The sequence below is a fragment of the Hyphomicrobium sp. genome (assembly GCF_035687085.1).
Classification (GTDB): Bacteria; Pseudomonadota; Alphaproteobacteria; order Rhizobiales; family Hyphomicrobiaceae; genus Hyphomicrobium_B.
In genome coordinates, this window is the sequence record NZ_DASRYS010000002.1 from 111442 (window position 1) to 169112 (window position 57671).

At 59.4% G+C, this 57671-nt stretch carries 45 protein-coding genes, 1 tRNA gene and 1 pseudogene (2 of these 47 only partly in view); 20 read left to right on the forward strand and 27 right to left on the reverse strand.

Translation table 11 applies throughout. The annotated features are described in order from the left end of the window. From pqqC to pqqA, 3 genes are all read right to left on the reverse strand, one after another. A protein-coding gene (gene pqqC, locus VFG26_RS00985) for a pyrroloquinoline-quinone synthase PqqC (protein WP_325021300.1) crosses the window boundary here: on the reverse strand, positions 1-665 show its 5' portion. It extends 112 nt beyond the left edge of the window; the window shows 665 of its 777 coding nt (coding positions 1-665); it begins with the start codon at positions 663-665; its stop codon lies off the left edge, out of view. Then, a complete protein-coding gene (pqqB, locus tag VFG26_RS00990) occupies positions 662-1594 on the reverse strand; it encodes a pyrroloquinoline quinone biosynthesis protein PqqB (protein ID WP_325021302.1) in 933 nt (310 codons plus the stop codon). Before pqqB ends, pqqC begins: the two co-directional genes overlap by 4 nt. A gap of 142 nt (positions 1595-1736) precedes the next feature. After that, complete coding sequence (gene pqqA / locus VFG26_RS00995; RefSeq protein WP_041921595.1) at positions 1737-1826, reverse strand: pyrroloquinoline quinone precursor peptide PqqA; 90 nt, start codon at positions 1824-1826, stop codon at positions 1737-1739. Between the two features lie 563 nt (positions 1827-2389). On the opposite strand from pqqA, the gene VFG26_RS01000 reads away from it, so the two are divergent. Together VFG26_RS01000 and VFG26_RS01005 are read left to right on the forward strand one after the other, a co-directional pair. Next, the gene (locus VFG26_RS01000; RefSeq protein WP_325021307.1) at positions 2390-4174 is read left to right on the forward strand and encodes a diflavin oxidoreductase; all 1785 of its coding nucleotides are present in this window, start codon (positions 2390-2392) and stop codon (positions 4172-4174) included. Positions 4175-4232: 58 nt separating this feature from the next. Next, positions 4233-5963: an NADPH-dependent assimilatory sulfite reductase hemoprotein subunit gene (locus VFG26_RS01005; RefSeq protein WP_325021309.1), complete on the forward strand. Its 1731-nt coding sequence runs from the start codon at positions 4233-4235 to the stop codon at positions 5961-5963. A 164-nt stretch (positions 5964-6127) separates the two neighbouring features. On the opposite strand, the gene VFG26_RS01010 is transcribed toward VFG26_RS01005, so the two are convergent. The 6 genes from VFG26_RS01010 to VFG26_RS01035 all read right to left on the reverse strand — a co-directional run bounded on the left by VFG26_RS01010 (position 6128) and on the right by VFG26_RS01035 (position 12328). Next, positions 6128-6928, reverse strand: a complete 801-nt coding sequence (locus VFG26_RS01010) for a sulfite exporter TauE/SafE family protein (protein WP_325021311.1) — start codon at positions 6926-6928, stop codon at positions 6128-6130. Positions 6929-7128: 200 nt separating this feature from the next. After that, on the reverse strand, positions 7129-8664 hold the full coding sequence (locus tag VFG26_RS01015; protein ID WP_325021313.1) for a GTP-binding protein: 1536 nt from the start codon (positions 8662-8664) through the stop codon (positions 7129-7131). After that, positions 8664-9569, reverse strand: coding sequence for a sulfate adenylyltransferase subunit CysD (cysD, locus tag VFG26_RS01020; RefSeq protein WP_325021314.1), 906 nt, complete (start codon positions 9567-9569; stop codon positions 8664-8666). Before cysD ends, VFG26_RS01015 begins: the two co-directional genes overlap by 1 nt. Then, positions 9566-10375 carry a phosphoadenylyl-sulfate reductase gene (locus VFG26_RS01025; protein WP_325021316.1) on the reverse strand — a complete coding sequence of 270 codons (810 nt, stop codon included), beginning with the start codon at positions 10373-10375 and terminating at the stop codon, positions 9566-9568. The genes cysD and VFG26_RS01025 overlap by 4 nt, the downstream gene beginning before the upstream one ends. Before the next feature lie 232 nt (positions 10376-10607). Beyond that, positions 10608-11876: a TIGR03862 family flavoprotein gene (locus VFG26_RS01030; protein ID WP_325021318.1), complete on the reverse strand. Its 1269-nt coding sequence runs from the start codon at positions 11874-11876 to the stop codon at positions 10608-10610. An 11-nt stretch (positions 11877-11887) separates the two neighbouring features. Beyond that, positions 11888-12328 (reverse strand): VOC family protein, encoded by a 441-nt coding sequence (locus VFG26_RS01035; RefSeq protein ID WP_325021320.1) that lies wholly within the window; start codon positions 12326-12328, stop codon positions 11888-11890. 588 nt (positions 12329-12916) lie between these two features. On the opposite strand from VFG26_RS01035, the gene VFG26_RS01040 reads away from it, so the two are divergent. From VFG26_RS01040 to VFG26_RS01050, 3 genes are all read left to right on the forward strand, one after another. Continuing rightward, positions 12917-13516 (forward strand): cold-shock protein, encoded by a 600-nt coding sequence (locus VFG26_RS01040; RefSeq protein ID WP_290989590.1) that lies wholly within the window; start codon positions 12917-12919, stop codon positions 13514-13516. Positions 13517-13598: 82 nt separating this feature from the next. Next, positions 13599-14060 (forward strand): DUF192 domain-containing protein, encoded by a 462-nt coding sequence (locus VFG26_RS01045; RefSeq protein ID WP_325021324.1) that lies wholly within the window; start codon positions 13599-13601, stop codon positions 14058-14060. Positions 14061-14134: 74 nt separating this feature from the next. After that, positions 14135-14211 (forward strand) — tRNA-Pro (locus tag VFG26_RS01050). 91 nt (positions 14212-14302) lie between these two features. Here the strand turns inward: VFG26_RS01050 and VFG26_RS01055 are convergent. The 6 genes and pseudogenes from VFG26_RS01055 to copM form a co-directional block, all read right to left on the reverse strand. Continuing rightward, positions 14303-15412 carry a hypothetical protein gene (locus VFG26_RS01055; RefSeq protein ID WP_325021326.1) on the reverse strand — a complete coding sequence of 370 codons (1110 nt, stop codon included), beginning with the start codon at positions 15410-15412 and terminating at the stop codon, positions 14303-14305. Positions 15413-15666: 254 nt separating this feature from the next. Then, positions 15667-16428 (reverse strand): NAD(P)/FAD-dependent oxidoreductase, encoded by a 762-nt coding sequence (locus VFG26_RS01060; RefSeq protein ID WP_325021328.1) that lies wholly within the window; start codon positions 16426-16428, stop codon positions 15667-15669. Positions 16429-16866: 438 nt separating this feature from the next. Then, positions 16867-17250, reverse strand: a complete 384-nt coding sequence (locus VFG26_RS01065) for a hypothetical protein (protein WP_325021330.1) — start codon at positions 17248-17250, stop codon at positions 16867-16869. 14 nt (positions 17251-17264) lie between these two features. Continuing rightward, positions 17265-20387, reverse strand: coding sequence for an efflux RND transporter permease subunit (locus VFG26_RS01070; protein ID WP_325021994.1), 3123 nt, complete (start codon positions 20385-20387; stop codon positions 17265-17267). A gap of 4 nt (positions 20388-20391) precedes the next feature. Beyond that, a complete protein-coding gene (locus VFG26_RS01075) occupies positions 20392-21966 on the reverse strand; it encodes an efflux RND transporter periplasmic adaptor subunit (protein ID WP_325021332.1) in 1575 nt (524 codons plus the stop codon). Positions 21967-21969: 3 nt separating this feature from the next. Continuing rightward, positions 21970-22348: pseudogene (copM, locus tag VFG26_RS01080) on the reverse strand (CopM family metallochaperone). A gap of 959 nt (positions 22349-23307) precedes the next feature. On the opposite strand from copM, the gene mgtA reads away from it, so the two are divergent. Beyond that, a complete protein-coding gene (gene mgtA, locus VFG26_RS01085; RefSeq protein ID WP_325021334.1) occupies positions 23308-25821 on the forward strand; it encodes a magnesium-translocating P-type ATPase in 2514 nt (837 codons plus the stop codon). A gap of 119 nt (positions 25822-25940) precedes the next feature. Next, a complete protein-coding gene (locus VFG26_RS01090) occupies positions 25941-26426 on the forward strand; it encodes a hypothetical protein (RefSeq protein ID WP_325021336.1) in 486 nt (161 codons plus the stop codon). 19 nt (positions 26427-26445) lie between these two features. Here the strand turns inward: VFG26_RS01090 and VFG26_RS01095 are convergent, their stop codons facing one another. Continuing rightward, positions 26446-29151, reverse strand: a complete 2706-nt coding sequence (locus VFG26_RS01095; protein ID WP_325021338.1) for a bifunctional acetate--CoA ligase family protein/GNAT family N-acetyltransferase — start codon at positions 29149-29151, stop codon at positions 26446-26448. A 181-nt stretch (positions 29152-29332) separates the two neighbouring features. Between VFG26_RS01095 and VFG26_RS01100 the strand changes: the two genes are divergently transcribed. From VFG26_RS01100 to VFG26_RS01125, 6 genes are all read left to right on the forward strand, one after another. Then, the gene (locus VFG26_RS01100; RefSeq protein WP_325021340.1) at positions 29333-31177 is read left to right on the forward strand and encodes a PHA/PHB synthase family protein; all 1845 of its coding nucleotides are present in this window, start codon (positions 29333-29335) and stop codon (positions 31175-31177) included. Between the two features lie 102 nt (positions 31178-31279). Beyond that, positions 31280-31654 (forward strand): phasin family protein, encoded by a 375-nt coding sequence (locus VFG26_RS01105; RefSeq protein WP_325021342.1) that lies wholly within the window; start codon positions 31280-31282, stop codon positions 31652-31654. A 76-nt stretch (positions 31655-31730) separates the two neighbouring features. Continuing rightward, positions 31731-32456, forward strand: a complete 726-nt coding sequence (locus tag VFG26_RS01110) for a CBS domain-containing protein (RefSeq protein ID WP_325021343.1) — start codon at positions 31731-31733, stop codon at positions 32454-32456. 53 nt (positions 32457-32509) lie between these two features. Beyond that, positions 32510-33595, forward strand: coding sequence for an MlaE family lipid ABC transporter permease subunit (locus VFG26_RS01115; RefSeq protein WP_325021996.1), 1086 nt, complete (start codon positions 32510-32512; stop codon positions 33593-33595). A gap of 3 nt (positions 33596-33598) precedes the next feature. Continuing rightward, positions 33599-34390: an ABC transporter ATP-binding protein gene (locus VFG26_RS01120; RefSeq protein ID WP_414653243.1), complete on the forward strand. Its 792-nt coding sequence runs from the start codon at positions 33599-33601 to the stop codon at positions 34388-34390. Positions 34391-34400: 10 nt separating this feature from the next. Further along, on the forward strand, positions 34401-35525 hold the full coding sequence (locus VFG26_RS01125) for an ABC-type transport auxiliary lipoprotein family protein (RefSeq protein WP_325021347.1): 1125 nt from the start codon (positions 34401-34403) through the stop codon (positions 35523-35525). Between the two features lie 27 nt (positions 35526-35552). Here the strand turns inward: VFG26_RS01125 and VFG26_RS01130 are convergent, their stop codons facing one another. Continuing rightward, complete coding sequence (locus tag VFG26_RS01130; RefSeq protein ID WP_325021349.1) at positions 35553-36374, reverse strand: NYN domain-containing protein; 822 nt, start codon at positions 36372-36374, stop codon at positions 35553-35555. Positions 36375-36880: 506 nt separating this feature from the next. On the opposite strand from VFG26_RS01130, the gene VFG26_RS01135 reads away from it, so the two are divergent. Together VFG26_RS01135 and VFG26_RS01140 are read left to right on the forward strand one after the other, a co-directional pair. Beyond that, the gene (locus VFG26_RS01135) at positions 36881-39013 is read left to right on the forward strand and encodes a heavy metal translocating P-type ATPase (RefSeq protein ID WP_414653247.1); all 2133 of its coding nucleotides are present in this window, start codon (positions 36881-36883) and stop codon (positions 39011-39013) included. Positions 39014-39192: 179 nt separating this feature from the next. After that, on the forward strand, positions 39193-39630 hold the full coding sequence (locus tag VFG26_RS01140; protein WP_325021351.1) for a universal stress protein: 438 nt from the start codon (positions 39193-39195) through the stop codon (positions 39628-39630). Between the two features lie 281 nt (positions 39631-39911). Here the strand turns inward: VFG26_RS01140 and VFG26_RS01145 are convergent, their stop codons facing one another. Together VFG26_RS01145 and VFG26_RS01150 are read right to left on the reverse strand one after the other, a co-directional pair. Next, positions 39912-40757, reverse strand: coding sequence for a universal stress protein (locus tag VFG26_RS01145; RefSeq protein WP_325021353.1), 846 nt, complete (start codon positions 40755-40757; stop codon positions 39912-39914). A gap of 25 nt (positions 40758-40782) precedes the next feature. Beyond that, the gene (locus VFG26_RS01150; protein ID WP_325021355.1) at positions 40783-41502 is read right to left on the reverse strand and encodes a Crp/Fnr family transcriptional regulator; all 720 of its coding nucleotides are present in this window, start codon (positions 41500-41502) and stop codon (positions 40783-40785) included. Positions 41503-41526: 24 nt separating this feature from the next. Between VFG26_RS01150 and VFG26_RS01155 the strand changes: the two genes are divergently transcribed. Then, positions 41527-42282: a response regulator gene (locus tag VFG26_RS01155; protein WP_325021357.1), complete on the forward strand. Its 756-nt coding sequence runs from the start codon at positions 41527-41529 to the stop codon at positions 42280-42282. A 22-nt stretch (positions 42283-42304) separates the two neighbouring features. Here VFG26_RS01155 and VFG26_RS01160 read toward each other — a convergent pair whose 3' ends face one another. Then, entirely contained in the window at positions 42305-44197 is a 1893-nt protein-coding gene (locus VFG26_RS01160) for a PAS domain S-box protein (protein WP_325021359.1), read from the reverse strand. 302 nt (positions 44198-44499) lie between these two features. On the opposite strand from VFG26_RS01160, the gene VFG26_RS01165 reads away from it, so the two are divergent. Further along, entirely contained in the window at positions 44500-44916 is a 417-nt protein-coding gene (locus tag VFG26_RS01165) for a hypothetical protein (RefSeq protein WP_325021361.1), read from the forward strand. Positions 44917-46437: 1521 nt separating this feature from the next. Here the strand turns inward: VFG26_RS01165 and VFG26_RS01170 are convergent. Continuing rightward, the gene (locus VFG26_RS01170; RefSeq protein WP_325021363.1) at positions 46438-47343 is read right to left on the reverse strand and encodes an NAD(P)/FAD-dependent oxidoreductase; all 906 of its coding nucleotides are present in this window, start codon (positions 47341-47343) and stop codon (positions 46438-46440) included. A 362-nt stretch (positions 47344-47705) separates the two neighbouring features. Between VFG26_RS01170 and VFG26_RS01175 the strand changes: the two genes are divergently transcribed. Continuing rightward, positions 47706-48767 carry an SDR family oxidoreductase gene (locus VFG26_RS01175; RefSeq protein WP_325021365.1) on the forward strand — a complete coding sequence of 354 codons (1062 nt, stop codon included), beginning with the start codon at positions 47706-47708 and terminating at the stop codon, positions 48765-48767. 13 nt (positions 48768-48780) lie between these two features. On the opposite strand, the gene VFG26_RS01180 is transcribed toward VFG26_RS01175, so the two are convergent. The 3 genes from VFG26_RS01180 to VFG26_RS01190 form a co-directional block, all read right to left on the reverse strand. After that, a complete protein-coding gene (locus VFG26_RS01180; protein ID WP_325021367.1) occupies positions 48781-51009 on the reverse strand; it encodes a family 2A encapsulin nanocompartment cargo protein cysteine desulfurase in 2229 nt (742 codons plus the stop codon). Next, a complete protein-coding gene (locus VFG26_RS01185) occupies positions 50996-51907 on the reverse strand; it encodes a family 2A encapsulin nanocompartment shell protein (RefSeq protein WP_325021369.1) in 912 nt (303 codons plus the stop codon). Before VFG26_RS01185 ends, VFG26_RS01180 begins: the two co-directional genes overlap by 14 nt. A 174-nt stretch (positions 51908-52081) precedes the next feature. Further along, positions 52082-53710 carry a B12-binding domain-containing radical SAM protein gene (locus VFG26_RS01190; RefSeq protein WP_325021371.1) on the reverse strand — a complete coding sequence of 543 codons (1629 nt, stop codon included), beginning with the start codon at positions 53708-53710 and terminating at the stop codon, positions 52082-52084. A 304-nt stretch (positions 53711-54014) separates the two neighbouring features. Here VFG26_RS01190 and VFG26_RS01195 point away from each other — a divergent pair, with 304 nt between their 5' ends. Further along, entirely contained in the window at positions 54015-54911 is an 897-nt protein-coding gene (locus VFG26_RS01195; RefSeq protein WP_325021373.1) for a hypothetical protein, read from the forward strand. A 73-nt stretch (positions 54912-54984) separates the two neighbouring features. On the opposite strand, the gene VFG26_RS01200 is transcribed toward VFG26_RS01195, so the two are convergent. Together VFG26_RS01200 and VFG26_RS01205 are read right to left on the reverse strand one after the other, a co-directional pair. Continuing rightward, positions 54985-55551: an HdeD family acid-resistance protein gene (locus VFG26_RS01200; RefSeq protein ID WP_325021375.1), complete on the reverse strand. Its 567-nt coding sequence runs from the start codon at positions 55549-55551 to the stop codon at positions 54985-54987. A gap of 136 nt (positions 55552-55687) precedes the next feature. Further along, on the reverse strand, positions 55688-55987 hold the full coding sequence (locus tag VFG26_RS01205; RefSeq protein ID WP_325021377.1) for a hypothetical protein: 300 nt from the start codon (positions 55985-55987) through the stop codon (positions 55688-55690). Positions 55988-56265: 278 nt separating this feature from the next. Here VFG26_RS01205 and VFG26_RS01210 point away from each other — a divergent pair, with 278 nt between their 5' ends. After that, complete coding sequence (locus VFG26_RS01210; RefSeq protein ID WP_325021379.1) at positions 56266-56571, forward strand: ETC complex I subunit; 306 nt, start codon at positions 56266-56268, stop codon at positions 56569-56571. A gap of 169 nt (positions 56572-56740) precedes the next feature. On the opposite strand, the gene VFG26_RS01215 is transcribed toward VFG26_RS01210, so the two are convergent. Then, on the reverse strand, positions 56741-57671 hold the 3' portion of the coding sequence (locus VFG26_RS01215) for an L-lactate MFS transporter (protein WP_325021381.1). The gene runs 761 nt beyond the window's last position; 931 of the gene's 1692 nt are visible here — the last part of the coding sequence; the start codon falls outside the window, past its right edge; its stop codon occupies positions 56741-56743.

Sequence of the window (57671 nt, forward strand, 5' to 3'; positions counted from 1 at the left end):
CAGGCTTCCTGTTCTTCGCGCGTCTTGGCGTTCTTCAAAACATACTGCAAAGCGAAGTCGGCGTCGCGCGGTGCCTGCGTCAGGCGGCGCTTGAAGTACGCCATCACCTTGTCATCGATGAAATCGTAGTTTTCGAGCATACCGGCGATGCGCTCTTTGTGGATCTTGGGCGCAAAGAGCTCGGTGAGCGAAGAGGCGACCGCGATCGTCAACGGCTGCTCGCGGACGAACGTGACGTAGGATTCGACGGCGAAAACGGTGGCGGGCAGGGCGCCGCGGCGTGAGATGACGTAGTCGCGATCAAGCCCGAGGCCGTCCGTCAAAATCAGCCAGCGTTCGATGCCGCCCGGCTCGTCCGGCGGCAGACCGTCGTGATCGAGAATCCGGTGTGTCCATTCCCGGCGCAGCTCGCGGTCGTAAGCGCGGCTGATGAGAGCCGCATCCTTGCGCGGAACGGCCGACTGATAGCAGTAGCGGTTGAGCGCCCAGGCCTGCACCTGGCCCTTGTTCAGCTCACCGCCGTGCAGCATGTGATGGAAGGGGTGCAGATCGTGATAGCGCTCGGGTCCGACCGCGCGGAGTGCAGCCTCGAACTCGGCGGGCGACATCGGCGGTTCGTTATCGCGGCGTTCGGCGGTTTTCTTTTCGAGACTGACTGGGTTCATATGCGGACCTCCATGCCGTCGAAGGAGACTTCCCATCCCGATACATCGACGACTTTACGGGCTTCTGAGTTCTCGTCCAGGATTGGGTTCGAATTGTTGATGTGAATGTAGATCCGGCGCTTCACATTGAGCGGGCGCACGGCCGAAATAGAGCCATCGGGGCCCGAAACCGAGATGTGGCCCATACGCTTGCCGGTCTTGTTCAAGAGGCCCTGGGTCAGCATTTCGTCGTCTTCGAACAGCGTGCCGTCGAGGAAAAGCAGCTCGGAATTGCGGATTTTGTCCGCGAGCGGTTCGTCGATCTCGGCGACGCCAGGGATGTAGAAGAAAGATTTGCCCGTCTCGTTGGCCGTGACCTTGAGGCCGATGGTGTCGCCGTCGCGACTGCCGAAGTTGGAGCTGGCGTCACCCTTTTCGAGAAACAGTGCGACTTTGCCGGGCACCGCGAAGGCTTCCACCGTGAGGCCGAGGTCGACGCCAGCGCCTTGCAGCGCTGTCGGCTTGTCCAGTTCGAACGGGATGCGGCTGACTTTGTCCTGGGCGAGGACGTTGAAGATGCTGTTTGATTTAAGCGTCGCCAGCACGCGGTCGGCGGCGTAGATCGAGAAGGGCTGGCCTTCGCGCAGGCTCAAGAGGCCGGTGATGTGGTCGACGTCGGCGTTGGTCAGGACGACGGCCTTGATTGGCGAATTGCGCAGGGGGCCACCCTTGGCGGGCTGCAACTGCGGGGTTTCGTTGATCTGCTGGCGAATGTCGGGGGAGGCGTTGAGCAACACCCAATTCACGCCGTCAGCGCTGACGGCAAGGGAGGATTGCAGACGTGCCTTATACCCCGCTACGCCGGCTCTCACGCTGGACGAGTGAAAGCCATTGCAATTCCATTGCGGAAATCCGCCCCCAGCGGCGGATCCGAGTACCTTGATGATCATGTGAGCTTATGCGGTTGCGCCGGCGGTCGCCGAAGCCGATGGCGCTCTCAGTTCTTAGGCGCGAAACGGCTGCGGCGGCCGATGATCCATCGACCGCCGCGCCGGTGTCTCACAAACCGTGCGAGACCGAAGACGTCATCCGTTAGATGAGGTCGATCTCGGCCGGCAGGTAGCTCGTGACCTCAAGGCCAACTTCCTGCTCGCGCACTGCGGGTTTGGTCCAAATCTTCATTTTTGTTTCCTCCAAGTCGGTAAACTGCTTACGTTCCTTGTGGCCCCGCCGAGGGCCGCCAGACCGGTGCAGGCACGTTTCATGTGCCATGCCAATCTGCGGATCAACCTCCCAAAGTCAAGGTTGGTTTCCGATCTCACCCTATACAGATCATGATCGGGGTCTGCTTTTCAAATCAATGCGCTTCACGTCTGCGTGTGATTGGATTGACCGGTTGGAGGGGAGTTGAGCGGGTCCGCAAATTTTGGTGTGGAGGCTCGATGCGGGTGAGGACGACCTGCAACCAAGGGCTGAGAGGTGTGCAGATCTGGTATATTAGAAAATTATTCTTACGTTTGGGGTGCATTGCCCCATCCCTATAGAATATTGTTCTAATATAGCGTATGGAATCGTCCCTGGCTGCGCGAGGGCTCGCATCCTCGGGCAAGTGTTAAGACATCACCGATTAGAATGCCGTCTCAGTCGCATGGTTGATCGGCATGTTTGGGCTTTTCCCGGGCCCGGAGGCGCGCTACGCCCGCGCCTTGACCGCCGGGCCAACGCCCTGACGAGGAGAGCTTTGAGTGACCGCGACCCCGCTACTTCCGCGCAACGCGCCTTTCCTGCCGGAAGACATTGAACTGTTGAATAAAGTGGTTGCGCGGACAACTCCGCAGCAGCGTTCGTGGCTCGCCGGGTTTTTCGCCGGTTTCGAGGCCGCGCAGGGCGGTGGGTTGGCTCAGGCCGTTCCGGCCGCAAAACCGCGCGCGCCGCTTACTATTCTCTACGCGAGTGAAAGCGGGAATTCGGAAGCACTGGCGACGAAGGCCAAGAAGGCTGCCCAGAAGCACGGGCTCGACGCCAAGGTCTATGACATGGCCGACGCCGACATGGCGCTGCTCGCCAAGGCGAAGAACATTCTGGTGTTCGCCGCGACCTGGGGCGAGGGCGACCCGCCGGCTCGCGCTGCCGATTTCTATGAAACGCTGATGAGCGATGCGGCGCCTCGGATCGACGGCGTCCGCTTTGCTGTTCTAGCGCTGGGCGACACGGCCTATGCGCAGTTCTGCGCGACGGGCAAAGCCATCGATCAGCGGTTCGAAGAATTGGGCGGTGTACGGACGTTCGATCGCGTCGATCTCGATCTCGACTTCGCGAAGAAAGCAGCCGAGTGGACTGAGGGTGCGCTCGCCAAGCTCGCGCCGGAAGACACGGCCGCGGCCGGCGGCACGGTGGTGCACGTCGACTTCGGCGGTGCGTTTCCGCAGGCGGACGACGACGAGCCGAAGTATTCCGCCGAGCAGCCGCTCGAAGCTGAGATTTCCGCGCTCGTCAATTTGAACGGCAGCGGTTCGACGCGCGAGACGTGGCATGCGGAGTTCGCGTTCGAGGATCCCGCATTCACGTATAAGCCGGGCGACGCCATCGGCTTGATGCCGGAGAACGATCCTGCGCTCGTCGACGAACTTCTGCAGACTGTCGGGCTTGGTTCCGATGCGGCGCTGCTTCTGAAGCTGCAGAAATCCTACGACGTCACGACGCTGTCGCGCGCGCTCGTCGAGAACTACGCGAAGCTAACTGGGCGTGACGATGTCAAGGCGCTCCTCGAAGGCGAGGCCTATCCAAAGTTCGCGTCCGACCGGCAGCTGCTCGATCTGTTCCTCGCCTATCCGGAAAAGCTCACGCCGGATCAGCTCACCGGGCTTTTGCGTCCGCTGCCGGGCCGGCTCTATTCGGTTGCCTCCAGCTTGAAAGCGCATCCGGGCGAAGCGCATCTGCTCGTCGGCGCGGTGCGCTGGCAATCGCACGGCCGGGATCGCAAGGGCGTCTCGTCGATCTACCTCGGCGAGCGCCGCAAAATCGGCCAGACGGCGCGCATCTACGTGAAGCCCAACCGGCATTTCCGTCTTCCGGCCGATGGCCATACGCCGATCATCATGATCGGGGCCGGCACGGGCGTTGCGCCCTACCGCGCCTTCATCGAGGAGCGCGTTGCCGACGGCGCCAAGGGCAAGAGCTGGCTCTTCTTCGGCGAGCGGAACTTCACCAATGACTTCCTGTACCAGCTCGAATGGCAGGATTATCTGGCATCGGGCGACCTCACGCGGATCGACGTTGCATTCTCGCGCGATCAGCCGGAAAAGATCTATGTCCAGCATCGTCTCTGGGAGCGCCGGGCGGAACTCAACGCTTGGCTTCAGGACGGTGCGCACATCTACGTCTGCGGTGACGAGAAGGGCATGGCGAAGGACGTCGATGCGATGCTCGTCAAAATTCTCGCCGAGCCGCTGCATGGCGATGAGGACGCGGCACGCGTGCGTCTCAAGGAGCTGACGAAGGCCGGCCGTTACCAGCGCGACGTCTACTAATTCAATTGCACGAAATCCCTTCTGAGCCGCTGAGTCGAAGGGAGCCGGGGAATACGACATGACCGACAAGCGTTCGAAGAACGAAATCATCAAGGAGCACAGTCATCAGCTGCGCGGTACGCTGGCTGAGGGGCTGCTCAAAGTCGAAACAGGCGCGATCGCGGAAGACGATCAGCAGCTGATCAAGTTTCACGGCTCCTACATCCAGGACGATCGCGACGTTCGCGGCGAGCGTGGCAAGAAGAAGCTCGAGAAGGCTTACTCCTTCATGATCCGCCTGCGCATTCCAGGCGGCGTCGTGACGGCGAAGCAGTGGATCGGGCTCGATACGATCGCCAGCACATATGCCAACGGCACGATGCGTTTGACGACGCGCGAGACGTTCCAGTTTCACGGCGTCATCAAGTCGAACCTGAAGCGCACGATGCAGTCGTTCCATAACATCTGCCTCGACACCCTGGCGGCGTGCGGTGACGTCAACCGCAACGTCATGACGGCTGCAAATCCCTACCTCTCCAAGGCGCACCAGAAGGCTTACGATCTCGGCAAGGCAATCAGCGAGCATCTGCTGCCGCGGACGGGCGCCTATCACGAGATCTGGCTCGAAGGCGAAAAGGTCGAAGACGCCTCGCGCCCCGCTAAGAAGGACGAGGAGCCGATCTACGGCGTCCATTACCTGCCGCGCAAATTCAAAGTCGTCGTGGCGGTGCCGCCGGACAACGACGTCGATATCTACGCGCACGATCTCGGTTTCATCGCGGTCGTCGAGAAGGGCGAGGTTGTCGGCTGGAACGTCACCGTCGGCGGCGGCATGGGCATGACGCATGGTGACGTGAACACGTTTCCGCGCACGGCCGATCTCCTCGGCTTCTGCACGCCGGAGCAGGCGATCGCCGTTGCTGAACAGGTCGTTACCGTTCAGCGCGACTGGGGCAATCGCGAGAACCGCGCGCGCGCCCGTTTGAAATACACGATCGAGGATCGTGGTCTCGACAATTTCCGCGACGAGGTCGAGAAGCGTCTCGGCTTCAAGCTCGGGGCGCCGCGGCCGTTCACCTTCACCGGCACGGGCGACAAGATCGGCTGGCGGCAGACGCTCGATGCCAAGAAGGCGTCGGAGAAGATGTGGCATCTGACGCTTTTCGTCGAGAACGGCCGCATCAAGGACAAGCCGGGCTACGCACTCCGCTCAGCATTGCGTGAGATCGCCGAACTCGGCATCTGCTCATTCGTCTGCACGGCAAACCAGAACGTCATTCTCGCCAACGTCAACGCGAAGGCGAAGGCGAAAATCGAAGCGATCTTCGCGGCTCATGGGGTGTCGCTCGACGTATCCTCGGGCCTTCGGCGGAATGCGATGTCGTGCGTGGCGCTGCCGACGTGCGGTCTTGCATTGGCCGAAGCGGAGCGTTTCCTTCCCGATCTCGTCACTGCGCTCGAGGAAAGTCTTGATCGCGCCGGTCTCAACGACGACGACATCGTCATTCGCATGACGGGGTGCCCGAACGGATGTGCGCGGCCGTATCTCGCCGAGATCGGTCTCGTGGGGCGCAATCCGGGGCTTTACAATCTCTATCTTGGTGCGGCGTTCAACGGCTCGCGGCTGTCGAAGCTTTATGCGCAGGACGTCGATAAGCAGCGCATCGTTTCGCTGCTGGAGCCGCTCTTCATTTCCTACTCGAAAGAGCGCGAGGACGGCGAGCACTTCGGCGATTTCGCGATCCGCTCGGGTGTCGTGGCGCCGACGCCGGCCGGCAATCAGTTCCACGCGGATGTGAAGCTGGTCTGATTTTCTTCGTCATCCTCGAGCGCGCGAGCGAAGCGATGCGTGTTCGGGGATCCAGCGTAGAACTCGTCGAAGACGCGATTGCTTTGCGCCTTCGGCGACTCTTTCGCTGGATCCCCAGCCTTCGACGCGCGAACCGCGCGCTCGGCTGAGGATGACAGAGAGATCTAGAGCTTCAGTTCGAGCTGGTAGGCTGCGAAGCAGAGGATCAGCGCGAGGGCGATGCGGAGCAGCCAATCAGGCAGCACACCAGTGAGCCGCGAGCCGATGGCGATGCCCGGGATCGATCCCACCAGCAGCAATCCCAAAAGCTCAAAGCTCGTGTTGCCGATCGACATGTGGCCGAGCCCGGAGACGAGCGTCAGCGGGACAGCGTGCACGATGTCGGTGCCGATGAGGCGGCGCGTCAGCAGCGTCGGGTAGAGCAACGTCAGAACGACGACGCCGATCGCACCGGCGCCAACTGACGTCAGCGTGACGATCGACCCGAGAGTCAGACCGAGCAGCACCGTGGGCAGGCGGCGGATTTTCGTTTCGGGCGGCTCGGCAACGTTCGCTTGGCGACGGACGACGAAGGGATAGATCAGAATCGAGATCGCGCTGATCACGAGCGCGGCAATGAGCGCTCTCTGGATGAGTTCAGCGAGTGCGGTGAGGCTCGGATCGAGCACGTGTAGAACGGCCAGCATCCCGAGTGAGCCCGGCACGCTCCCCAATGCCAGCCAGGATACCAGCCGCCAGTTGACGTTGCCGATGTTGTGGTGAGGCAAGGTCGCCGTCGCCTTGGTGATCGCCGCAAAGAGCAAGTCGGTGCCGACGGCCAGCGCAGGCGATATGCCGACTTTCGCAATCAGGAACGGCGTCATCAGAGAACCAGCGCCGACGCCCGTCATGCCGACGAGAAAGCCCACGACGAAGCCAGCCGCAACCACTGAAGTCCAGAATGTGCTGAGATCTATTTCGGGCATGAAATTCCGCGGCGTGATTAAGGACTGACCTACGCGAGATCAGGCGGCTCTGCAATTGCGGATGTGTAGCTGATATAGCGCTCGCGCAATCTTCGGCGGTGTCGCGTGAGCGATCTTGCCGCGCTCCTGAGAGTTTGCGGACAAACGATCCTCGGGGCGAGCCCGAGGATCCGAGATGCGAGATGATTAGCTGACGGAGCTTAGAGGCCCGGGTCCATGCCGTCGTCGAGGGGCGGCGGGGGCTCGATTGCGACCGAGACGCCTGCTGAGCGCAGGATAATCGCCACTTCGTTGGCGCGGCGCATGAACTCCTCACGATCCTTCGAACTCATCGACAGATCGCGATTGAGACCGTTGGCCAGCATATCGCGCTTCAGCACGAAGTGACCGTCCACGGGCTGTTCGGCCTTGGAATTGACCGACGTTGCGATGCCGCCTGCCATCGTGGCGCCGGTGATGGAATCGACGAGCAACAGCGTCCCGGTCTCCGGCGTCTCGGTGAAGACGTCGATGGCGGCGGCGCGGCCGAGTGAGATTTTCGCAATCGCGATGTCGTTGGCGGCGCAGGCGCGTGCCGGCCGGGACGCCATCGTTTCCAGATCGAGAAGTCCCTTGATCTCAATGTTGGAGATCGGAACGAGATCGGTCGATGTGCGCAACAGATAGCCGGCGGTGGGGCTGAATTCGTCTTCCGACAGCCAGACGAAACGCGCTTCGACAGTTTGGGCCGCAACGGGCCGCATCTCGGGCGCCGACAGCACGGCGCCACGCGACACGTCGATATCGACGTCGAGCTGCAGGGCGACGGCTTGGCCAGCCGAAGCGCTTTCCAGATCGCCGTCCATGGTGGCGATGCGGATGACCTTGCCGCTGGCGTTGCTCAGCGTATCGACGACGACGTCGCCGACTTTCACCGATCCGGACGTGACGGTGCCTGCGAGGCCACGGAAATCAAGGCCATCGCGCAACACGGTCTGGACCGGGAAGCGGAACACGGAGCCCGCTTCGCTGACGCGGCTCGGCGTCTTCTCCAGATGCTGGATCAGCGTCGGGCCGCTGTACCAGGACATGTTCTCCGAAGCCGCGGAGACGTTGTCGCCGAAGACGGCGGACAGCGGAATTGCGGTCGCGTCCCAGAAATTGAATTTCCAGCACAGCGTGCGGAAGTCGGCTTCGATCTTGCGGAACACGTCCTCGGACCAGCCGACGAGATCCATCTTGTTCACCGCCAGCACGACGTGCTTGACGCCGACGAGATCGAGGATCGCCGTGTGGCGCTTCGTCTGCTTCTTCACGCCCGAGCGCGCATCAACGAGCACGATGGCGACGTCGGCGTGCGAGGCGCCGGACGCCATGTTGCGCGTGTACTGCTCGTGGCCGGGAGAGTCGATGATCACGAAGCGGCGCGTATCAGTATCGAAATACTTCCACGCGATGTCGATCGTGATGCCTTGCTCGCGCTCGGCGACGAGGCCGTCGAGCAGCATCGAGAAATCAGGAAGATCGGTGCCGGCGGCCTTGCGGCCCGAGCGGCGTACGTTCTCGCGCTGATCCTCGTAGAGGTCGGATGCGTCCCAGAGCAGGCGGCCGATCAACGTCGATTTGCCGTCGTCGACGGAGCCGCAGGTCAGAAGATGCGTGATGCCGCCAAGCTCGCGCACGAGATTGGGCACGACTTCGAGATGCGGCTGAGCCTTCTCAATCGACTCATGTTTATGGAGGGCGTGGACCGACATCAGAAATAGCCTTCCTGCTTCTTCTTTTCCATGGCGCCGGCCTGATCGTGATCGATCAAGCGGCCTTGGCGTTCGGAGGTTTGCGCATTGATCGTCTCAGCGACCACGGCTTCGATCGTTTCGGCATCCGACTCGACGGCTGCGGTGAGCGGATAGTCGCCGAGCGTGCGGAAGCGGATCTTGCGCATTTCGACTTTCTCGCCCTCGCGTGGCTGCAGACGTTCGTCATCCTGCATCAGGATCTGACCGTTGCGGACGATGGTCGGCCGTTCGGCAGCGTAATAGAGCGGCACCACTTCGAGCTTCTCGCGCAGGATGTAGCGCCAGACGTCCTTCTCGGTCCAATTCGACATTGGAAAGACGCGAACGGTCTCGCCGGTTCCGAGGCGGCCATTCAACAGGTGCCACATCTCGGGGCGCTGCTTGCGCGGATCCCAGCGGTGGCCGGACGCGCGGAACGAGAAGACCCGTTCTTTGGCGCGGCTTGCTTCCTCATCGCGGCGCGCGCCACCGAATGCGGCGTCGAAGCCGTATTTGTCGAGCGCTTGCTTCAGCGCCTGAGTTTTCAGAACGTCGGTGTGGATCGAGGGCGCGTGATCAATCGGGTTGATGCCGCGCTTGATGCCGTCCTCGTTGGTGTGGACGATCAGCTCGAGTCCCAGTTCGCGTGCGGTGCGGTCGCGGAACGCGATCATGTCCTTGAACTTCCACTTCGTATCGACATGGAGCAGCGGGAAGGGGACGGGCTGCGGAAAGAACGCCTTGCGCGCCAAGTGCAGAAGGACGGTTGAATCCTTGCCGATCGAATACATCAGCACGGGCTTGCGGAACTGAGCCGCCGCCTCGCGGAAGATGTGGATGCTTTCGGATTCGAGGAGATCAAGATGCGAAGGCGAAGCCGTCATGCGGCGCGGTCCTTTGGTTCAAAACCGGGGTCTGGGGCCTGGGTGTGCAATCCGCACTCCTTGCCGTTCTCGTTTTCCCACCACCAGCGGCCGGCGCGGATGTCCTCGCCCGGTGCGATGGCGCGGGTGCACGGCTGGCAGCCGATGGAGGGGAAGCCTTTGGCGTGCAGTGGGTTGATCGGGATGCTGTTGGCGGCGACGTACTCTTCGAGCTGAGCCCACGTCCAATCGGCGATGGGGTTCAGCTTGATCAGGTTCTGCGCCGGATCGTAGGTCGCAAAGTGCACATGGGAGCGGCCCTGCGATTGCTCGCGGCGTAGACCGGTCACCCAGGCCGCTGCGCCCTTCAGCGCGCGGTTGAGGGGGCGTACTTTGCGAACTTCGCAGCAGGCTTTGCGGGCCTCGACGGAATAGCGAAAGCCGTAGATGCCATCGTTGGAGACGAGTTCTTCGACTTCGGCCGCGTCGGGAAACATCACGCGGATCTTGATGCCGTACTTGCCTTCGGTCTCGAACAGCGTGTCGAGCGTTTCGGGGAAGTGGCGGCCCGTATCGAGCGTGAAAATGTCGATGTCTGTGCCGGTCGCCGCGATGGCGTGCGTGATCGCCTGATCCTCGATGCCGAGGCTGGTCGAAAAGGCGATAGTACCTTCGATCGCCGAACGGATGGCAGCAAGGCGCTCTTCCAGCGTCTTGAGGTCAGCCAGCTTGCGGTCAAGCTCGGCCGCTGCGGCGTGCTGCGGCGCGGAACGATCGTCCGCCGCGGGTCCGCCTGGGGCGGACGCGGGTGCTTCGAACAACGTCATGAATCCTCCAGAGCTGGCTTACATAGGGGAAAATCATTCCCCCGGGAAGCCATATCTATAAATAAGAATAGTATATTATTCCCGCTTCTGAGACGGGAAGCCGTTTTTGTTACTGTCCGGGTGCGTAGAACCGCCGTTCAGGCTGCCTGCGACAAGCTGTAATCCTCGAGCACTCAGTGCTGATGCAATTTGAGACTTGCCGTCAGGTAGCCGGTGGTCGACCGCGTTCGATTCATGTCGCGGACGCGAGCCAGCGGAGCATGCCGTTGGCGGCGCGGGTCGCGGTCGCAAACGTGGCCTGCAGGAGATAGCCGCCCGTCGGGGCCTCCCAATCGAGCATCTCTCCCGCCGCGAACAGGCCGGGCCGGTTTGCGATCATCAGGTCATCGGTCAGCGCCGTCCAATCCATCCCGCCGGCGGTGGAGATCGCCCGCTCGATGCTTGCCAGGCCAGTCACCGTGACTGGGACCGATTTGATGCGCGCGGCCAACGCGGAGGGATCTTCGGGAAGGCTTGCGCCCGCTTCACGAATAAGTGCGAGCTGAGGCGGGTCGAGGTGCGCCGCCTTGCGAATGAAGTTGGTCAGCGTTTCCTTGGCCCTCGGCTTTGCCAAGCGATCGGCCAATGCAGCTTCTTCGATGTCCGGCTTCAGATCGACTGTTATAATTGCGCTTGGCGACTCGCGTTCCGCGAGCCGGCCGCCAAGCGCGGCAAGAGAGACGCTGCCTTGAGCGCGCAGGCTCTCGCGGAGGTGGGGCACGAGCGCGTAAATCGCGCCGCCTTCGAGGCCGGTGCGCGTGATGATGGCTTCACCGCGTGCCGTGTCGCCGGCATAGCTAAGCGCGATCCGCTTCAATGCCGAGCCCTCAAAGCGGGACCGGAAGATCTCGGACCAGTCAATGAGCACGCCGCAGTTAGCCGCTGCGAGTGGCGTTACCGGAATTCCCGCGCTTGCAAATGTTTCTGCCCAGGCGGCATCCGAGCCGAGCTTCGGCCAGCTCGCGCCGCCGAGTGCGAAGAGCGTTGCATCTGGTTTCACTGCGATGGCGCCGTCAGGCGTCTCGAAAGCATGGCCGCCTTCGGGCGTGAAGCCGGCCCAGCGGTGGCGCGTCTTGATGGTGACGCCAAGTTCGCCCAACCGGCGCAGCCAAGCGCGCAGAAGCGGCGAGGCTTTCATGGCGCGCGGGAAGACGCGGCCGCTTGAACCGGTGAAGGTCTCCGCGCCGAGACCGTTCGCCCAGTCGATGAGGGCGGACGGCGGGAAGCTTGCTACCACGGCGCGGACTTTGTCCGCTTCCGAGCCGTACCGCGTCAGAAAGTTTTCGATGGGTTCGCTGTGCGTGAGGTTCAAGCCGCCGCGTCCCGCCATCAGGAGCTTGCGGGCGGGCGAGGGCATGCGTTCGTAGACCGTCACGCGATGTCCGGCTCTCGCAATGATCTCCGCCGTGAACAGGCCCGCCGGCCCGCCGCCGATCACCGCAACGTCCTTGGCTGCAGTCATCAGTCGCGCGCTCACCACGTCCCGGTGTTCGGCATCGACGCCCATGGCTCTTGCGGCGGCAGGGGTGCGCCTTTTTGCAGAAGCTCGATCGAGACAAGATCGGGGGAGCGCACGAATGCCATGTAGCCGTCGCGCGGCGGCCTATTGATTGTGACGCCTGCCGCCTGCAACCGCGCGCAGGTGGCATAGATGTCGTCCACCACGAACGCCAAGTGGCCGAAGTTGCGGGCCGAGCCGTAGTCTTCCGGATCCCAATTGTATGTGAGTTCGATCATGGGCGCCTTTTCGTTCCTGGCGCGCTCTTCATCTTCAGGAGCGGCCAGGAAGATGAGCGTGAAGCGGCCCTTCTCATTTTCCATGCGCCGGATTTCTTTGAGCCCGAGAGCGTCGCAATAGAACCTCAGGCTTGGCTCCAGATCTTTGATCCGGACCATCGTGTGCAAGTAGCGCATCGCTCACCTATCAATAAATTCGTGGGGTCGATTGCCGGCGTCCAGGGGCCGCGAATCCTCGCTGTGACTGGATGCGCTGCAGCTCTGCCACACTGGGACATGAAACGTCTCGCGGCACCCCGTCGCCTTATCTCGCAATTTTGCTCTGCTGTGGATGAGCGCTGAAGAAGCTCGCTCATGAGAGGTGTCATCACCTGCGCCGAACCCCATGAGAATCAAGCTCGCTTGAGCGAATCACTTACGTCGCTTTTTGCGTTCAAAAACTTATGCACGCGTGTGGAGGAATTCATCGGGAGCTTCCGGGTTCAATCGAAACTGGGGATGAATCGCAACTTGCTTTTTTACCGCTATTTCATTGGCTTAATGTGCATGATGAGATGTGGATTAATCCACCACAAGTCGTGGTCAAGGGGGCACGCCAAAATATTGCCGCTGGTTCCGGGCAGAGCCGGTGTTATGGTTTGCACCGTTACGCAGTTGCGTCTCAACGTTCGGTTCTGAAGAGGGCTCTTCCAGAACGGAATGCGCGGATGCCGACGCGGAACGATGGTTATCGTTTGACGCACAGTACACGCGGGGTAAGCAAGTATGGGGGATATTAAACGTCCCGGGCTATCGGAATATTTCGAAGCGGGCCCAGTCGGTCCCGAAGCGCTCGACGACGCGGCAGCCGAAGTTTTCGAGGTTGCTGGAACAATCAAATGGTTCGATGCGTCGAAGGGCTACGGCTTCATCGTTCCTGATAACGGCCTGCCGGACATACTTCTGCACGTCACCTGCCTCCGGGCCGGTGGATTTCAAACTGCTTACGAAGGCGCGCGCCTTCACTGCGAAGTTCTCAAGCGGCCGAAAGGCATGCAGGCATTTCGCATTCTCAGCATGGACGAAAGCTCGGCCATCCATCCCTCGCAGCTGCCGCAGCGTACGCACGTTGTGGTTCAGCCCGAAAGCGACTGGTGCCGCGCCTACGTCAAATGGTTCAATCGCGTACGCGGTTTCGGGTTCCTGACGCGGGGTGAGGGCACGCCCGATATCTTCTGCCACATGGAAACGCTGCGCCGCTTCGGGTTCACTGAACTTCGGCCGGGCCAGATCGTCCAAGTCCGCTGGGGCTATGGATCGAAGGGCTGCATGGCCGCGGAACTCAGGCCGGATGGCGTGCCGACGGGGCTGCCATCGCGTAACTGACGCGGGACAGATGGCGGCAGTGATATCGAATTCTATGAAGGGGGCTGCGATTTGCGTGGCCCTTTTTATTTTGCTGCCGCTAATGGCTGCAATCTGGCCGGCGATGAATGCGCGGCTCGCGCTTATTCCCACGGCGCACGCCAAGATGCGTCAGGACAAGCTGACCATCGTGTCGGCCGCGGGCGGTACTGAGCACTCCTTCAAGGTCGAGATCGCCTCGACGGATCAGGAGAAGGCGCTGGGCCTCATGTACCGGACGGCGCTGAGCGACGGCGAGGGGATGCTCTTTCCCTATCCAGCCGAGCGCCCTTTGCAGATGTGGATGCGCAACACCTACATTTCGCTCGACATGCTTTTCATTCGCGCCGACGGCACGATCGCGCGGATCGAAGAGCGGGCCGATCCGCTGTCGGACCGGGTCATCTCGTCGGGCTCGGCTGTGCTTGCCGTGCTGGAAATTCCAGGCGGTGCCTCAGCGCGGCTCGGCATCAAGCCGGGCGACAAGGTGCGCTATCCGGTTTTCTCAGAGGCAGGCGGCCAGTAAAGCCGGATGCCGCACCTCAATCGCTGCGCATCACTTGACCTTGCTGAGCGAAAGCGGCAGATGATGGCCCTAGTCGGGGCGTAGCTCAGCCTGGTAGAGCATCTGCTTTGGGAGCAGAGGGTCGCGTGTTCGAATCATGTCGCCCCGACCAATTATTCAGTCATGCCGTTTGACGATTGTGAGCGTTGTACAAGATGCGCCGCCCCGTTGTACAAATTCGGCTCGCGCAAGCCAGATGGCCATCACTTTGCCGAGCTAAATCGACCTCGCAGCAAAGCCTTTAACTCATCAATTGTCCGGCACTTGCCAGCTGCCAATCCATGGTGTGCAAGGCGATGACAAGTCGGGCAGAGCGGCCGGCAATCAATCTCGGGATCGGTTAGACGTCCGGGTTCGCTTGCTGCTATCGGATCAAGGTGATGAATATCGATCATATGTCGAAAGGCTTCGCCAAACAGTGCTCCGGGGTCAAAACCGCATGCGACGCATATAGGGCTGTGATGATTCAAACACGCTAATCTGACAGAGCGGTCTCGTTCGCGAGAGGTGACGGTTTGCTCCGTAAGATAGCCTTCGGCGATCAAGCTTCGCTCTTGATCATGATAGGTGTGAACAGCTCCACCTAAGGTGTGCCAATGCAGCCGTGCGATTGCTTCACGAACTTGATCATGGAGGAGCCAGAGCACATCTCCGGAAGGTCTGACGATCGCCGCAAACAACGCCACCTTATCGGCGTTAGCAGGTAAGGTGACGCCCATTCTTGAAGCGGTGGCTCCAGCAAACAGCCCGTAATGGAGGTTCGCAGAAGCGGCATTAGGCCAGCCCATACCGGCAGACAAATATCCGGGATGCATTGCCTCATCCGGACACCAGTAGTGGGTTGCCAACATGCGGCGCTGGGCTTCGGTTGGAGGCTGTTCGATCCAGTAGCTCACAAAATCATCGGTCGACGGGAGAAAAGACCAAAAGACGAGTTCTTCAAGAAGCTCTCCTTCCTGGTCCGAAATTTGAACGCCACCCGATTGAGCCTTCCAAAGCGAACTCTCAGGAACCGCATCTTCCTGCGTTAATATTGGTTCGTTCTCTAGAGTATTCCACTCCACATCTACGAATAGGCCTACCTCACCCGAGTGGCTCCAGCGGCTTTCGTAACTTCCCCGGGTTACGGTACCCATCCCCACGATGCCCCGTGTTCCACGACCTGTTTTTCGCAGAATCACGGTGTCGCCGACGCGGACTCCTTTCGCATTCCCGCAGCTCCAGCTTCCGGAGCGTCTGCCTTGGTCCAAATCGAAACTCTTAGTGATTGTCTTCTCGCTCGCCGGGTTCCACAGCAAAAGATAGTACGACATTCGCGTCGCCCTTTGGAATTTCGAGGATCACACTGGTTTTTGCTGCAGTACGCGCAGAAGACAGGGCGCACTGTTAGCAACGAGCGCTACACCGAGCAAATGTTTTGCTTGCTGCCGGCCCTTAACTGCAGCGCATGGAGAAGTTCACAAGCAGTCTGGCAAGCTCTCGATTGCTAGCTGCGCTTCCCTGCGACAGTTTTCGGGGCGCCAAGAGCGAGGTGAGCAACCAACTTGAAGTGATTGGCCCCTTAAAGCTAATCGCATAACCCGTCGCGGCGGAGGAAGGCCTTGTTGATCGCCACCGCAGCCTTGGCGCCTTCCGCGATCGCAATCGAAACCATGAGGACGTCGCGCGAGACATCGCCCGCGACGTAGACGCCAGGTACGGATGTTTCTTCGGTGAGCGGGTCGGTCACCACGCCGCCCTTTTCGTCGCGCGCGCAACCAAGACGCTTCGAGAGATCGGAAGCCTGACGACAGCCGGTTGCGAAAAAGAGCGCCGTGCGGGTGAGCGGCGGGCTCTTTTCAAATCTTATGGTCTGCAAGTGCCCGTCCTCACCCTCCAGTGAAGTGATGCGCTCGGAGCGCAAGGCGATGCCGTGGTGTGCAAGGGTCTTCGCTGTCTCTGGATTGATCTCGCTGCCGTCGCTGCAGAGGACAACATCGGACATCCAGTGCTTCATCATGATCGCGAGCGCTGCTCCCTTGTCGCCCTTGCCATATGCAGCGACAGGCTTGCCGAAATACTCGAAACCATCGCAGTACAGGCAATGATGAACGGAGATGCCGTAGAGCGGCTCAATGCCCGGCAATGAGGGAAGCTCATCAACAAGGCCGGTCGCGAGTAGAACTTTGGTTGCTGTGCCTTGCAGCCCGTCCTCACATCCGAATTGGAAATGATCCCCAGCCGCCACGATGTCGACTACTCGCGTTTGGCACATCTTTGCCTGCAGGATATTGCGTTGGAACGAAGAAGGCGAAGCCTCCTTCGAGCGTTTCAGCGGCCACACCTGCATGGCGCAGCCACGCAGCAATGCCCTGGCTTAATGCGCCTCCGTTCTCGCAAATGACGACGGCCTGTTTTCCACCTGAGACGGAAAGCAAATCCTCGGGCTTCGTCACAGGCCGCGGAAGCGAACCCAGAATGAGATGCGGGTCGCGCTTTAGGGCATCATCCGGCCGCACATCGATGAGCAACGGACCGCCTGACAGATCGATAAGACGGGCCAGTTGGGGAACCGTGATTTCAGGGGTGACGGCATGGCGCTTTGGGCTGTCGCCTCACGGGGACGTCGCGAGACCCAGTGAAAATCATTTCACTGCGGAGGATCCCTATTGTCAACTCCAACCCCAAGCGCAATCAAGCTGACCCCAACCGGCAATTTAACGGCTCAGCTCCGTTCGAATGGCGCTCGCGGTTTGGGCCTCCATCGAAGATGGGAGGCTCGTACCATTCACGGCAGGACGAACCGAGCCTGCAGGTTATGGCCGTCCGGCATTGTCGCTGTCACCGCAACTTTAGCACCGGAAACCAGAGGTGCAGCAAGCTTGGCGGTCAGTTTGTCGGGATCTGTGGGCGTAAGTTGGAGTGGCGTCGTCTTTCCCCCATCCTGCACAAACACCTTGGCCTTGGTGCCTTTCGAGGCGATTGGCTTGCCCGCTTGGTCGGAAAGGTAGAACGTCACTTCAGTTTGCGATGGCACAAACTCGATATGATAACCGGAGACTTCCATGACGTGGCCGCCATTCGGGCCTTTGACTGCCTCATGCGCGAGCGCGGGTGACGCCGCCGCGAGCACCAGAGAGGCGGCAAACAGTCGGGCTTTGTTGCGAAACATATCATGCTCCTTCGTTAGAAAGTTTTAGCGAGCTCCGGTTTTCCCGTTGGAAGGGCAGTGGCTGCGAGACGCTCCAGCTCGGGCCTGCCGAAGCGCAGGAACAGCAGCGGCGTCACGAGGAGATCGAGAAGCGTTGCGCTGACAAGGCCGCCGAAGATCGTGACCGCGACGGGATGCAGTATCTCCTTGCCGGGCGCATCGGCATCGAGCAGCAGCGGCGTAAGCGCCAAGCCTGCGGAGAGCGCCGTCATGAGGACCGGCGTCAACCGCTCGAGGCTGCCCCTGATGACAAGCCCCTCGCCAAACGGCTCGCCTTCATGGAGGGCCAGATTGATGTAATGGCTGATCTTGAGGATCCCGTTGCGCGCGCTGATGCCGGTCAACGTGATGAAGCCGATCATCGAGGCCACGGACAGCGGCTGATGCGCGAGCCATAACGCAGCGACGCTGCCAATGAAGGCGAGCGGCACATTCCCCATGATGATGAGCGCAAGAACCGCCGAGCGGTAACGACTGAAGAGCACGATGAAGATGGATGACAGCGAAATGACCGACAGCCCAAGGATCAGTTTCGATGCTTCCTCGCGCGCGTGAAAAGTGCCTTCAAGACTGGTCGAATATCCCGCTGGCAAAGGCGTCGCTGCGACGAGGTCGCGGATCTGCCTTACGATGGCTCCCATGTCCGAGCCATCACTGTTGGCGAGAACGACCATGCGGCGGCGACCGTTTTCACGCAAAATCTGGTTCGGACCTTCCGACTCCGAAACGTCGGCGACAAGGCGCAGCGGAATGCGGCCCTTCGGCGTTTCGATAAGGAGACTGCCAAGGCCCGCCGACGTGCGATCCTGATCGGCGAGCCGCAGCACGACATCAAAGCGTTTCGCACCATCCACGATGGTCGAGACCTTGCGCCCATTCGACAGGCTGTCGAGCGCTTGCGTTACGCCTGCGGGAGTAATCCCGTAGAGCTGCGCGCGGGCAGGATCGACCTTGACTTCCAGCTGCGGGATCACAACCTGCTTCTCAAGCTGCAGATCGACAAGACCTTTCACTCCGCCGAGTTTGCTGCGCAAGTTTTCCGCAAGCGCTCGCAACGTTTCGGTATCGTCGCCATAGATTTTGAGCGCGATCTCGGCGCGAACGCCGGAAAGCATGTGATCAAGGCGGTGCGAGATTGGTTGGCCGACATTCGTGCTCGCCGGCAGGACGGCGAGCTTGCGCCTGACATCGGCTAAGATCTCTTCGCGCGTCCGGTTTGACTTTTTAAGATCAACGTCGATCTCGCTCGAGTGCACGCCTTCAGCGTGTTCGTCGAGTTCGGCGCGGCCCGTCCTGCGCCCGACAGATTTGACTTCCGGAATTTCCTTCAGCAGCGCTTCCGCGATCAGTCCCAAGCGGTTGCTTTCTTCAAGCGAGATACCCGGATTGAGCGTCAGGCTGATCGTGAGCGTTCCTTCGTTGAATGACGGCAGGAACGAGCGTGGGAGGAATGCAGCAGATAACGCGGCGGCCAGGAAAGCGCAGATAACAAAAGCGGCAACGATCCTCCCCGAACGGAACGACCATCGCAGCGCCCTTTCGTTCCAGCGCTTCAGCGTCCGTACGATGGCGCTATCGCCATGCGCCTTCTCAACGGACTTGGGGAGCAGAAACGAGGCAAGCACAGGCGTTACCGTGATCGAAACAAGGAGGCTCGCAAGAATCGAGACGATGTAGGCGACGCCAAGCGGTGCGAACAGCCGCCCTTCGATGCCCGAGAGCGCAAACAGCGGCACAAAGACAAGGACGATGATGAAGGTCGCATAGATAATGCCCGACCGCACCTCGATGCTGGCGTCAGCGACGACGTCGAGCAGTGGGCGCGGCCTCGGGAGCCGGGCATTCTCACGCAGGCGGCGGTAGATATTCTCGACATCGACCACGGCATCGTCAACGAGTTCGCCGATGGCGATGGCCAAGCCGCCAAGCGTCATGGTGTTGATGGAAAGACCGAACCATTTGAAGACGAGAACAGTGACGAAAAGCGAGAGCGGAATTGCCGTCAGGGAAATGGCCGTCGTCCGCACATTGAGCAAGAACAGGAACAGCACCACGGCAACGACGACCGCCGCTTCCATAAGGACGTTTTTGACGTTTGAAATGGATGCTGAAATAAAATCCGCCTGACGGAAGAGAAGCTGATCGACCTTGATCCCGTTCGGCAGGCTGCGCGAAAGCTCGGCAAGCGCACTTTCGACCTTTTGCGTCAGCTTCACCGTATCGGAGCCCGGCTGTTTCTGGACCGAGATGATCACGGCGGGCGCGCCATTAGTGCCTGCGTCACCGCGCTTGACCGCGGCTGCGAAATCGACGGTTGCCACTTGCCGCAGCAGGACCGGTTGACCAGCGCGCGCCGCAACGGAAATGCTTCGCAAATCCTCAAGGCTGGTCGTGCGCCCGATATTGCGAATGAGGTATTCGCGGTCATCCTGATTGACGAAGCCGCCGCCCGTGTTCGTGCCGAAGGAGCGGATCGCGGCTTCGATGTCGGATGCACCGATGCCGAGTGAAGCCATTGCCGCGATATTCGGTGTGACACGGTATTGCCGGACCTCGCCGCCCATCGGGATGACCTGGCTGATACCCTGTATCGCGAGGAGGCGTGGGCGGATGACAAAATCCGCCGTCTCGCGCACCGTCATCGGATCGGCGTTAGGGCCGCCAGTGACGGCGATCAGCATGATCTCGCCCATGATGGATGAGACCGGCCCCATCTGCGGCGTCACGCCGGGCGGCAACTGGCCTGCGAGCGTTGCAAGCCGCTCCGCCACCTGTTGCCGGTTGCGGTAGATATCGGTTCCCCAGTCGAACTCGACGTAGGTGATCGAGAGGCCGATGCCAGCAACAGAACGCACGCGGGTCACGCCGGAAAGGCCGCTCATGGCGCTCTCAATCGGGTAGCCGATTAATTGCTCGACCTCGGGCGGCGCTAGACCTTCGGCTTCCGTCATGATCGTGACGGTCGGCTTGTTGAGATCCGGAAACACATCGACCGGCAGGGTCGAGACCGTGAAGCTGCCCCACACGACGAGTATGGCCGCAGCCGCGAGCACGACGAGGCGGTTGGCAAGGCTAGTTCTGACGAGGAAATTGAACATGGCCTTACCGCACCTGATTGACGAGTTCGGCACCTCGCGCGACGATGCGAACATCGGCATCGATGCCAGCCGTAATCCCAACGCGGTCCGCGTCCACTTTTTCGGTAACGACTGGCCTCGCTTCGAAGCGCTCTGGCGCGACATGGACGAAGACCGACAGCTGTCCATTTGCAGTGCGCACGACGCTCGAGCGGGGAACGGCGATCGCCTTGACCGGCTCCTCAACGGGAACATCGACAGTCACCGGCTGGCCGAGGCTGAGCCCCTCGCCATCGCTGTTGATGCGATAGAGAAGCGGAACAGCCTGCTGACGCAGCGAAAGTCCGCGCCCTGCGAATTCGAGGGAGAGCTTCCGACCATCGGACGTGACGGCGCTTGCCGTCCTCACGCCCCGCTCGATGCCGGGTGCTGCCGAAAGATCGAAGGCCAGTGCTTCGACGAAAAGACTATGCGGATCGACGATCTGAAACAGAGTTGTCTGGGGATCGACAACCTGGCCTGCCGTCACATTCGCGACGGCAATTATACCGGAGGCCGGCGCGATCAGCGGCTGACGCACACCGAGAACAGGTTTGATTTCGGCGCGGCGAGCCTTAAGGCCGTCGAGTTCCGTATGCGCGTCGGTAATGAGCGACTCGGCTATGACATTCTTCAGCTTGTCGTAGCGTGCGACCTTTGCCTCAGCGAGCCTGATCTGGCGGTCTAGGTCACCTGTCGTCTGGCGGATGTCGCTCTGATCGACAAGCTCAACGCGCGGCATGAGATAGGCAAGAACCTGCCCCTCTTCCACGCTGGAGCCGATGACCGGGAAGCCGCCCTCTGGCGGTTCGATGCGGCCATTGAGCAGCGATTGCACGATGCCGCTCTTGTTCGGATCAGTGACGATCTGCCCCGCGAAGCTCATGATTTTTGAGATCGGTCTTGCCTGCGGGGTTCGCTGCGTTTCGACGCCGAGCAGGGCTTGCGTTGCCTTGGGCATGAAGATCGACCCGTCAGCGACGCGGCGGGGATTATTGGGTAGATCGAGAATTGCTACAGTGCTTTTTTCGCTCGCGTTGGAATTCAGGTAGCGCGGAACGATATGGTCCCAGATGCTCTCGTGTGTGTGCTGAATTGATGCTGCCGGGATATCGAGCGTCCCGATCAGCAGGTCTGAATTTTCGCCAGCCACAACGGAAAAGGTGAGCGCGTAGCTTCCCGGCTTCGTTACCCATGGCGCGGGCAACTCATAATGATCTTGGACGATGGAGGCCTGCGCAGTCGTTTCTCCGAGCGTGACGTCGATCTTTGCGCCTTTGACTGGCTTGTTCGACCAGAAATCGGTCAGATGGATGACGAGCTTGCCACCGCCAGCTGCAGTCGGCACGCCAGCAATTTCGTAGAGTTCGGAGCTTGCCGCCACGCGCGCCCCAATGCCCAGGTCGACCGCTTTTTCCTCGTTGCCATGGTCTTCGCCGCCGTGCGCCATCGCAAGCGACGAGGTGAGAAGAATGGCGATAAAGACGCTGCACACCAGAAGAAGGTGAGCCTTGGCTGCTAGTGATTTCGCGACCTCTGCCGCTGCAGTTCTGTTCAGCATGGCCTACTTCCCGTGCTTTTCGACCCAAGCCTTCATGAAGCCGATTTCAGATTCCTGCGCCTTCACGATTCCTTCGGCGAGTTTGCGCAACTCGGGGTCTTTGCCGTACTGAAGCTGGACCTTCGCCATATCGACCGCGCCCTCATGGTGCGGGATCATGCCTTTTCACGAAATCGACGTCGGCGTCGCCGCTCATCTGCGTGCTCATCTTCTCGTGCATCTTCATCATGGCGTCGTTGAATGCCTTGGATGACGCCGACTGTGAGCCTTCCGCCATGTGACCGGTGCCGTGCATGTGCTGCGCATTGTTCATGTCTCCGGCCCTTGAGGTCAGAGGCAGAGCCGATAGCGCCAAAGTCAGTGCGATTGTTGTCAGTCTCATTGTCTTCAATCCCTGAAATAAGCGCGCTTGCATTGCCTGCCGGCTGCGCGGGTGAAGACCCGAACAGCGGAAACAAGCGGAATCGATGCGTCGACCGGCCAAGCGCGAAGCCAGCCGGAGGCATCACAAAATTTCAGGGATTAAAGTTTGGGAGGCCGATCGAGGCCGGAGTCTGAACGCCCTGTGCGAACGTCGGAAACTTTGAAGGCAAGTTTGCCCGACCGCAGTGGATGAGGGATAATTCCATCAGTCGCCGCTAGGCCAAGGGCAGAGCAGGCGGACATTCCACATGTAGCAGCGCCGCCGCAACAGCAGCAGCCAGGTCCGCAGCCGGAGCCCGGTGTCGAATCTGCTGAGGCGACACTGACTTCTGTCGCGTGGTGCAGCTCTGCAGATTTTGTTTTCGAGATCTTCGCGCCAAAAAGACTTGACGCGTGAGACGAAGATTGAGCGGTAGACCGCTCAATGTGCGTAACCGCATGCTGCTTTTGCGTGCCATGATGATGGCCCTCGTGGGCAAACGCCAACGTCCCCGAAAAGAGGAAGAGAAGCGCGGCCGCAAGTGCGACCCTTATGGCGGCAACAAGTTTCACAAAATTCTCACCAGCTCGAAGTTGTTGCATACCCGATGGGGGTATGACTCGTCAACCCTGAGCGCCCGAAAGCTCTGTCCAGAATACCCATCAGAGTGCCGCAAAGTTGCAGGTCTGAAGCCATCATCAGCATGCGGGACGCGAATTTGGAAAGCATTGCTGATAGGTTGATCGGTTGATGCGCGCACGTCAGTCTCACAGTCTGGGTAACTCCCTTGCTGGCCCGGCTCACGGGCGATTGCCATGGATCAATTGAGCCGCACCGCCAGCTACTATTGTGCGCTGGCGAACAGCGCTGAATGGAGCAACGAGCGTGAGGGATGAGCGGCCAGTCCAGGACGATCGAAAGGGCGATCGGCTGAGATTTTGGACCCTTGCCACGACGACGTTTTACTCGCGCTTGGTTCGCGGCCGGAAGGCCTAACCTCGGCGGAGGCCGCAGAGCGGCTCGCGCGTTATGGCGCCAACATCGCGGTCGCCGGCGTACGACGAAGCCTTGTCCTCAAACTCGTGAGGCGGCTCAGTGAACCCTTGATCGCAATTCTGCTCATCGCAGCGGCAATTTCGGGGGTGATCGGGGACTGGCAGAGCTTCGTCATCATCGTGGTCATCGTCTTGTTTTCCGTCACGCTCGATATGGTGCAGGAGCAGAAGGCGGAATCAGCAGTCGCTGCGCTAAAGCGCTCTGTAGCAGTCAGCGCCGCCGTTCGCCGCGATGGACGCACGATCGAACTGCCGGTTGCAGATATCGTCCCGGGTGACATTGTTGAACTCCGCGCCGGCGATCTTGTGCCTGCGGACGGTATCATCATCAAAAGCCGAGCTGCGCTCGCCAATGAGGCCATCCTGACAGGAGAGCCTTATCCAGTCGAGAAGCGTGTCGGAGCCTGCGAAGGCCCCGCGCCCGCGGACGCTTTCGACGAACTCTTTGGGGGGACCAGCCTCGTCGGCGGTGAAGCCGTCATGCTCATCGTGGCGACGGGCGGAGCGACGCACTTCGGCGCTATTGCGGCTTCGATACAAGAGATGGCGACGCCGACGGCCTTTGAGCAGGGCGTTCATGCGCTCGGCATGTTAATCCTGCGTCTGACGGGCTTTCTTGTCCTCTTTGTGCTGCTGACTCAGCTCGTCAAACACGGGCTCTCTCTCGAAAGCTTTTTATTCGCTGTGGCGCTGGCCGTTGGTCTGACGCCCGAACTGCTTCCGATGGTTATCACTGTCACGCTCTCGCGCGGCGCGTTGCGAATGGCTGACCGTAAGGTGGTCGTCAAGCGGCTGTCGGCTATCCACGATCTCGGCGCGATGGACATCCTCTGCACTGATAAGACCGGCACGCTGACAGAGGCGAAGATCGCGCATGCCGGCAGCTTTGGCATCAACGGTGCAGAGAGCAATCGTGTCACTGAGTTCGCGCGGCTGAACAGTCACTTTGCGAGCGGCATGCGCAGCGCTTTGGACGATGCGCTGATGGCAGGCGAGTGCGTTGGCGTCAAAGACTGGCACCACATTGACGATCTACCATTCGATTTCAACCGGCGCCGATGCTCGATCTTGATCGCTCGCGGCAACGAACATGAGATGATCACAAAGGGCGCTCCGGAGTCGCTCCTCTCGCTGTGCAGCCAAGCGGAGATTGCAGAAGGTACTATCGTTCCGATCGATGCCGCGTTGAGGGCGGAAATCATCGACCTCATAGAGGCCAAGGGCCGGGAGGGTACCCGCCTGCTTGGCGTGGCGCGGCGGCCTATGGCGATAGATCGCGATCATATCGATCTCACCGATGAGGCCGATCTCATATTTGTCGGATGCGCGGCTTTCCGTGATCCGCCCAAGTTGTCGGCGACGAAAACCGTTGCCCGCCTCGCAGAGGCAGGCGTACGCGTAAAGGTCATCTCAGGCGATGCAGCGCCCGTTGTTCAGCATCTCGTCGAAACATTGAAGCTTCCGGCTCGCGGCATGATCGCGGGCGAAGAGATAACTGCCTTGAGCCAAGCTGCGCTTATCTCTAGAGCGCAGGAGGTCGATATTTTCGTTCGGGTTTCGCCGGAACAGAAGAGCCGTATCGTTCAGGCCTTACGTTCCGGCGGCCATACGGTTGGTTTTCTCGGCGACGGAATAAATGATGCGCCCGCCATTCATGCAGCCGACGTCGGTCTGTCAGTAGAAGGCGGAACGGAAGTGGCGCGCGAAGCTGCTGACATCATCCTGCTTGCGCCCGACCTCGGCGTCCTCGCGGACGGCGTGGCCGAAGGCCGGCGCACATACGCTAACATCATGAAATACGTGCGGATGGGAACGAGTTCGAACTTCGGCAACATGCTGTCGATGGCATTCGCTTCGCTGTTCTTGCCATTCCTCCCGCTGGCGTCAGTGCAGATTCTTCTCAACAATCTCATCTATGACGTTTCCGAAATCGGTATCCCCTTTGATTCCGCCGACGCAGAGGATCTCGCTCTGCCGAAGACCTGGGATATGAATGCCGTGCTCCGCTTCACTCTGATCATGGGCCTTCTATCATCCGTATTCGATGTGGCGACTTTTGCGCTGTTGCGGATTGGCTTTAATGTCAACGTCAGCGAATTTCGGACGGCATGGTTCGTCGAGTCGACAGCGACGCAGATCCTTGTCATCTTCATCATCCGCACGGCGCAGCCTTTCTGGGCGCGCAAGCCTCATCCGGTCCTCGTCGGCACGTCGCTTGGGGCATTGGCCGTGGCCCTCATCGTGGCGCTGACGCCGTTGGGCGGCATCGTCGGCTTCGTGCCCCTGCCGGCGTCAATTCTCGCCGCGGTTGCCGGCGTGACTTTGCTCTATCTTGCGAGCGCAGAAGTGTTGAAGCAGGCCGCTCTCTCGCCGCAACGGCGGAAGAAAGCCGCTTAAGGTTATCGAGGAGCAATGCCGATGAACACAGATCAAGGCTCTAGTGTCTGAGTGCTCCATCTTTTAAAGAGAGGGAAGCGCGTGCGGTGTTTATTTGCGAAATCGAAGGTTTGTGACCCGTGAACCTGCGAAGTCTCACTCAGGATATCGATAAACTATCGGCAGCTGACGCTGTAATTCTAAACAGTTATGCGCGTTATATCTTGAGAAAGTCCGCGCTCTTTGCGCTCGCCGCATTTATAGCGATTTGCGGCCTCGGATTGTTGGAGCTCGCTTCGTTTTGGCTTCTTGAGCCAACTTTGAGTCCTGCTGGAGCCGTGGCTGTTCTGGGCGCCGTCAACGTGTTTGTCGCACTTTTGGTTTTTGCAGTTGCCGTATTGCTCAAGCCTGGCCGCGAATTTTCATTCGCGCTCACCGTGCGAAAATCGGCGATACATGCACTCGAGCAGGACGTTTCACCGATGGCCGGCAGAGCCGATGCCTCTGCATTTACAATGGGTGAAGCGTTTGTGTCGGCGGTCGTCTTGCCACTCCTGATGACGCTGCTCCGAAACTTTAAGGCCGCACAGTCCGCGAAGACTGAATTGGCCGAAACAGAGAAATGAATCTCGATTTCTCGACCGCCTAAGACAGGCTCGCATGAACCGTGACGTCTCGGGGATGCCAGACGACTTCTCGAACAGACGGATCTTCCGGGGTTATGCGCAACTCGAAGCCGAGTTCATCGGCCATCGCGAGCATCTGCCGGTTATCGACGTGCACAAGTCCAAACACTTCCGTCACGCCTTCGGAACGCGCGTAGCTCAACAGCGCGTTCATGAGGTGCCGGCCGAGGCCGTGATTATGGAGATCGGACCTGATGAGCACACCGAATTCACCTCGGGTCCGGTCGGGTTCCAGAATGAGGCGTGACACACCGAGCAGCTCGCCAGAGTCTTTCTTTATCGCAACAAATGCCATTTCTCTTGCGTAGTCGATCTGCGTCAGCTTGGCCAAGAACGAGTGAGGAAACGCGCTCCGGCCCGTAAAGAAACGTAGGCGGATGTCGTCCGGTGATATGAGCGCGAAGAACGGTCCGTAACGCGGTTCGTCGTCTGGCCGGACCGGCCGCAGTGTGATCTCGCCGATGCCATTGACGGTAATCGCCTTTTGCAACCCCGCGGGATAGGGCCGGATAGCGAGTTCCTGTCTTGGGCTGATCCGCGCATCGGCAAGCTTCAGACGGGCATCGATCGCGATCACGCCGTGCTCGTCGGCCAACAGCGGATTGATATCCAGTTCGCGGATTTCAGGGTGACGGATAATGAGATCGCTCACGCGTACCAGAACATCCGCGACGGCGCGGACGTCGGAAGCGGGCCGGTCCCGATATCCGGCCAGCAAGCGAGAGATGCGCGTCTCGGCGATCATCTGGCGGGCGAGAAGGGTATCGAGCGGCGGCAGGGCCAGGGCACTGTCGCCAATGACTTCAACGGCGACGCCGCCGGCGCCGAACAACATCATCGGGCCAAATGTCTGATCGACGCTCATACCGACGATGAGTTCGAGTGCATTTGGTCTGCTGATCATAGGCTCAACGGTAAATCCATCGATGCGCGCGTTTGGCAGCTTGGCCTTAACGTGAGCCAGCATATCCACGGCCGCCTGTTCCGCGGATGCGGCGCTCTGCAGGCCGAGGCGTACACCGCCGACATCGGATTTGTGGGAGATATCGGGCGAGGCGATCTTGAGCGCGCATGCCTCCGTCTGCTTCAGCACGTCGGCCGCGATGGAGCGAACCTCGACGATGTCCCTGGCGAGTACGGCCTTGTTGGTTGGAATACCGTAGGCTGCGAGTATCGTCTTCGTTTCGAGTGCTGACGCTACGGTTCGCCCGGCTCTGAGGATACGCTGAATTTCCGCATCCGCATCTTCCGTATGGTAAGTCCGCTCGTCTGCGGCGACGGGCGGTGTCTGCATCAGCTCGTTTTGAGCTCGCGCATAGTCTACCAACTGCATGAAGCCGGTGACTGCTTCCGACGTCGTCGCGAAGGTTGGGATATTGTTTGCTGTGAATAGCTCGCGCGGTTCCTTTGCAACAGCCTCGCCGAGCCAGCACGTGATGACGGGCTTCGCTGCCCCGTTGCCGTCACGGCGGTTCAGGTCAATCTGGTTGATCACGGCCATCGCTGCATCGCGTGCCGATATGGTCGCGGTCGGACAGTGCAGAACGAGAACGGCATCGGACTGCGGATCCTGGAGAAGCTCGTGAAGCGCATCGGTGTACCGCTTCGCAGTGGCGTCGCCGATGATGTCGACGGGATTGCCGTGCGACCAGGTTGCCGGAAGGACCTTGTCGAGCGCCGACGTTGTCTTAGCATCGAGCTTTGCCAGAACGCCCTTGGCATCCTGCAATTCGTCGGCCGCGAGAACGCCGGCTCCGCCGCCGTTCGTCAGGATTGCCAGTCGTTCGCCGGCGATTTTTGATGCGTGGGCGAGGATTTCCGCAGCCGCGAAAAGTTCGTCGAGCGTTCTGACCCGCAGCAAACCCGAGCGGCGGAACGCTGCATCATAGGCAGCATCTGAGCCAGCCAACGCGCCGGTGTGCGAAAGAGCGGCGCGCGCTCCCCCAGTGTGGCGTCCGCTCTTGACGACGACGACGGGCTTCAACCTTGCAGCACGCCGGGCCGCAGAAAGAAATTTGGGTGCGTGGGTCACGGCTTCGACGTAGAGCAGAATGGCGCGGCTAGACCGGTCGGTCGCAAGATAGTCGAGCATGTCGCCAAGGTCGATGTCTGCCATTTCGCCGAGCGACACCACGTGCGAGAAGCCGATGTCACGAGCAGCCGCCCAGTCGATAACTGCCGTAATCAGCGCGCCAGATTGCGATACGAAAGCGAGATCGCCGGCTAGCGGAGCGCGATGTGCAAAGCTCGCATTCAGGCCAATCTGTGGAACCATAAGCCCGATGCAGTTCGGTCCGAGGATGCGGAGGCAATAGGGACGAGCGGCCTCGAGCATCTCTTTCGACCTTGGACCGAGACCCGCCGTCAGCACGACAGCGGCGCGTGTCCCTTTGCGGCCGAGGTCTGCAATGATGCTAGGCACAGCGGCGGGCGGCGCAGCGACGACCGCCAGGTCGGGCGCCTCGGCGAGGTCATTCACCGAGGGGTAGCAAGGGCGGCCATCGACCTCGGAATGATTTGGGTTAACCAGGCTGATGTCGCCAGCAAAGCCTCCTGCCGAGAGATTGCGCATCACCGTGAGCCCCACCGAGCGTGGCTTCGAACTGGCGCCAATCAATGCGACTGATTTTGGAGCCATCAGGTGAGTGAGGTTGCGTACGGTCATCCCGTTCCTTCGCTCATTCCGCATTTGCCGAGGATGTTTAGCCGGTACACGATCAGCCTGCAGCTGATTTGGATCAATCCCGAACGCCCGCGTCGACCAGCCTTTTTGACATGGGTCAATTCTATTGGCTCTGGGCGTCCTATTCGATATCCTGGTCTAGGATCATTTTGGAGAAGTTGCCGTGTTGACCAAGGTAGAGGGCAGCGGGCCCGAGCTGAACCCCAATTCAGGCTGCGTTCCCGCAAACGCGCGCGCCACAAGATCTGAGAGTTGCGCCGCGGACCCTTTGCGCCTGCACGATCAAGATGCATTCTATCAAAATCTGGACCGCTATTTGCACTATCTGCTGGCGCGGACGACGGCCGGTGTATCTCCCGCAGCATGCGCCAATGCTTGCTTCGATTGGGCTATTCACTTGGCAACGTCTCCGGGGCGCCAACTCGAGCGTTTTGGCGAAGCCGTTCATCAATGGACCCGTCTGGCGGACTATGCAAAAGCTGCGGCCTTGTCGGGGCCCGATGCGGCTCCATGCATTCTGCCACGGTCGAATGACAAGCGCTTTCACTCCGAGCGCTGGAAGGAGTTTCCCTTTAACGTCTATGCCCAATCCTTTCTTCTATGGGAGGAGTGGTGGCATTCTGCCGTTACAGGCGTGCGCGGGGTGGAAAAGCAGAATGCCGACCGACTCGACTTCATTACGAGACAGACGCTCGACGTCTTTGCCCCGACGAATTTTCCGCTGACCAACCCGGATGTCCTTGTACGCACCCAGGCAGAAGCGGGATCGAATCTCGTTCGCGGTCTATGGAACTTCCTTGAAGATCTTGATCGGCTTCGAAACAAGGAGGGGCCAGAAGGCGTCGAGAATTTCAAGGTTGGCGAAACGATCGCAGTCACGCCCGGGAAAGTCGTCTTTCGCAATCACCTGATCGAGCTCATCCAATATGCGCCGACGACGCCGGACGTGTATCCCGAGCCCATACTCATAATCCCCGCCTGGATCATGAAATTCTACATTCTCGATCTCAGGCCCGAAAACTCATTGGTCAAATATCTGACCGGCCAAGGCTTCACCGTGTTCATGGTTTCCTGGCGCAACCCGGGGGAAGAGGATCGCGACACGAGCTTCGAGGATTATCGCCGTCTTGGTGTGATGGCGGCTATTGACGCGGTCAGTGAGGTTGCCGGAGGACAGAAAATTCACGCCGCCGGGTACTGTCTTGGCGGAACGCTGCTGGCGACTGCGGCGGCAGCGATGGCGCTCGATAATGATGATCGTCTCAAAACTGTAACGTTTCTTGCTGCTCAAGCAGACTTCAGGGAAGCCGGTGAACTGACGTTGTTCATCGACGAAAGCCAGATTTCATTCCTCGAAGACATGATGGACGAGCAGGGGTTCCTGGATAGCACGCAGATGGCCGGGGCTTTCCAGCTTCTGCGCTCGAACGATCTCATCTGGTCCCATGTCATCAACCGCTACCTGCTGGGCGAACGCCAGCCCGTATTTGATCTATTGGCTTGGAACGCAGACGCGACGCGCATGCCTTACCGCATGCATTCGGACTATCTTCGTTCCCTCTTTCTCAACAATGATCTCGCTGAGGGACGCTACATGGTCGATGGGCGGGCGGTTGCGCTCACCGATCTTCACATGCCGATTTTCGCGCTCGGAACCGAGACTGATCACGTGGCGCCGTGGCGGTCGGTCTACAAGTTCAACATCCTGACGGACACGGATGTTACGTTTGTGCTGACCAGTGGAGGGCATAATGCCGGCGTCGTGTCGCCTCCCGGATCATCAGGACGCAGCTATCGGATGGCGACCAAGCGTGAAACCGATAGCTTTGAAAGCCCCGATGAGTGGCACGCCAGTGCGCCGAAATTCGAAGGCTCCTGGTGGCTGGCGTGGACAGATTGGCTCGCTGAACGTTCATCCGAGAAGTCCTCGCCACCGTCAATGGGCGCGCCGCGGGACGGACTGGAACCCCTCGAAAATGCGCCGGGCACTTACGTTTTTCAGCGGTAAGATTATTAGGTTGGCCGTTGTTGATTTCCATCAAGGCAGAAAAATACGGACGGGCGAAGGTAATAGTGGTGAGGGTCCGATTGTAGCGTAGGAGGTCCGGTTATGTCAGATCGTCAACAATACTCAGAACCCAAAGTGACGCCCGATGCGGCTCCTGGAATTACCATTTTTCCCTTACTCGCAACCTGGAATCCGGTAGCCGGGGAACTCGGCACCTGGAATTCGGATGCCCGGCACGCGAGCGAGGCAATCACGCAAAGCTGGCTCCGGCTCGTCGGCGACCGCATGGCAAAAGACGCTGCTTTCCCGCAGCAGCTTGCGAATTGCAAGACAATTGACGACGTCTATCAGGTCTATGCGAAGTTTTGGCAGCAAGCTGCCAATGACTACGGCAAAGGCTTCACCGCCATCGCCGATGCGGTCTGGCAAGCAGCGCGTGGGCCACTCGCGCCGTTCTCCTCAAGCAAACGCCAGTAGTGCTGCGGATGTTCTGGGCATCGATCTGCTATTCACGCTCGCTCCAAGGAGTTGAACCATGAAAGCGCGGGATGTCATGACAAAAAACGTGGTGTCGATCACGCCAGATAGGTCGATCGCGGAAATGGCAGAGACGATGCAGAAGTTCCGCGTCAGCGGTTTGCCCGTGATCGACGCAAGCGGACGGCTGGTTGGACTCGTTACCGAGGGCGATTGTCTGCGTCGCACTGAGATCGGAACCGCGTCCACGAGGTCAGGCTGGCGCTGGTATCTCGCGTCCACGGAAATGCTCGCTGGCGAATACATTCGTTCTCATGGCCGCAAGGTCGCCGACGTAATGACGCGCGATTTGATTACGATCGGCGAAGAAACGGATCTCGATGAGATTGTTCATCTCATGGAAAAACATCAGGTGAAGCGTCTGCCTGTCGTAAGGGATGGCGCCGTGATCGGGATTGTAAGTCGGGCCAATCTCGTGCAGCAGCTGGCGACCTTGGCGCGCGGTGGAGGCAATGGGCGTGAGGACGATGCCGTTATCCGCGAGAAAGTGCGCGCGGAACTCGGAAAGCTTCCCTGGATGGCTATCGAGTTCGTCAATCCCACTGTGAAAGACGGGGTAGTCGACCTCTGGGGTTCATTCACCGCCTATCAGCAGGACCAGGCAGCCGTAGTGGCCGCGGAAAATGTTCCGGGCGTCAAAGAGGTTCGGAGCCATCTCGCGTGGGTCGATCCGGTCTCTGGATTGGTTGTGTATTCGCCTGACGAAGAGGAGCAATACTTGCCGGCAGAACGTGTGTCTTGAGCGCAGACTCCACGTCCCTGCTGACAGCCGTCCGAGAGTCGAATTCGTCGCTCATGACGGCGGCGAACGAATGGACCGCGGAGCGAGCCAAGGCACTCGATCAAATCGTCGGTTCGTTCTTGGCTGAAGCTGATCCCCCAATCCCAACATCGATAGACATGAGCGGTGTCCGTGCCTTCGACACTTTCGGCGCGTGGCAACTTGCGCGCTTAGATCGCGAGTTGAAATCGCGCGGAATCGAAGTGACGATTGTCGGTCTTCCAAACCGATACGCCGCCTTGTTCGATGCCGTGCAAAAGTCGAGCGAAGAAGCCGGCCGTGTGCATCCAATCGCCCGTTTGGGATATTCAGGGGCCCCGGCAGTCGGAGAGTACGTTACGCGCGCTTGGCAAAATTTTCTGCTGCTTCTCAACATGCTTGGCGCGGTTTCCGTCTCGGCTCTCCGGGCGACGCTCAATCCCCGGGAATTCCGGTTGACGTCCACGGTACACCATCTTGATCGGGTCGCTTGGCAGGCAGTGCCGATCATCCTGTTGATCACGTTTTTGATCGGCGCGATCATCGCGCAGCAGGGCTTTTTCCATTTCCGGAAATTCGGCGCGGACGACTATGTGGTGGATATGGTCGGCATTCTCGTTCTCCGTGAGATTGGCGTGCTCATAGTGGCCATCATGGTGGCGGGCCGTTCGGGTAGCTCTTACACGGCCGAGCTTGGGTCGATGAAAATGCGGGAGGAAATCGACGCGCTGAGGACGATGGGCTTCAACCCCACAGACGTTCTCATTTTACCTCGGGTTATCGCCCTGGTGATTGCGCTACCGATCCTGACGTTCCTCGGCTCGATGTCGGCGCTTTACGGTGCCGAACTGGTTGCCTGGCTGTACGGCGGGATGAGCCCGGAAATTTTCGTTGCACGGCTGAAAGAAGCCATCTCGATCACGCACTTCAAAGTGGGAATGATCAAAGCACCCTTCATGGCGCTCGTCATAGGCATCGTAGCGTGCACCGAAGGCTTGAAAGTAAAAGGGAGTGCCGAATCTCTCGGGCTTCAGACGACGTCTTCCGTCGTGACGTCGATTTTTCTCGTCATTGTTCTCGACGGACTGTTCGCGATCTTTTTCGCATCGATTGGCATGTGAGCCATGGAGAGCGCTGCAGTCCAACCGATGATCCACGTTCGTGATTTGGTGGTCGGTTTTGCCGATCGGATCGTGCTCGATCATATCTCCCTGGACGTCCGACGCGGCGAGATTCTCGGCCTCGTAGGCGGTTCGGGCAGTGGCAAGTCCGTCCTGTTACGAACGATCATCGGACTGCTGCCCAAGCGCACCGGTACGATCGAGATTCTCGGGCAAAACGTGGATGTTCTGGATGACGAGGCTCGTCGCCAGTTCCAGCGACGCTGGGGTGTTCTATTTCAAAACGGGGCGCTTTTCTCATCGTTGACCGTCATTCAGAATGTGCAATTTGCGATGCGCGAGTTTCTGCGCCTCCCCGAAACCATGTTGGAAGAATTAGCGGCGACGAAGCTCGCTATGGTTGGGCTATCGAGGAGGGACGAGAACAAGTTTCCTTCCGAACTTTCGGGTGGCATGACGAAGCGCGTTGCCTTGGCTCGCGCTCTTGCACTCGATCCGGAATTGGTTTTTCTCGACGAGCCAACCTCCGGCCTCGATCCCATATCGGCGGGCGAGTTTGATGCTTTGATCCGAACGCTCCAAAGGACGCTCGGTCTGACGGTCTTCATGATCACTCACGATCTAAATACTCTGCACGCGGTATGTGATCGCATTGCGGTCCTGGCAGAGGGGAAAATAGTGGCGGATGGTCCGATGTCCGCGATTCTTTCCAGCGAGCACCCCTGGGTAATCTCCTATTTTCGGGGGCAGCGGGGACGGCTGCTCGAACACGGATCTGCACGCCTACCTGATTGAGGGAACAAGGATGGAAATCCGCGCGCGCTACACATTGATCGGATTGTTCACCCTGTCGGCTGTCGCGGCAATTTTTGCGTTTGTCTACTGGTTGAACCATGCCGGCGGCCTGACAAAGCAAACACTCTACCGCGTACGATTTGAAAATACTGTGTCCGGGCTTCTCAAGGGCTCTGGCGTGCAGTTCAATGGCATCCGAGTCGGTGAAGTCATTGCGCTACAATTGAACCCGGAAAATCCAAAGCAGGTGATCGCGGTTATGTCCATTGACCGCGAGACGCCAGTACGTGCCGACACCAAGGTTGAGATCGCATTTCAAGGGCTCACGGGTTCACCGGTCCTCTCGTTGAACGGGGGAGCGGCGAACGCGCCGGCCGTAACCTCGACCGACGGTAAGCCGCCGCTTCTTACCGCTGATCCCGATGCTGGCCAAAACATGACGGACTCTGCGCGCAGCGTTCTTCGCCACATCGACGCGATCGTAACAGACAACGCCGAGCCGCTGCGTTCGCTCATTGCAAATATCAATACCTTCTCCGCTGCACTTGCTCGCAATTCGGATCGCGTTGACGGAATACTGTCGGGTCTTGAGCGCATGACGGGCGGGGGAACACAAAAAGCGTCAACGCATGTTTTTGATCTCAAAGCCGCGGACGCGTTTCCGCCGCTAACAAAAATTCCGCAAGGCCAGCTCGTCATTCCCGAACCAGATGTGGTGGGCAGCGTCTTCAACGATCAGGTCACGGTCGTAACGCCAGCGGGTGACCGTTCCCCAGCGATCCAGGCAAAATGGCCAGATACGTTGAGCCGGCTTGTGCAATCGCGTGTGGTTCAGAGTTTCGATAATGCCGGCTATCTGAAGACCCTTGGACGCCAGCCCGAAGGGCTCAAGATCGATTACCAGCTCTTGCTAGATTTGCGCAGCTTCCAAGTCGTGATGTCACCAACGCCCATCGCCGAGATCTCCTTTTCAGCGAAGATCATAGGCGAAAATGGCAATATCCTCGGTGCAAAGCTGTTCGAAGCTCGAATCCCTTCGAGCATCTCGGACGAAGCGAGCGCCGTTGCCGCTCTCAATCAAGCGTTCACCCTGGTCATAACGGATCTCGTCATTTGGACGTGCAAAACTGCCTAGGTTGCCGTTGATCTCGCGGATTGTGGGCTATGAGCCCCTGCCGAGGCTCCGGATCACGTAGCCTCCCGAACGATCATCAAGCTCGAGGTCGAGTTGTCCACGAGCCTGGGCTTCCAAAAGAAGATCATTGAACGAGCCAAAGCCGTAGAACGACTCATTGAAGCTGGGCCGGCGTCGTTTCAAAGTCTGCTTGACCATAGATCCCCAAAGCTTGGCTGAGCCGCTTCGCTCCGCCTGAAGCGCTGCGATCGTTTCCCGCACAAGATCGATTGCCTGCTGCGTTCGATCCTCGGCGGTCTTTGACGTCTTATCGATAACTTTTGCCGATACCGGAGCCTTGGCTTCGTCTTCGCTGCGTGTGCGCCTGACGGCCGGTTCTCGCTTCAAGACCAGATCGTCATAAAGGATGAATTCATCGCAATTGCTCATCAAGAGGTCGGAGGTGGAGTTCTTCACGCCTACCCCGATGACCGTCTTCGCATTCTCGCGAAGCTTGCTCACCAGCGGTGAAAAATCCGAGTCGCCTGAGATGATCACAAACGTATCGATGTGGGCTTTCGTATAGCAGAGATCGAGAGCATCTACGACCATTCGAATATCAGCCGAGTTCTTGCCCGATTGCCGAACATGGGGAATATCGATCAGCTCGAACGCCGCCTCGTGCATCGTGACCTTGAATTCCTTGTAGCGATCCCAATCGCAATAGGCCTTCTTGACGACAATGCTGCCCTTGAGGAGAAGCTTCTGGAGCACAAGCTGGATGTTGAAGCTCGCAAACTTGGCATCGCGTGCGCCCAAGGCAATGTTCTCGAAATCGCAGAACAGGGCGAGATTGCCTTCATCACTCATGTTCGGCTCCATTGTGAGGTCCGGGTTGAACCGGTTCCGTGCTGCGTCCACAACCAGCTATCGTGAAAGTGCCGCCACGACTGAGCAGTAGCAAGGTCACCAGCTAAGGAAGGAGCCATTTTCAACTCCAGCCCTTCCGAGTGAAATGAACGCAGTATAATGTGCCGTTGCATGGATAGAGGTCCAGGACGTCGAACATGAACCCCGATACGAGGTGTTCGTTCGGCGTATCAATCTCGACGCCGCCCCGCTAACCGGCGCGTTGCCGCGATGGTTCAACGGCCGGGATCGAACAGCTTTTCGGGCCGGTCGTGTGGTCCCAAAGTCTGCGAGGCTCAACCTTGCCTATTGCCTTTCCTGAGAGACTGCAGCGGCGAGCACTTCTTGCAATCGCACTGACTGGATTGGCATCCGGCGGCCTGCTTTACGCGACCGGCCATCCCGTTGCCGCAAAATGGCTTTGGGCGGCAGGTACGGTGCCGGTCGTCATCGGGCTGTTCGTGTCCATGGTGCGCGACCTCATGGCCGGGCGTATGGGCGTCGATGCCGTTGCGTTCGTTTCCATGACGGCAGCACTCCTGCTCGGGCAGCCCCTTGCCGGGGTCGTTGTGGCGGTCATGTATGCCGGCGGCAATCTGCTGGAGGATTTTGCCGTCGCGCGCGCCGAACGCGATCTCAAGTCTCTGACCGACCGTGCCCCCCGCATCGCTCACCGGCGCCACGGAGACGTGTTGGAAGACGTCGCAATCGAAGACGTCGCCGTCGGCGATACCGTCTTGGTGCGCGCCGGCGAAGTCATTCCCATTGATGGCGTCATCCTCGCAGCGTCGGCAACGCTCGACGAAGCTGCATTGACGGGTGAGCCCATTCCCGTGACGCGGCCGAAAGGAGATCCCGTTCATAGCGGCACGATCAACGCGGGCGAAACATTCGAAATGCGCGCGACAGCGAGTGCCAGCGAAAGCACTTACGCTGGAATCATCAAGTTGGTGACCGCGGCGCAAACTGCGAAGGCGCCGTTCATCCGGGTCGCAGATCGCTATGCGTTATTGCTGCTGCCGGTGACGCTGGCGTTGGCGACAGCAGCTTGGCTATGGTCGGGTGATCCCATCCGTGGCCTAGCCGTTCTCGTGGCATCGACGCCCTGTCCGCTCATTCTAGCGGCTCCAGTCGCTTTCATCGCCGGTATCTCGCGCGCGGCTCGCCGCGGCATTCTAATCAAAGGCGGTGCCGCGATCGAAGCACTGGCGCGAACGCACACCGTGATGTTCGACAAGACCGGCACGCTGACCGTGGGCGGCGCGAGGCTAGTCGCAATTGAAACCGCGCCGCAGCGATCGGCCGACGAAATACTCCGCCTTGCGGGCTCTCTCGAGCAGGCGTCCCATCATGTGGTCGCGGCAGCAATCGTTACCGCGGCGCGTGCGCGGGGACTGATGCTGTCTCAGCCGACAAAGGTCAAAGAGACGATGGGATCGGGCCTTCAGGGTTGGGTCGAAGGTCACCTAGTGCGCGCGGGTTCCTTCGATTTGGTATATGGGCCGGTACAGCCTCAACCCTGGGCGATACGCGCGCTGCGTCGGGCATCATGGCGATCAGCGCTGAGTGTATTCGTGTCAGTGGATGGTACGATGATCGGTGCGATCCTTTTGGCTGACGAACTGCGGCGCGAAACGCCAAGGGCGGTGCAAAATCTGCGCACCGCTGGGGTTAAGCGGATCATTATGGTGACTGGCGATCGCGCCGAGTCTGCTGACACAATCGCTGCCGCTCTCGACCTCGACGCGGTGCTTGCCGAACGAGTCCCATCGGACAAAGTTGAGGCCGTCGTTATCGAACAACGGCTTCACCCAACAATTATGGTCGGCGATGGCATCAACGATGCGCCCGCTCTTGCGGCCGCCGACGTCGGTATCGCAATGGGCGCCCGTGGCGCGAGCGCGTCTTCCGAGGCCGCCGACGTCGTTATTCTCGTTGATCAGCTCGATCGGGTCTCTGACGCTGTTGCGATTGCCCGGCGAACGCGACGCATTGCTATTCAGAGCATCGCTGCAGGCATGGCCATGTCAGGCGTCGCTATGATCGCCGCGGCTTTCGGATATCTGACGCCAGTAGAGGGTGCCCTGACACAGGAGGCAATTGACGTCGCTGTCATACTCAATGCGCTGCGTGCGCTGACACCAGGTTGGAGATTTGGTCAGCCTCGGCTCCAGACGGATTCCAGCCGCGCTCTTCGGCAGGATCACTGTGGACTTCAAGCCAGCCTCGATCGCTTAAGAGAAATTGCTGACGCTCTCGACGAGGCGTCTCCTCAGGCGGCGGTGCCGCTAATCCTTGAAGCGAACGATCTGATTTCTCGCAACATCGTCGAACACGAGCGGGATGACGAGAGCAATGTGTATCCGCGAATTGCCAAAATCATTCATGACGCTCCGGGGCTCGTCGCCATGAGCCGTGCACACCGCGAAATTCTTCATTTATCGCGCTTGCTTTCAAGATTGACGAACGGTCTGAAGGTTGAGGCCGTGGACAGATATCTGATCCGAGATGCTCAGCGAGTGATCGAGTCTATTGAATCACTCGTTCGCATACACAATGCACAGGAGGAGGACATCTACGAGCAAGCAGCCGCAGGCTAGCCTCCGGCGTGGCAGTTAACCGTCCCGTCGCAATGAAGCGCCCCCATAGGGCGCTGACCGACGACTTGACGCTGATCAACGTTATTGGATCGGATGCATGCATCCTGAAGTAGCAACGCCATAACGTGCGAGTAATAATGCTTCTATGATGTGGTACCTATTCGGCTGAGTGAGCTGACATGTTTAAACATCTACTTATTGCGACCGACGGTTCAGAGTTGGCTCAAAAAGCTGTTGCGCAGGGCTTTGACTTGGCAAAATCGGTCAATGCAAAAGTGACCATCGTAACCGTGAGCGAGCCTTGGAGATTAGCGGCTCCGGCAGAAGTTGCGGTTGTCTTTCCGGTAGAAGAATACGAGCGGGCCGCAGCAGCGAACGCAGGCAAGATCTTGGCCGAGGCCTCTGCTATCGGGGCAAAATTGCAAATCTCTTGCGACACAGTTCACGTCAAAGAGAAATTTCCCGCCGAGGGGATCGTTGAAACCGCGCACGCACGCAGCTGCGATTTGATCGTAATGGCATCGCATGGCCGTCGAGGCTTGATGCGCCTCGTGCTCGGCAGTGAGGCTCATCGCGTCGTAACGCAGAGCTCGACGTCGGTTTTGATCTGCCGATGAAGGCGAGCCTTCAGCTTAGCGTCGCTGGTCATATTGTTTATTGTAAGGAGGTTGAACGCGCTCGCGCCTCAAGTGCTGAGGGAGCGACGCCATTCGCTTCAGCTGACGACACGTCAGCTGAATTACTAAACGCCAAATGGGTAAGTCTCGGGCATTCCCTCGAGCTGGATGCTGTCGATTGGCCCCTACCCAAGACTTTGCTCGTCATGCCTTTTACCCACTGAAATGACATGCGCGCTGAGGACAACGACTGGCGTCGAGTTTAATGCTCTGCAGGGGCGCTAATGAGCAAGCAGCACCGGGACCTTTGTATTTTGCAGGATGTCTCGTGAGACACCGCCCCAAATGAATTCTCGAAATCTCGAATGACCGTATACACCCATGACGATGAGGTCTTGATACGCACGTCGAGTATGTACCAGAAGCCGATTGGCAATCGATAGATCATCCTGGGCAACCGTTTCGGTCTCAACAAGGATTCCATGGCGCAGGAGCGAGGAAGCAAGTTCGTCGCCTGATGTTCGGTTGCTGCTGTCAGGTGAAGAGCCGCCGTTCTCTGTCACGCTCAGAATTCGAACGCGCCTTGCGTCTTTCAAAATCGGCAGTGCATCGAACACGGCTCGCGTGGCCTCCTTTGTTGGCTTCCAGGCGATAGTGACGTCTTTACCTATCTCATCAAAATCGCCTTCCTGCGGAACAACCAAAACGGGCCGTCCGCTTTCGAGTGCTACGCGTTCCGGGACGTCATCGATCCATGGATTCTGCCCTGCCTGACTGACGATGATCAAATCGGCCGTGCGTGCGTGATTGATAACGGCATCTGCAACGTCGGCATCAAATGATGAAGCATCTGTCCGCCATTCGTGCGTGGTGTTGCTGGCTCCCTTGATCTTGGCATCGAAAACAAGCTTGATCCGATGTTCTTGCTCACGATAGCTGGAAAGCTGGTCTTCCATTAACGTCGTGGCAAACAAACCCACGAGATCAGGTGGAGGAATTGCCGACGGGATCACGTAAAGTCCGACGACATGCACCCCGCCGCTTCTCGATAAAGTGAGCGCTGTTTTTATGAGGTGGCCGACGCGCTTTTCGTCGTTCAAATGCAGCAAGATCGTTCGATATTGCATCGCGAAACCTTCAGCTCATGGATCCTCAACCTGCCAACTCCAGCAGGCGATCGGAATTAAGGATGCGAACGTCATTTCCCTTCTGGATTTCGATGATATGCATCATCCTGAGTCTCGTCAGCGTCCGGCTGACCGTCTCGATAGTCAAACCAAGCAGATCAGCAATATCTGACCGGCGCATTGGCAGCTTGATCGTGTCGTCTTCCAAATGGCCGCCGCGGCCCTTCAATTCGATGAGAAACGAAGCAATTCGTTCCATCGCGGTACCTTGACCGACGCTAACCAGCAGCCGGCGGGCCGCCGAGAGTTCCGCTGAAACGGCATTATAGAGCCGGAGGGCGAGGGCAGGGTCGCGCGCAGCATCGTGTTCCAATTGCGATGTTGGCAGACACTTGACCTTTGAAGCGCACGTGGCCTGGGCGTCAAAAACATGGTCGCCAAACATACCGAGGCCGATGTAATCGCCGGGATAGGCAAAGTCTATAATCTGTCGCCGCCCGTCGCTAAGGACTTTCGACAGGGCGATCACACCGTCTTCGATGCGATATACGTGTGTCCTAGGGTCACCTTCGCAAAAGACGTGTTCCTTCGCCTCAACGCGCCGGACAGTCCCGAAATGGAAGTTGTCTCCCCGCTGGACTTTGAAGCCCGTCGCCTGCTCGTTTTGTGGCGCGCTGTACATGTCCTGGGTATCCTTCTGCCCGCATCCCTTGGGAGCATATGACAGGATGAACGTGCCGGGCATTTGCACTCTGTGTAATCAATTGTAATGGATTGTAACCGCCTGACCTTTGGGAACTCCCGCGTTGTGACACACATACTCGTTGTCGATGATGATCCCGAGATCCGGAGCTTGCTCAAGACCTGCTTCGAGCGGGAAGGTTACGACGTGATTGAAGCGCCTGATGCCAAGAACGCCCTCGCGGCCCTGGCGCGGGGAGCGATTGACCTCATAACCTTGGACCTAACGCTCGGTCGTGACGATGGCCTCAGTCTCGCTCGAGAAATTCGCGTCTCCTGCGATGTGCCGATTGTGATGCTTTCAGGCAAGGGAGATACGGTCGATCGCATCGTCGGACTGGAGGTCGGCGCCGACGATTATATTGCCAAGCCCTTCAGTCCGCGAGAGGTCCTGGCGCGCGTGCGCGCGGTGTTGAGACGAAAGGAAAGTGGCAAAGCGCCTGTCGCTCAGCTGGCTACCGCGCACGAGGTTTTCCGTTTTGGCAATTGGACCCTGGACATAACCAGCCGTGAACTCAAGGGGCACCTCAATGAGCGCCGCGAATTGACCACAGCCGAATTCAATTTGCTCCAGCTCTTCGTGCGGCACCCGCATCGGGTCCTGTCGCGAGACGAAATTATGGATCTCATGAAGGGACACGACTATTCCCCGCTCGATCGCTCGATCGATGCACTCGTCAGCCGTGTACGCCGAAAAATCGATGACGAGACGGGTATCGACCACATAAAGTCAATCCGCGGCGTCGGGTATATGTTCGCGAGCGACGTGCGCCGCACTGTTTAGACCGTCAGTCTCGCAACGGCACTTAGCGAGCAGGCTGCTTGTCGATCGTCGCGCGCAACATGCTGGCGAGCTGTTGCTGAGTGTATGGCTTGCGCAATATTGGCCAGTGGGTGTCAGCTTTGCTCGTGCCGGTTGCTTCGTCGGCGAAGCCCGTCGTCAAAAGGACGGGCAGGGCTGGCAGGTTAGCTGAGATCCAGGTAGCGAGTTCAATACCATTCACGCCTCCCGGCATTACGATATCGGTGAAGACTGCGCTGACCTTCTGTCCATTTTCGAGTGCGGCTTTTGCCTCGACGCCGCTCGCACATACGACCGTATCGTAGCCGAGCCTCCTGAGCCTGCGTACGGTCAACTGCCGAACGTCGCGGTTGTCCTCGACAACGAGAATGCATTCGCCGTTCGCCTGCGGCTCTTGGCGGAGAGATGCGATTTCGTCGTGGTGCACGGCCCCTTCGTCGCAACGGGGCAAGTACAGATTGACTGTCGTGCCAACGCCTGGCTCGCTGCTAATCGTGATGTTGCCATTGGACTGTTTGATAAAACCATAGATCGTACTAAGGCCAAGGCCCGTGCCGCGTCCTGCAGATTTGGTCGTAAAGAAGGGTTCGAACACGCGGCTCAGAACATCCTTGGTCATGCCGATGCCGTTGTCGGAAACGGAAATGCGCACATAATCTCCGGCTTTGAGAGGATCCTCGAGGCCCGTCTCTCCCTCCTCAAGAACGACATTGTCGGTTCTGACTGCCAAGGTGCCGCCTTCCGGCATCGCGTCGCGCGCGTTGATGGCGAGGTTCAAGACGGCCGCTTCGACTTCTCCGGCGTCGGCGCGGACGAGCCATAACGGCGACGCGAGTTGGGAGCGGAGCTCGATCATATCGCCGAGCGTACGACGGAGCAGTTCCGTCATGGTGCGCACTTGGTCGTTCAAGTTGATGACAGCGTGCGCAAGATGGCGCCTGCGCGCGAAGGTCAAGAGGCGCTTTGTAAGCCGTGCGCCCGAATCCGCCGCCCGCGCTGCTCGGTCGAGAAGTTCGCGATCTTGCTCGCTTAAAGGCTGTTCTTCGAGAATCTCGAGGTTGCCCGAGATGATCGTGAGCAGGTTGTTGAAGTCGTGGGCGATGCCGCCGGTGAGTTGTCCGATAGCCTCGAGACGTTGCGATTTGACCGCCGCTTCTTTGTTTCTGAGAGTTTCTGTGGCATCTCGGAATAGGCTCACCCGGACAGTCGGTCTGGCCTGCTGATCGAAGACCTGAGTTATGTTTCCTTCGGCTGGAAACGTGCTGCCGTCCTTACGGCGCAGTATGACGGAGAGATTGAGGTCTGGTGCTTGATCGATCGAGCGAGAAATATCGAATTCGATCTGGCGCGGACTGTTGGCATCTCCGAACAAATTTGCCCATGCCATGCCGGTGGCTTCGGCCAAATCGTACCCGAAGATTTTCGTGGCTGCGGGGTTGAAGAGAAGTATTTTCCCGTCCGGCGACGAGATGACCAAAGCTTCGGGAACGTGCTGAAAAACAGTCTCGAATAGGCGTGCCTGACGGTCCACCTCATCTTGCAACTCGGCCCGGTCGCTGAGATCGTTGATAATGCCGGAGAAAAAGCGCCGGCCGTCGACCATGAACTCGCTGACGGCCAAATGGATCGGGAAGATACTGCCATCCTTCCGTTGGCCCTGGACTTCGCGGCCGATGCCGATGATGCGCCTCTCGCCTGTCTTGATATGTCGGCCGATATAATCGTCGTGCTCCGCGCGATAGGGCTGGGGCATCAGCATTTTGATATTTTGGTTCAGCATTTCATCGGCGCTGTAACCAAACATCGCTTCCGTTGCCGGATTAACGCTTTGGATGCGGCCGGCGTCGTCGATCGCCAGGATAGCGGAAACGGCAGACTCCAGAATCGCATGAAGCATGGATGACCGTGAGATCACTACTCGGCTCGTCTGCACTTTACTGCCTCGGCAATCAGCAAGCCAGCCGGTGACGCCGGACCGAGCCGAAAAATATTTGGCGCCCGGCGGCTCGGAACTGATCTCGATCAAGGTCCGAAGGGCCCGCAGAGGCAAATTTTCTTTCCGAAACCGGAGCCTTTACGCCATTGGCCGAACAAGTACCAACATCACACTTCGACGAGGATCATCCGGGAGCAAGGTTTCTTGCCGACCACGCTCTCCAACTCGAAGTATGCCGCGGGCTGCTCGCGCTCGCAGACGGATTGCCAAAGGCAGCCGACCACAATCACGCTCAACGCCTCATTGAAATTTTCAGCGCAGCTTGGGTAGGGCATGTCCGCTTCCAAGAGGAGGTCATTTACCCGTTGCTCGAACGTCGGCCGAATGAGGAGCAATGCCGTTGTGCGGTCCTATTCGATCGTCAGCACAGCGAAATCCAGTTCGCCAATGATGAAGTGGTCGAGATGCTTCGCATGACCCGGTCCAGCAAGGCAGCGAGTGATGCACTGGCGTATCTTTTGCGGCATGTGGCTGAGCGCAGGCGGGATCACGTCGAAGCGGAACACGTTCTACTTCTGCCGGCTTTGCGTCAGGCCCTCGCTCCGATCGAGCGCAAAACCTATCTCGAATGGGCTGCGGCCAATCCATTGCCGTTTGCCGGAATCGGGCCGGATCGTTGAATTCAAAGAGTTCCAGAGCCTAAGGAGTTGCGGAAGTGAATCAACACGCTATTGCCCCACGCAGTCATGTGCGGATGGTTGAGGCTATCGGCAAAAGGCACGGGAACGGAAAGCCGGCTGCATAATCCGCCTGGCCATCCTTGAGAAGAGCAGCCGAGACAATGAAATAGGCTCGCATTTGGAAAGCGTCATTTTACTGTAGGCGCAGTCGCTTCCGGTTAGTGTGTCGTTCGAAATCCTCGGAGCTTTGACGCAAGGCAGTTTAGATGATGACGTCCACCGATTGAGCCATGTCAATTGCAAACGGCCCGTCCCGCGATACGGTTCTAATAGATTGTAATAAATAGATCTGGAGACGCCCTTATGGTGCTTCAATCGATCGTCGAAATGATCGGGCCGACTAAATGGCGTGCACGTAACGCTGCCGGCTTATGCGCGATTATCCTTGCCATTGCTGCAGTGCCATCGCTGGCTCAGGGCCAGCCCAGCGATAGCGAGCCCTTCCAAGCACCCGACGCGACAAAGCCTAAGAAGCCAGATCCCCAAAATGGGCGTGTCATTGTTCGCGCGCTATGCACAAATTGCCACTTGATCGGAGAGGAACCGACCTCGACTGTAAACGCTGACGTGCCAGGCTTTCCCGCAGTTGCCAACAAGCCGAACCAATCGGCCGAGCACATATCTAACTGGCTTCTCAATTCGCACGGGCCGATGCCGAACGTTCATCTGACGCGAAGTGAACTTAGCGACGTCGCGGCCTACATAATGTCTCTGCGCAGGCCCAAGTCGTAGGCAAGATGAGCGGCAAAAGCGAAAGGAGTGTTCGCACGATTGCCGCGCGCCTTAGCGGCGTCTTGCACCTTGTCGAAATTCAAGTGTCTGAAGCGGAAGTTAACGCGTGTTATGCGTGGATAGCAGCATAGAGGCTGGCGTGACGTGTCAGATCGTCTTGCGCGTCGGTGCACCCGGTTGACGGAGGATGGAATGCGACAGTGTGGGCGCGCGGCAGTCTCGGGACTCCTGTTCTTTTGTTTTAACGGTCCAAGCCACGCTACCGAGGCTCCAAGAGGGGAGGCATTACTTCGCAAAAACTGTGGCCAATGCCATGCGCTGACTGCGGAGACATCGAGTCCGCTCAAGAATGCCCCGAACCTCTGGACACGACTGCGCTCGTATTCCTCTGAGCGTTTGGAGTTTGAACTGTCCGAAGGGATTGGCTCAAGACACAAAGACATGCCGCAGATTCAATTCTCTTCAGATGAGATAGACAGAATTGAAAGTTATCTCGCGGGGGAATGATCAAGAAGGGTCGCGTGTTCGAATCATGTCGCCCCGGCCAATTTCTCGAAAAATTGTCGAACCGCATTCGCTCTGACTTGTCAGCGGCGATCAAAATTCTGCGTTTGGCTGCGCGACGGTCATCAGAGCCGCGGTATTGCTTTTGGACGCGATGTCCTTGAGCGCGGCGATCAGGACGTCGATCTCTTCACTCGGGATGCCGTGCATCGTCAGCTTCCCGGATTATTCGCATAACCCGTCGCGGCGGAGGAAGGCCTTGTTGATCGCCACCGCAGCCTTGGCGCCTTCCGCGATTGCAATCGAAACCATGAGGACGTCGCGCGAGACATCGCCCGCGACGTAGACGCCAGGTACGGACGTTTCTTCGGTTAGGGGGTCGGTCACCACGCCGCCCTTTTCGTCGCGCGCGCAACCAAGTCGCTTCGAGAGATCCGATGCCTGACGACAGCCGGTTGCAAAAAAGAGAGCCGCGCGGGTGAGCGGCGGGCTTTTTTCAAATCTTATGGTCTGCAGATGCCCGTCCTTACCGTCCAGTGACGTGATGCGCTCGGAGCGCAAGGCGATGCCGTGGTTTGCAAGGTTCTTCGCTGTCTCTGGGTTGATCTCGCTGCCGTCGCTGCAGAGGACAACATCGGACATCCAGTGCTTCATCATGATCGCGAGCGCTGCTCCCTTGTCGCCCTTGCCATATGCAGCGACAGGCTTGCCGAAATACTCGAAGCCATCGCAGTACAGGCAATGATGAACGGAGATGCCGTAGAGGGGCTCAATGCCCGGCAATGAGGGAAGCTCATCAACAAGGCCGGTCGCGAGGAGAACTTTGGTTGCCGTACCTTGCAGCCCGTCCTCACATCCGAATTGGAAATGATCGCCAGCCGCAACGATATCGACTACTCGCGTCTGGCACATCTTGATGCCGGGATATTTTGCAAGTTCTCCGCGAGCTACGTCCAGGAGCGCCGAGGGTGGCGATCCTTCGCGACCAAGCAGGCCATGAACTGCGTGAGAGAATCTGTTGCGCGGCTTGTTGTCATCGCAAACAAGAACCTTGCGATGACATCGGCCCAGGATCAGAGCGGCACTCAGGCCAGCGGGACCTCCGCCGACGATCAAGACATCTGTCTCCATGGGGACCTTGCAAACATTGAGGGGGCTCGTCATTCGTTCGGCATAGCCGCCGCGTTCTTGGAGATGCCGGCAGGATATTGCGTTGGAACGAAGAAGGCGAAGCCAAGTTCACATCAGACCTCGCAGACCAGCTCCCGATGATGACAGGAAACGCAAAGAGGGCTCGGCTTTGGCCGCTGCGGCCTTGTGCACCTCGGTGAGATCAACGGGGGTGGCTTTGCTGAGGTTCCTAACCGCTGGCGGATTAAGCAAAGAAGATCGTCACGAAGTTCCGGCGCGCAGATCAGCCTCACCTAGGGGTGCATGGTCGTCTGGGGTCGAACGCGATATCTGTAAAGACCGAGAACTTCAAGGAACGTCACATGGCAAACACCGCGTTGATAGCCGGATCTAGCGGCATTGCCGGCAGCGCTACGGCCGACCTGCTCCAAAAAGAGGGGTGGCGCGTTCTGGGACTGGCGCGACGGCCCTTGCAACAAGATGGAGTCATTCAGGTTGCTGCAGACTTGCTTGATCCGGCCTCCCTGAAGGCCGCGCTTGAGGGCCTTTTGCCGTCTCATGTGTTTCTCGCCAGCTGGATGCGTCAGAGGACGGAAGCCGAGAACATCCGCGTCAATGCCGCGATGGTACGAAACCTACTCGACGCGCTTCGGCCTGCACAATCTGTGCGGCATGTGGCGCTGGTCACCGGATTGAAGCACTATCTCGGGCCATTTGAAGCCTACGGAAAAGGCGTGCTTCCAGAAACGCCATTCCGTGAAGAGCAAGCACGCCTCGACATCGACAACTTCTATTACGCTCAGGAGGACGAAGTGTTTGCGGCGGCGGCGCGCGACGGCTTCCATTGGAGCATCCATCGTCCCCATACGATTATCGGCAAGGCCGTCGGGAATGCGATGAACATGGGAACGACGTTGGCGGTCTACGCCACGATCTGCCGGGAGACAGGGCGTCCATTCCGATTCCCGGGCTCCAGCACGCAGTGGAACAGTCTTACTGACATGACCGATGCGGCACTTCTCGCACGACATATGCTGTGGGCGTCGACAACCCCTGCTGCTTTCAATCAAGCGTTCAACGTCGTCAATGGAGATGTTTTCCGTTGGAGTTGGATGTGGCATCGCATTGCGAGCTGGTTCAACATCCAGGCAGAGGACTTCGACGGCACGGTGCGGCCGCTCGAGCAGCAAATGGCCGGCGACGCGCCGGTTTGGCGTGAGATCTCTTCCCGCTATGGCCTCGCCGAGGCGGATATCGATCGTCTCGTCTCGCCTTGGCACACCGATGCTGACCTGGGACGACCGATTGAAGTCGTAACGGACATGTCGAAGAGCCGCCGATTAGGGTTCAATCTCTATATGCCGACTGACGACGCGTTCTTTGCGCTCTTCAAGCAGCTTCAAGCTGAAAAGCTCATTCCTTGATCACGCCACTTGTCTAGAGCCGCGGTATTGCTGTTTCGGCGTGGATGTCCTTGAGGGCGGAGACAAGGACGTCGATCTCTTCGCAGGTGTTGTAGAATGCGAAGGAGGGGCGGACCGTCGTCTCCTGTCCGAAGCGGCGCAGGATCGGCTGGGCGCAGTGGTGACCCGATCGCACGGCAATTCCGTATTTATTGAGCCGTGCGCCGATCTCTTCGCTCGGGATGCCATTCATTGTCAGCGAAATGACGCTCGCCTTTTCGGGCGCGGTGCCGATGATGCGCAGGCCGGGAATGTCCTTCAGCCGCTCCGTGGCGTAGACGAGCAGCTGGTGCTCGTAGGCGGCGATGTTGTGAAGGCCGATCCGCTCGACGTAGTCTACCGCCGCTCCGAGGCCGACCGCATCGGCGATGTTGCCGGTGCCGGCTTCGAACCTCTGCGGTGACTTGTGGAATTCGCTCCGCTCGAACGTCACGTCGCGGATCATGTTGCCGCCGCTTTGATAGGGCGGCAGCGTATCCATCAAATCCTTTCTGCCGTAGAGCGCCCCGATGCCTGTCGGCGCGAACAACTTGTGGCCTGAGAAGACGAAGAAGTCAGCGTTGAGGTCCTGCACGTCGACCTTCATGTGCGAAACGGACTGGGCGCCATCGACGAGCACGCGGGCGCCGACGCGGTGCGCCATATCGATGATGGTTTTTGCCGATGTGATCGTGCCGAGCGCGTTTGATACCTGCGTGAAGGCAACGAGCTTGGTGCGCGCGTTCAGGAGTTTGCCGAATTCGTCGAGGAGCAGCGCGCCGCAATCATCGACCGGCGCGACGCGGAGTTTCGCGCCCTTCTCAAGGCAGAGCTGTTGCCAGGGAACGATGTTCGCGTGGTGCTCGAGATGGGTGACGACGATCTCGTCGCCGGGGCCAATGTGCTGGCGTCCGAACGTTGCTGCGATGAGGTTGATCGCTTCCGTTGCGCTGCGCGTGAAGATGATTTCTTCCGCCGAGCCTGCATTGAGAAAACGCGCGACCTTGCTGCGCGCGCCTTCGTAGGCGTCCGTTGCGCGGGCTGCGAGTTCGTGCGCGGCGCGGTGGATATTCGAGTTCTCGTGCTCGTAGAAATATTTGAGCCGCTCGATGACCGATCGCGGCTTTTGTGTCGTCGCCGCGTTGTCAAACCAAATCAGCGGGCGGCCGTTGACCGTTTCGCTGAGGATCGGAAAATCGCGGCGGACGGCGCCGACATCGAAGCCTCGTCCGCTGCCGACTGCCGCCGCCGGTTGCGAGGCGCTCGTCGGATCTGCTGCCGTTCGCGGAGCTTGTGCGCCGGTATTGAGAAAATACAAGTCGGATCCCGCTTCGCCCAGAAGCGCGCTGAGGGGGTCCGCAGCGAGAGGCGCGAGCAACGTTCTCAGTTCGGCTTCGAAAGGAATCTCTAGACGATCGTAGTTGTGGGCCGAGCCGCCGGAGCGCGGCGTGTCAATGCCGTTGTGGTCGTTGAGAATTTGCGGCGGCGGTTTTGCTGCGGGGGGCTCGGGTGGCGAGGCTCGGTCGACGCCGGGAAGTGCGCTTGCCGATTGCGGACTTTCGGCCCGCGCAGGAATGGCGTGCGATGCGCCGTGTCCTGAAAGAGAGGGGCCAGCGTCAATGCTCGCGGGCAGAGAACCGGGGGGCGTGCCGATCAAAACGTCGATGCTTTTCAGGTCGATCACGGAGACATCGCGCGCAAATGCCGGATGCGACGGACCGGCGGTCGCTGCGATCCCTGGTGTTGGCGGCGTGACCGGAAGTGAAAATGGGGAGACGTGTCCCGCATCGATGTAGGGCGAGGCTCCAAAGCCCGGCAGCGCAGGTCCGGACCGGCCGCTACCTGGTAGTGAAGTTGGGCTCAATCCGGCTAATCCAGGCGTCGCGCTTCGATCGAATGCGGCGCCTGCGAACGAGGAAGGCTCGGGTGATCCGAGGGGCGATGCCGCTCCAGGCAGCGGAGCCGGTGATGCGGCGGCAGCAGCACTATGCGGAGCCGCGCTCGGTCCAACGTCCACAGGCGAGGCTCCAAAGCCTGCTTGTGACGGTCCAGCCGGATATGGCACCGATTGCCCCGGTAATGCTGCGAAGAGCTCGTTTGCGAGCTTCGTCAGCGCCAGGGGGTCGGGCAAACCTGCCGGCGGGCGAATGCCTCTGTCCTGCCCCAGTGCTGCCGCAGCGAGTGCGTCGATGTCCGCGGTTCGTCCGTGATCAGCTGTAGGCATGGTACTTCGTCACATCCACGTTCTCGAGGACACCGACGGCGTCGTCCGTCAGGATGGCGAGCGAGCAGTAGAGAGACACGAGATACGATGCGATTGCCTGATCGTTGATGCCCATGAAGCGGACGGAAAGGCCCTTGGACAGTTCGCCCGGCAAGCCCGGCTGAAACAGGCCGACGACGCCTTGTTTCGCTTCACCCGTGCGCAGCAAGAGGATGTTGGTCTTGCCGGATTTCACTTCGAGCTTGTCAGACGGAACGATTGGAATTCCGCGCCAGGTGAGGAAGGGTGAGCCGAACAATGTGATCGTCGGCGGCGGCACGCCACGGCGCGTGCATTCGCGGCCGAAGGCGGCGATGGCTTGGGGGTGGGCTAGGAAGAAAGCGGGCTCTTTCCAGACCTTCGAGATGAGCTCGTCGAGATCGTCGGGCGTCGGTGCTCCGGTACGCGTCCTGATCTTCTGGGACGCAGCTGCATTCGGAATGATGCCGTATTCCTTGTTGTTGAGCAGCTCGTTTTCCTGGCGTTCCTTCACGGTCTCGATCGTGAGGCGCAGCTGTTCTTTGATCTGATTGTGCGGGACGCTGTAGAGATCGGAAACGCGCGTGTGGATGTCGAGTACGGTCTGAACGGCGCTCAACAGATATTCGCGGGGGTTGTCGTCGTAGTCGACGAACGTTTGCGGAAGAATGCGTTCATCGCGCAGCGAGCACGCGACTTCGACACTGTCGGCATCCTTCACTTTGTTCACGCGATAGATGCCGGCTTCGACGGGAACCCAACTCAAGAAATGTACGAGCCATCGCGGTGTGATGCTCGACATTTGGGGCACGGTTTTCGTCGCGTTGGCCAATTGCCGAGCGGCGCTATCACCCAAAGCCGATTGGACTTCGTCTGCCATAGTATGCCCACCGTATGCTTCGCTGGAGAATGGAATTCCGTGTACGCTTATTCAGCGTAAGAAGAGGGCGGGTCAACGTCGTTATATTGGAGCGGCAGCTCAGTCCCCCGCAAACGCTCTGATGTGCGTTGCGCTTGCCGCTTGTGTTCGCTGCCGAAAATCATGCGCTCATGATCACGTCGCCACCCCTTCGGAGGTGACGCGTGAACGCGCGCGAGAGAACGAGCGGACCGACTCCGGGATCGGACCACCTGCCGCCGAGGCCGTCAGGCTCTTTGCTATCGCGTCGTAGTGATAGTGCATCGCTGTTTTCACCGCATAGGTGACGAGCAGCTGGGGTTCAAACATGCGGGTTTGGAAGGCGCGGAGCAACTGGGCGCGGTAGCGGCGCGACAGCTCTTTATCATCGATGAGACGGGCGAGGCGGCTGGCGAGGATGAGGAAGGTTACGTAGTCCTTCATACAGCTTTGGACCCACGCCAATCGATGGCTGCGCCAATAGTCGAGCTGATGCGCGGCGTATTTGAAGCCGCCTTCTATGTAGAGGGCATCGAGACGCTGGAAGTAGGCATCCGCCGAATAGCAGTTTTCCGTCACCTTGATTAGGCCTTCGCGCAGCATCATCGGCGTCATGCCGAGCGGAATGACGTTGGTGCCGTAGGTCTCGTTGCCTTTATCACTGTTCAACCGGCCTTCGGCTTTCAGACGGTCGTAAAGGGGCGTCGTGGGAATGGCGTGGAGCAAGCCGATGAGGGCGTTCGCGATCCTCGCCTCAGCGAGAAATCCCGGAAGGACATCGAAGGCTTTCGGTTTGTCGTTGTCGAAGCCGACGATCATTCCGCACCAGACGTCGAGCCCGCGATCTTGAATGCGTTTCACACGTTCGATGAGCGTGCCCGCTCTTTCACGGACGTTCTGGACTTTCTTCGTTTCTAGGAGAGACGCCTCGTCGGGGCTTTCGATGCCGATGAATACGCTTTGGAAGCCGGCGCGGCCCATGAGGCTCATCAGTTCGTCGTCTTCGGCGAGGTCGAGCGATGCTTCGGTGAAGAGAGTGAGCGCGTAGGCATGGTCTTCCTGCCATTTCGCGATCTCGCGCAGCATCGGCTTGATGGCCTTTTTGTTGCCGATCAAGTTGTCGTCGACGACGAAGACGATGCTGATGCCTTCGCGATAGTAGGCGTCGAGCTCGGCAAGCACTTGGGCGGCCGATTTGAGGCGTGGCTTGCGGCCGAACGTGACGATGATGTCGCAAAACTCGCACGTGAACGGGCAGCCGCGCGAGATCTGCATGCTGCCGAACATGTAATGTTTCGATTTGAGGAGATCGAGCCGCGGCAGCGGCAAGGTCGTCATGTCGGTCTTCTCGCGCTGCTCATAGCGATGCGCGTGGCGGCCCGCTTCCCACTCTTTGATGAACTGCGGCCACGTTACGTCGGCTTCGCCGATGAAGATGACGTCTGCGAGATCCTCGATTTCCTCCTGTTCGACCGTCGCCAGGGGGCCGCCCACGACTGTAAAGGTACCGCGGGCGCGCAGCTCTTCAAGAATTTCCCGCATCCGTGTTCCCTGAACGGTCATGCCCGTGACGCACACCATGTCGGCCCGCGCGAGGCGATCGAAATCGAGGTCTTCGACGTTCTCGTCGACGATCGTCACGTCATGGTGTTTGGGAACGAGGGCGGCCAACAAAGGCAGGCATGCGACCGGCAGATTGGCGCGCTTGCCGAGGAGCCCCATACATTTCTCCAGGCCCCAGAAGGACGTGTTGAAGCGTGGGTTGACGATTACGATGTCGGCCATCGCTCACCTCGACAGTTAACGCCGTTTAAATTGCAGGCGATGCTAGCGGGAGCACTCCGAGGCGAATAATACCGTCTCTTGACGTCAAAACTCGGACGGCTGGTTTGGGGTTGCGAGGGTTCCGGATGAGCCAGAAAAACAATCCCACGAGGCGCGGTGAGCCGGCCCGTTGCTCAGCCGTTACGTGTTCATCCTCACAGCGGTCGCCACCGAGGTTTTTCGGAATGGAAATGTTCTGGGGCGTGCTAACGAGACGTGTGCGGTCTTATGATTGGTGCGTGCGGGGTTCGTAAGCGGGGGTTCTATGAACGCGATTGGATTCGCGCTCGGCTTGATTGGGGCGTTCTACACATTCGCGGGCTGGCTTGCGACGCGGGTGGGGCTCACGTCCTTGTTGATGGACTATGCCATCGCTGCCATAGCGGCAAAGAAGCCGAACGCAGCTGAAATTGCGCAAAGCACGTGGTTGATCGGAGCTTCCTACGTGATCTTTCTGGGCGGGGTGGCGCTGCTTCTTCGGCTGAACGTTGCGATGTGGTTGTTTCTCGCCTCGGCGCTGGCGCAGGCATTTTATCTGACTTGGCTCGCGCCCCGCCTTTTTGATCGCGCGGATCCGCCGGATCCCGCTGGGCGCGCAAAGACGCGCAACGCCTTCATTCTTTATCTCGTGGCCACCGCGTTCGTCGTTTGGGCGGGAAGCTCTGGCGAACTTCTCGGTTGGCGGGATGTGCCGGGGCCGCTCCTCGCGGCTGCTGGCGCCGCTGCCGTTGCGCAGCTTGGCTACATTCTCTGGATGACGGCCGGGCCGGGCAGCATGCGCAGGCCAGCCCCTGACTCGTCGCTTGCTTCATTTGACGACGACCCGCCGGATCCATCGCTGTCCCGGTCGGTCAAGGTGATGGCCGACTACCACAGTCATCCGCTATGGGCGATGGACGATGGCCTGTACGGGAATTTCGCGCCTGAGCAGCTCGGGCTATCAGCGGGGCTGACGGCTGATCTCAAGGCCTGGGCAGATGCTTTTACGGCTTCATTGGACCCCGATGAGCCGTCGCAAAGTCTTTGGACGGATGAGCAGCATCGCGCTCATCGGGCGGAGGGCCGGCCGCTCGCTGCTCGTCTTGCGCAGGAGAGGCCGGACCTGAAGATCTACGTGAGGGACGACGACGGTTATATCGTCGAGGCCAGAGCCGACGCGTGACGCTCGCGCAGACCCTGACGTGCCCGGAACGTAAGTTCCGGGGTTAGGGCCCGCCGCATCGTGACGCCGCGCCTCAGGCGGCGATGGCTCTGCTATCCCGCCGCAAACCGAGGCCCAGCGTGATCCACCAGAAGCCGTGCACCAGCAAGTCTATTCCGACTACGAGGCCGAGCACCCACAAGCCGCTGATCGGCCACTTCGACAGAATGACAAGCCCTGCTGCGATGCCGACGATGCCCGAGGCGAGCAACAACCATCCGAACCATTGCCAGTATTCCATGGCCTGGACGATCCGCACGATGCCCGAGGCGATCAGCGCCAATGCGAAGACGAGTGTCAGCGCGATCGAGGCGCCAGCGGGGTTCGTCACCAGCATCAATCCGGCGACAGCATACAACAGGCCAATGAGCAGCCTCCAAAAGAAGCTCCGCCAATGCGGGGCGGAGAAGGACTGGAACACCTCCGATATGCCGGCGATGATCAGGACGATACCGATCAGAAAGGCGCTGATGACGGTGGCGGCGACGACATCACCGAGAACGATGAGGCCGGCGATAATGAATACAGCGCCGAGAAGAATGGCTCCCCACCAACTCGGATCCTCTTGAGGGCGCGTTTCCATGATTGGTCTGACTGTCATGACAAGTCTCTCCTGAGATTCGAAGCGAATTGAGACCGTGAAATTGGCGGCCGGTGCGCTGCCATCGAGACAAGCCGCCGACCGCGTTCTTCAATTATCCGCCTCAGACAGGGCCTGAAGACTGGGCCTGAGCGTCTCACTTGCCGGGGCTGCTGGTGCCCCCCTGTGTCGGCACTTTTTTGCTCATCGAGTTCGTTGCGGGCAGCTTGCCTTCGTCACCCATGCGATGCGACGAGCCGGAGGTTCCGGAGCTCTGGCCCGTGCCGGCTCCCATTTCGGGAACGCGGCCGGACACGCCGCCGGTTGCGGGCAGTTTGCCCTCGTCACCCATTCGGTGCTGTGCGCGGTTTGTCGATGAAGGCTCTTCGGCAAAAGCCGGCACCGCTAGTGCTGTGATTGCGAGCGCGGCAAATGCTGGGGCGAGAATGTTTTTCATTTTGTGGGCTCCTTGGTCATCTGCGATGTCTCCCAAGTCTTCCCGTCTGCGCGTGAGTTTAGAACGCGAGCCCGATCCGCGGCCTTACGGGCATGATTAAAGTTCGGAATAATTCCGAAAGGATGCCGCGCGCGATCCAAACAACCGGCGGCATGAAATTTTGGCAGGCCGCTGCGCCGATTAGGCTGATCCCGGCGAGATTGACGCCGGTGAGGGGGATGGTAAATGCTAGGGTATCGCTCTCATGATTTTTGGATCTCAACGCCTTCGGAGCTGACATGACGGCACGCATCTTCAAGCCAGCCAGAACCGCCATGCAATCAGGCGAAGCGCGTACCAAGGAGTGGGTCCTGGACTTCGGTCCGGCATCGCCGCGCGTGATTGATCCGCTTATGGGATGGACCGGCTCGCGCGATATGCAATCGCAGGTGCGGCTTGAATTCGACACGAAGGAAGAGGCCGTCGCGTACGCGACGCGCGCCGGGATCGCCTACACGCTCATTGAGCCCAAGCCGCGCAAGCCGATCCGCAAGTCGTATGCCGATAATTTCCGCTACGGCCGGACGACGAACTGGACGCATTAATGTTGGCGCCGGCGACTCCGCTTCGCGGAGCCGGCCGCCGGCGCGGGCTTGTGGCGCGGACAGAGCTAGTTAGATTCTGAGCTAATCAGATTAGCGCGGCTCTACGGTTCTTCTCAAACGACCAGTGAGGAGCTGCGTGCGGCCTCGGGGGGCCGCACGCATAATTTCTTTAGCCGAAGAGCGCGACGGTCTTCTGAACCGTCGTCCAGATCCCCCAGCCGAGCGGGATGAGGACCAGAAGCCAGAAGGGCACGGCTTTCGCATCGATGCCGCCTTTGCCGATGCCGTAGCTGCCGGAGACATCTTTCGATGTCTTCTCGTGCAGCTTGGCCCGTTCTTCGACGATTTCAGCCTCCGTCATGTGCCACTTCGGGTTGACGGGCCGCACCAGCAGATTGGCTATGAAGCCAACGACCAGCAGCGCTGCCAGGACATAGAAGATCGGCCCGTAGATTTCAGCGGCAGGAACGCCTTCCGCCTGCCGGGTGTCGTGCAGGTAATTGACGATCACGGGGCCGACGATGCCAGCCGTGGACCACGCCGTGAGCAGACGGCCATGGATCGCGCCAACGAACTGCGTGCCGAACATGTCCGCGAGATATGCGGGGATGGTCGCGAAGCCGCCGCCGTACATCGACGCGATGATGCAGAAGCAGCCGATGAACAGGGCGAGTGACTTCCACTCCGCCGCTGCCGTCGCCAGCACGTAGAGCACGGCACCCAGCACGAAGAAGATGAAGTACGTCTGTTTGCGGCCGAGCGCATCGGAGGAGGATGCCCACACAATTCGCCCGAAGATGTTGAAGAGCGAGATGAGGCCCACGAAGCCCGCCGCGACGCCTGCCGCCTGGGCTGCGAGTACCGCGTCCTTCTTGATGTCGGCGAAGGCAAGTTCGGGCTGTCCGATCAGGGCGCCTCCGAAGGTCTCCTGCAACATTGGTGAAGCGGCGCCGATGATGCCGATGCCGGCGGAGACGTTGAGGCAGAGGACCAGCCACAGAAGCCAGAACTGCGGTGTCTTATGGGCGTTGGCGAGGTGGACCTGGTTCGATGTGATCATCGCATTCGTCGAGGCCGGCGGCGTCCAGCCTTCGGGCTTC

What these genes read in the sequence shown, in the direction of transcription:
- pqqB (WP_325021302.1), bottom strand. Translation starts at nt 1,594, where the DNA reads ATGATCATCAAGGTACTCGGATCCGCCGCTGGGGGCGGATTTCCGCAA.
- pqqA (WP_041921595.1), bottom strand. Translation starts at nt 1,826, where the DNA reads ATGAAGATTTGGACCAAACCCGCAGTGCGCGAGCAGGAAGTTGGCCTT.
- VFG26_RS01005 (WP_325021309.1), top strand. Translation starts at nt 4,233, where the DNA reads ATGACCGACAAGCGTTCGAAGAACGAAATCATCAAGGAGCACAGTCAT.
- VFG26_RS01010 (WP_325021311.1), bottom strand. Translation starts at nt 6,928, where the DNA reads ATGCCCGAAATAGATCTCAGCACATTCTGGACTTCAGTGGTTGCGGCT.
- VFG26_RS01015 (WP_325021313.1), bottom strand. Translation starts at nt 8,664, where the DNA reads ATGTCGGTCCACGCCCTCCATAAACATGAGTCGATTGAGAAGGCTCAG.
- cysD (WP_325021314.1), bottom strand. Translation starts at nt 9,569, where the DNA reads ATGACGGCTTCGCCTTCGCATCTTGATCTCCTCGAATCCGAAAGCATC.
- VFG26_RS01025 (WP_325021316.1), bottom strand. Translation starts at nt 10,375, where the DNA reads ATGACGTTGTTCGAAGCACCCGCGTCCGCCCCAGGCGGACCCGCGGCG.
- VFG26_RS01030 (WP_325021318.1), bottom strand. Translation starts at nt 11,876, where the DNA reads ATGACTGCAGCCAAGGACGTTGCGGTGATCGGCGGCGGGCCGGCGGGC.
- VFG26_RS01035 (WP_325021320.1), bottom strand. Translation starts at nt 12,328, where the DNA reads ATGCGCTACTTGCACACGATGGTCCGGATCAAAGATCTGGAGCCAAGC.
- VFG26_RS01040 (WP_290989590.1), top strand. Translation starts at nt 12,917, where the DNA reads ATGGGGGATATTAAACGTCCCGGGCTATCGGAATATTTCGAAGCGGGC.
- VFG26_RS01045 (WP_325021324.1), top strand. Translation starts at nt 13,599, where the DNA reads ATGGCTGCAATCTGGCCGGCGATGAATGCGCGGCTCGCGCTTATTCCC.
- VFG26_RS01055 (WP_325021326.1), bottom strand. Translation starts at nt 15,412, where the DNA reads ATGTCGTACTATCTTTTGCTGTGGAACCCGGCGAGCGAGAAGACAATC.
- VFG26_RS01060 (WP_325021328.1), bottom strand. Translation starts at nt 16,428, where the DNA reads ATGCAGGTGTGGCCGCTGAAACGCTCGAAGGAGGCTTCGCCTTCTTCG.
- VFG26_RS01065 (WP_325021330.1), bottom strand. Translation starts at nt 17,250, where the DNA reads ATGTTTCGCAACAAAGCCCGACTGTTTGCCGCCTCTCTGGTGCTCGCG.
- VFG26_RS01070 (WP_325021994.1), bottom strand. Translation starts at nt 20,387, where the DNA reads ATGTTCAATTTCCTCGTCAGAACTAGCCTTGCCAACCGCCTCGTCGTG.
- VFG26_RS01075 (WP_325021332.1), bottom strand. Translation starts at nt 21,966, where the DNA reads ATGCTGAACAGAACTGCAGCGGCAGAGGTCGCGAAATCACTAGCAGCC.
- VFG26_RS01095 (WP_325021338.1), bottom strand. Translation starts at nt 29,151, where the DNA reads ATGACCGTACGCAACCTCACTCACCTGATGGCTCCAAAATCAGTCGCA.
- VFG26_RS01105 (WP_325021342.1), top strand. Translation starts at nt 31,280, where the DNA reads ATGTCAGATCGTCAACAATACTCAGAACCCAAAGTGACGCCCGATGCG.
- VFG26_RS01110 (WP_325021343.1), top strand. Translation starts at nt 31,731, where the DNA reads ATGACAAAAAACGTGGTGTCGATCACGCCAGATAGGTCGATCGCGGAA.
- VFG26_RS01115 (WP_325021996.1), top strand. Translation starts at nt 32,510, where the DNA reads ATGACGGCGGCGAACGAATGGACCGCGGAGCGAGCCAAGGCACTCGAT.
- VFG26_RS01120 (WP_414653243.1), top strand. Translation starts at nt 33,599, where the DNA reads ATGGAGAGCGCTGCAGTCCAACCGATGATCCACGTTCGTGATTTGGTG.
- VFG26_RS01125 (WP_325021347.1), top strand. Translation starts at nt 34,401, where the DNA reads ATGGAAATCCGCGCGCGCTACACATTGATCGGATTGTTCACCCTGTCG.
- VFG26_RS01130 (WP_325021349.1), bottom strand. Translation starts at nt 36,374, where the DNA reads ATGAGTGATGAAGGCAATCTCGCCCTGTTCTGCGATTTCGAGAACATT.
- VFG26_RS01135 (WP_414653247.1), top strand. Translation starts at nt 36,881, where the DNA reads ATGGTGCGCGACCTCATGGCCGGGCGTATGGGCGTCGATGCCGTTGCG.
- VFG26_RS01140 (WP_325021351.1), top strand. Translation starts at nt 39,193, where the DNA reads ATGTTTAAACATCTACTTATTGCGACCGACGGTTCAGAGTTGGCTCAA.
- VFG26_RS01145 (WP_325021353.1), bottom strand. Translation starts at nt 40,757, where the DNA reads ATGCAATATCGAACGATCTTGCTGCATTTGAACGACGAAAAGCGCGTC.
- VFG26_RS01150 (WP_325021355.1), bottom strand. Translation starts at nt 41,502, where the DNA reads ATGCCCGGCACGTTCATCCTGTCATATGCTCCCAAGGGATGCGGGCAG.
- VFG26_RS01155 (WP_325021357.1), top strand. Translation starts at nt 41,527, where the DNA reads ATGGATTGTAACCGCCTGACCTTTGGGAACTCCCGCGTTGTGACACAC.
- VFG26_RS01160 (WP_325021359.1), bottom strand. Translation starts at nt 44,197, where the DNA reads ATGCTTCATGCGATTCTGGAGTCTGCCGTTTCCGCTATCCTGGCGATC.
- VFG26_RS01170 (WP_325021363.1), bottom strand. Translation starts at nt 47,343, where the DNA reads ATGGAGACAGATGTCTTGATCGTCGGCGGAGGTCCCGCTGGCCTGAGT.
- VFG26_RS01175 (WP_325021365.1), top strand. Translation starts at nt 47,706, where the DNA reads ATGGCAAACACCGCGTTGATAGCCGGATCTAGCGGCATTGCCGGCAGC.
- VFG26_RS01180 (WP_325021367.1), bottom strand. Translation starts at nt 51,009, where the DNA reads ATGCCTACAGCTGATCACGGACGAACCGCGGACATCGACGCACTCGCT.
- VFG26_RS01185 (WP_325021369.1), bottom strand. Translation starts at nt 51,907, where the DNA reads ATGGCAGACGAAGTCCAATCGGCTTTGGGTGATAGCGCCGCTCGGCAA.
- VFG26_RS01190 (WP_325021371.1), bottom strand. Translation starts at nt 53,710, where the DNA reads ATGGCCGACATCGTAATCGTCAACCCACGCTTCAACACGTCCTTCTGG.
- VFG26_RS01195 (WP_325021373.1), top strand. Translation starts at nt 54,015, where the DNA reads ATGAACGCGATTGGATTCGCGCTCGGCTTGATTGGGGCGTTCTACACA.
- VFG26_RS01200 (WP_325021375.1), bottom strand. Translation starts at nt 55,551, where the DNA reads ATGACAGTCAGACCAATCATGGAAACGCGCCCTCAAGAGGATCCGAGT.
- VFG26_RS01205 (WP_325021377.1), bottom strand. Translation starts at nt 55,987, where the DNA reads ATGAAAAACATTCTCGCCCCAGCATTTGCCGCGCTCGCAATCACAGCA.
- VFG26_RS01210 (WP_325021379.1), top strand. Translation starts at nt 56,266, where the DNA reads ATGACGGCACGCATCTTCAAGCCAGCCAGAACCGCCATGCAATCAGGC.